The sequence below is a fragment of the Xanthobacter versatilis genome (assembly GCF_043193975.1).
Taxonomy (GTDB): Bacteria; Pseudomonadota; Alphaproteobacteria; order Rhizobiales; family Xanthobacteraceae; genus Xanthobacter; species Xanthobacter autotrophicus_E.
This window is the reverse complement of record NZ_JBAFVB010000013.1, coordinates 57,672-114,330: the sequence shown is the minus strand read 5'-3', so window position 1 is coordinate 114,330 and position 56,659 is coordinate 57,672. Positions and strand designations below refer to the sequence as shown.

Genomic DNA, 56,659 nt, shown 5'->3' with positions numbered 1-56,659 from the left:
GCCGGCCTCCGCCGCCTTGCCCACCAGCTTGTCGAGGGCATTGTGCCGGCCCACGTCCTCGGCCAGGGCGAGGATGCCGCGGCCGGGTTCGAAATAGGCCGCCGCATGCACCGCGCGGGTCTCATGGTTGAGGCTCTGGAGCGGGCCGAGTGCGGCCATGGCGTCGAGCAGCGTCGCCGGGGAGAAGTGGGTGTCCGCCGTCACCAGCGCCGCCGGCTTCACCGCCTCGGCAAGGCTCTCCACCCCGCACAGGCCGCAGCCAGTGGGCCCGGCCAGCGCCCGGCGCCGGGCGGAGAGATGCTTCATCTTCTCTTCGGCGATCCACATGCGGGCCTCGATGCCCTCGTCCACCACGATCACCTCGCGGGAGAGGATCTCGGCAGGCGAGGCGACGATGCCCTCGGTGAGGGCGAAGCCAAGGGCGAAGTCGGCGATGTCGGTCGGGCTCGCCATCATCACCGCATGGGTGGTGCCGTTGAAGGTGAGGGCGACCGGCACTTCCTCGGGCACTGCCCGCTCGCCCCTGGAAACCGCGCCGTCCCGCACCTGCACGCGCTCCACCCGCCGCGCCGGGGGCGGGGCGGGGAGGGCGGTGTCCTGCGTCAGCGCGCAGGTGGAGGCGGTGTCGGTCATCTCAAGTTTTCACATGGGAGCGGAGAGTGGGTTCCGGAAGGGATGTCAGCTGCCTTAGTCGTCAGGCCCGGCCATGACGGTTTGAACTGAAGCGCCCCTTACACCAACCCCAGCCCTCCCCCGCAAGCGGGAGAGGGGGAGCGTGGGCGCTTGCCTCACTCCGCAGCTTCTGCGGCGATGCGGCGGGAGGTGCGCGAGAGGTTCTCGTAGTCCTCCTGCCACTGGGTGGGGCCGTTGGAGGGCGAAACCTGCACGGCGGTCACCTTGTATTCCGGGCAGTTGGTAGCCCAGTCGGAATAGTCGGTGGTGACCACGTTGGCCTGCGTCACCGGATGGTGGAAGGTGGTGTACACCACCCCCGGCGCCACCCGATCCGATATCACCGCGCGCAGCGAGGTGGAGCCCGCCCGGCTGTCCAGCTTCACGAAATCGCCGTCGCGGATGCCGCGGTTCTCGGCGTCATGGGCATGGATTTCCAGCACGTCCTCCGGATGCCAGGCCACGTTCGCGGTACGCCGCGTCTGGGCACCCACATTGTACTGGCTGAGGATGCGGCCGGTGGTGAGCAGCAGCGGGAAGCGCGGCCCGGTCTTCTCGTCGGTGGGCACGTATTCGGTGAGGACGAACTTGCCCTTGCCGCGCACGAAGCCGCCAATGTGCATGATGGGCGTGCCTTCCGGCGCGCTGTCGTTGCACGGCCACTGCACCGATCCCAGCTCGTCGAGCTTGGCATAGTTCACGCCCGCGAAGGTGGGGGTGAGCGCCGCGATCTCGTCCATGATCTGAGACGGGTGGGTGTAATTCATGGGGAAGCCCAGCGCGTTGGCGAGGAGCTGGGTGACCTCCCAGTCGGCATAGCCGTTCTTCGGCGCCATCACCTTGCGGATGCGCTGGATGCGGCGCTCGGCATTGGTGAAGGTGCCGTCCTTCTCGAGGAACGAGCAGCCGGGGAGGAAGACGTGGGCGTAGTTCGCCGTCTCGTTCAGGAACAGGTCCTGCACGATCAGGCATTCAAGACCGGCAAGGCCCGCCGAGACGTGCTTGGTGTCGGGGTCGGACTGGAGGATGTCCTCGCCCTGCACGTAGAGGCCCTTGAACGTGCCATCCACCGCCGCGTCGAACATGTTGGGAATGCGCAGGCCCGGCTCGTCGTCCAGCGGCACGCCCCACAGCGCCTCGAAGGTCGAGCGGGTAGCATCGTCGGAGACGTGGCGGTAGCCCGGCAGCTCGTGCGGGAACGAGCCCATGTCGCACGAGCCCTGCACGTTGTTCTGGCCGCGCAGCGGGTTCACGCCCACGCCGTTGCGGCCCACGTTGCCGGTGGCCATGGCGAGGTTGGCGATGGCCATCACCGTGGTGGAGCCCTGCGAATGCTCGGTGACGCCGAGGCCGTAATAGATCGACCCGTTGCCGCCGGTGGCATAGAGCCGGGCCGCGCCGCGCACCAGGGCCGGATCGACGCCGGTGTACTTCTCCACCGCTTCCGGCGAGTGGCGCTCGTCGGCGACGAAGGCGGCCCAGTCCTGGAACTCGTCCCAGTCGCAGCGTTCGCCCACGAACTGCTCGTTCACCAGCCCCTCGGTGACGACCACATGGGCCAGCGCCGTGACGATGGCGACATTGGTGCCGGGCTTGAGCGGCAGGTGGTAGGCCGCCTCGATATGGGGCGAGCGCACGATGTCGGTGCGGCGCGGGTCCACCACGATCAGCTTCGCGCCTTCGCGCAGCCGCTTCTTCAGGCGCGAGCCGAACACCGGATGGCCGTCGGTGGGGTTGGCGCCGATGATCAGGACGACATCCGTCTCCTCGACGCTGTCGAAGTCCTGGGTGCCGGCGGAGGTGCCGTAGGTCTGGGAAAGGCCGTAGCCGGTGGGCGAGTGGCAGACGCGGGCGCAGGTGTCCACGTTGTTGTTGCCGAAGCCGCCGCGGATCAGCTTCTGGACGAGGTAGGTCTCCTCGTTGGTGCAGCGCGAGGAGGTGATGCCGCCCACCGCGCGCTTGCCGTACTTCTCCTGGATCCGCTTGAACTCGGAGGCGGCGTAGGCGATGGCCTCCTCATAGGTCACTTCCTTCCACGGCTCGTGGATGGAGGAGCGGATCATGGGCTTCAGGATGCGGTCCTGGTGGGTGGCGTAGCCATAGGCGAAGCGGCCCTTGACGCAGGAATGGCCACGGTTCGCCTTGCCGTCCTTGTAGGGCACCATGCGCACCAGCTCGTCGCCGCGCATCTCGGCCTTGAAGGTGCAGCCCACGCCGCAATAGGCGCAGGTGGTCACCACCGAATGCTCGGGGGTGCCGATGTCGTACATGGCCTTCTCGTTCAGCGTCGCCGTGGGGCAGGCCTGCACGCAGGCGCCGCAGGAGACGCATTCCGAGGTGAGGAAGGGCTCGTCCATGCCCGGCGACACCCGCGAGCCGAAGCCGCGGCCGGAGATGGTGAGCGCAAACGTGCCCTGCACTTCCTCGCAGGCGCGAACGCAGCGATTGCAGACGATGCACTTCGACTGCTCGTAGGTGAAGTACGGGTTGGACTCGTCCTTGCCGAGCTTGGTGTGGTTCTCGCCCTCATAGCCGTAGCGCACATCGCGCAGGCCCACCACGCCGGCCATGTCCTGCAGTTCGCAGTCGCCGTTGGCGGAGCAGGTAAGGCAGTCCAGCGGGTGGTCGGAGATGTAGAGCTCCATCACCCCCTTGCGGATCTGCTTCAGGCGCTCGGTCTGGGTCTTGACCACGATGCCTTCGGCCACCGGCGTGGTGCAGGACGCCGGGGTGCCGTTGCGGCCTTCGATTTCGATCAGGCAGAGCCGGCACGAACCGAAGCTCTCAAGCATGTCGGTGGCGCAGAGCTTGGGGATCTGGTTCCCCAGCTCCATGGCGGCGCGCATGATGGAGGTGCCCTCGGGCACCGTGACGCTCATGCCGTCGATGGTGAGGGAAACAAGCTTCTCGGACTTGGAAGCCGGCGTGCCGTAGTCGATTTCGTGAACGAGGGACATGGTGTTCCTCCAATTATTCTGCGGCGGCCGGCAGCTTCGGCGCGACGCCGAAGTCTTCCGGGAAATGATTGAGCGCGCTCAGCACCGGGTAGGGCGTGAAGCCGCCCAGCGCGCACAGGGAACCAAGCTTCATGGTGTGGCAAAGGTCCGTGAGCAGGGCGAGATTCTGCTCGCGCTTCTCGCCGGCGATCACCTTGTCGATGGTCTCGACGCCCCGGGTGGAGCCGATGCGGCAGGGCGTGCACTTGCCGCAGCTCTCGTGGGCGCAGAATTCCATGGCGAACTTCGCCATGTCGGCGAGGTCCGCCGTGTCGTCGAACACCACGAGGCCGCCGTGGCCGATTAGCGCGTCCTTGGCGGTGAATGCCTCATAGTCGAACGGGGTGTCGAACTGGTGGGTGGGCAGGTAGGCGCCCAGCGGCCCGCCGGCCTGCACCGCCTTCACCGGACGGCCGGACGCCGTGCCGCCGCCGATGTCATAGACCAGCTCTCCCAGCGGGATGCCGAAGGCGGTCTCGAACAGGCCGCCGAACTTGATGTTGCCGGCGATCTGGATCGGCATGGTGCCGCGCGAGCGGCCCATGCCGAAGTCACGGTAATACTTACCGCCCTTGTCCAGGATCACCGGCACGGTGGCCAGCGACACCAGGTTGTTGATGACGGTGGGCTTCTGGAACAGGCCCTTGTGGGCCGGCAGCGGCGGCTTGGCGCGCACCAGGCCGCGCTTGCCCTCGAGGCTTTCCAAAAGGGCGGTTTCCTCGCCGCACACATAGGCGCCGGCGCCCATGCGCATTTCCATGTCGAACGACAGGCCCGAGCCGAGGATGTTGTCGCCCAAAAGGCCCGCCTCGCGCGCCTTCTCGATGGCCTTTTCCATCACCACGAAGGCGAGGGGATATTCCGAGCGCGAGTAGACGTAGCCCTTGGTCGCCCCGACCGCGAGACCGGCGATGGTCATGCCTTCGATGAGGCAGAACGGGTCCGCCTCCATGATCAGGCGGTCGGCGAAGGTGCCCGAGTCGCCCTCGTCCGCGTTGCAGACGATGTAGCGCTGGTCGGCCGGGGCAGCGGCCACCGTGCGCCACTTGATCCCGGTGGGAAAGCCCGCGCCGCCGCGCCCGCGCAGGCCGCTTTCCACCACCTCTTCCACCGTGGCCGACGGGCCGAGCGTGATGGCGCGCTCCAGCCCACGATAGCCGCCGTGGGCCTTGTAATCGGTCAGCGACAGCGGATCGATGATGCCGATGCGGGCGAAGGTGAGCCGAGTCTGCTTCTTCAGGTACGGGATCTCGTCCACCACGCCGACGCACAGGGGGTGGTCCGCGCCATGGAGGATGCCGGCGTGAAGCAGGTCCTCGATATCCGAGGGCTTCACCGGGCCGTAGCCGATGCGGCCGCGCTCGGTTTCAACCTCGATGAGGGGTTCCAGCCAGAACAGGCCGCGCGAGCCGTTGCGGGTGATGTCGGCAGTGATGCCACGGGCCAGCAGCCCGGCTTCCAGCTTGCGCGCGACGCGGTCGGCGCCGCAGGCGACGGCAGTGGCGTCGTTCGGGACGAAGATGCGGGGGGATTTCATCAGGCGTCTCCGAAGCTCTTGCCGTTGGCGAAGCAGTCGGCGATCTCGTCGATGGCATCGCGGTCGAGGCGGCCCACCAGCTGGCCGTCCACCAGAGCGGACGGAGCGCAGGCGCACAGGCCCAGGCAATAGATGGGCTCCAGGGTCACCCGCCCGTCGGGGGAGGTCGAACCCATGTCCACGCCGAGCTTTTCCTCGACATACTGGGCGAGCGCCTTGCCGCCCACGGACTGGCAGGCCTCAGCGGCGCACAGCTTCACCACATGGCGACCGGGCGCCTCACGCCGGAAGTCGTGATAGAAGGTGAGGACGCCATAGACCTCGGCGCGCGAGAGGTTGAGGCTTTCGGCGATCATGGGCACCGCCGGGTCCGGCACGAAGCCGAACGTCTCCTGCAGGGCATGCAGGATGGGCATGGTGGCCCCTTCGAGATGCCGGTTCTCCGAGATCACCTGCGCTGCGCGCTCGGTGCTCCAATCCTCATAGACCGCCATGGACGTCTCGCTTTCCCAAAAGCCGTGAGGGCGCATTACCGCCGCTTCGTCTTGCTTATGGGAAAGTGTGTCACACCCGGCTCTCGGATCAAGCCAGCTGTGGGATGTTGCAATAGAACATCTCTATTAAATACGGAGGTACTTCGAGGCGCTTTGCCTGAATGAAAGGCTCCGCGCTGCGTCAATCGCGTCTGTCTGGGATGGTTCTTGGTATATTGATCGTGTTTTTCTATGCACGGGGCCGTGCTGTCGCAGTCGGCCCCGTCGGATTTATTGCATTGCAGCAATGGCCGGATCGGCGATACCGCTCTGCTCCAGCTTCGGCGCGATGCGGCGGGCTTCCGCCACCAGGGCGGCGGTGATGGGCGTGGTCGGCTCGCGGTGGGGCACCACCAGGCCGATGGAGTGGGAGATGTCCGGCTCCACGATGGGAATCGACCGCACCACCGAGGTCAGCCCCAGCGAATCCGCCAGCATGGCCGGCATCACGCTCGCCCACAGGCCGGTGCGCACATGGGTGAACAGCACGATCATGGAATTGGATTCGAGCGTCGGCTTGTGGCTGGCGCCGGCGGCGGCAAGCAGATTGTCCACGATGCGGCGGTTCTGCATGTCGGGGGTGAGCAGGGCGAGCTGGAGCTCGGCCACCTCCGCCCAGGTCACCGCGTCGCGCTCGCCGTAGCGGGACTGGGGCGAGGTGACGAGCCGGTAGCGCTCGCGATAGAGCGGCACCGTGTTCACCCGGCCCAGCGGCTCGTTGTCGAGATAGGTGAGGCCGGCGTCGATCTCCAGGTTTTCGAGATGGTTCAGGATCTCGATGGAGGTGCGGGAGATCACCGTGAAGCGAACGTCCGGATGGCGGGCGCGGAAGGGGGTGGTCAATGCTGCCACCATGGGCAGGGCGGTGGGAATGGCGGCGATGCGCAGCGGGCCGGCAAGGCCGCGCTTGAGCGCGTCGATGTCCTGCCGCATGGCCCGCGAATCGGCCACGATGCGCCGCGCCCATTCCAGCGTGCGCTCGCCCTCGGGCGTAAAGCCCATGAAGCGCGAGCCGCGCTGCACCAGCAGCACCCCCAGCGTGTCTTCCAGCTGCTTGATTCCGGCGGAAAGGGTGGGCTGCGTCACCCCGCAGGCTTCGCCGGCGCGGCCGAAGTGACGTTCCCGGGCGAGGGCGATCAGGTATTCAAGCTTATCGATCATGGCCCCATATCACGGAGACGGGGGGTGCCGCGCAAGGCGGCTGTGTTGCCGCAGCGCAGCGATCGCCGCCCGGGAACGGCCGCCGCCGGATGGGTGCGCTTGAATTTGCGGCCGGCAGGCCGCTTGGCTGTTGAGGCTCTGCATCGCGCTTGCGCCCGGGCGACTGGAAGCGGCGCCCGGGCAGGTGCGCTGTGCCCCGCGAGAACGTGCGCGTTCCCATCCATGCCCAAAGCTGGGGTCCACCGCAGCGTCCCAACGGCTTTCGGGTTTGCCGAATCGGTACTCAGGGCGTGTCGCAGAGGCAGTAGGTGTGCCGGTAGCACTAATGTGGTATCAAGGTGGCGATTTTCCGCATTGCAACCAGGCTCGCGAGAACGTGAACTGTGACAGCGGAGCCACAGGCAAGCATTTAACGTTATCTTAAAGATCGGCGACGGCGCGGCGGACCGAAGGCCGAGGATCTGGGGAAGAAGGGGAGTCCTGCCATGCCTGGCTTGGCTCATGGTTCGGTTCTGATTTCGCTTGTGGCCATGTTGTTCGCCGCCGTTCTTCTGGCGACGCCCACGCTCGCGTTCCTGACCCAACCGCAGGAACATCCGACCGTGGTGCCGCGACCGTTGCACACGGTTTCCGCGTTCGCTTGACGCCCTCTTGTGGCGGTTTCCATTTCGGCTCGAAAGCTGATCTGCGCCTTGACCGGCGCGGGAAAGGCTTGTGCATGCCGGACTTTCGGACATTGACGGCGGCCGCGTCGCGCGGGGCGGCGGGCGCGGGAGGTCGACCTTGGGACGACAGTATATTGGGGCGGTCAAGACTGGCCGGCCGGCGATCTGGTTTGCCATTCTTCTCGCATCGAACTCGCTCGGAGCTGTGGTGAGCAGCGGGGAAGCGCACGCGCAATCGCGAGGCGCATTTTTCCCGGTGGCGCCTCAAGCGTCTCCCGGAAATTTTTTCTCAATGCTGTTTGGCGGCATGAAACCGCATCCCCGCGTCGAAGCGCCCGAGCGGCCGCGCATCGTCATAACGCCCCGCGTCCGGGGCGAGGGCTCGTCCACCGCCAGCTGGGGCTCGGGCGTGGCGTATTGCGTGCGCACTTGCGACGGGCGCTATTTCCCGCTCCAGGGCAAGGCGGCGGAGGAGGGTGCGCTTTCCCAGTGCAATGCCTTCTGCCCGGCGGCGAAGATGGCCATCTACACCTCATCCGACAGTACGAAGGGTATCGACGGGGCCGTCTCCCGCAGTGGGAAGGCTTATTCGGAACTGCCCAACGCCTTCGTCTATCGCCAGCGCCTGGTGGAGGGCTGCAACTGCACGGCGAGCAGCCGCATCGGCGGGCTGAGCCGGATCGACGTGATGAATGACCCGACGCTTCGGCGCGGCGACGTGGTCATGACGGAGGAGGGCAGCCGGGTGTTCACCGGCGGCCGCAAGGGACCTCCCTATCGCGAGGCCGACTTTGTCGAGCCTGCTCGGTTCCCCGAGCTGTCGCGGGATATGCGGGCGCGTCTCACCGAATTGGAGATGGCGTCGCGGTAGGGGCGGTGCTCCCGCGAGCGATCAGGACGCGCGCTCCGTGCGTCTGGGGCCGCCCTCGACCTTCATGCAAATCGGAACGAACCGTGGATCAGCCGGCGACAGCGCGGCCGCGTTTCGAGGCGCTACGCTTGGACGCCGCCGCGGGTTCGGGAGCGGGCGCTGCTGCCGAAGCATCGGGTGCGGAAAGCTCGGCCTCGTGCGCCGCGTCCTCGTCCTGGTCTAGGAGGACACGGATCCGCGCGGCGAGTCCGCCCGTAGCATCATCGGCGACAAGCTTGCGCACCGGCGAGCCGGATCCTTCAAGCTTCGCGGTCAGGGCGGCCAGCTTTGCCGCCACCTCGGTGACGCCATCGCGCAGGGCATCGAGCCCTTCGGACGCAATCCCCGGTGACGCATCGGCCTCGCGGGGGGCGCGCTGGATTGCCTCTTCCATCAGCGCATGGTCAGCCTTGAGCATGTGCAGGGTGTCGGCGAGGCGGCGGTTTTCCGCTTCGGCGGCGACGAACTCGCTGGCGCGGCGCTGCTCGAAGGCGTGGACGACGGCACGGTTGGCGTCGAGATCGCGCTCGGCGACGGCGAGCAGCCCGGCCAGCCGGTCGCGTTCCGCCTCCAGCGCGGCAATGGCTTCGCGCCGGCCATCGCTTTCCGTGGTCTTGAGGGCGAGGGCTGCCTGGATTTCGGCGAGGTCCGTGGACAGGCTGGTTGCCGCTTCCGCCGCAACAAGCCTGGCCTCGGCGGCAGCGGTGCGCTCGGATTCAAGGGCGGCGGAGGTCTCCTCCAGCCGGCGCGTGGTGTCGGTGAGGCGGTTGCGCAGGTCGCCCGCTTCCGCTTCGAGCGCGACAATGCGCTCGCGCTCGCTCACCAGCATGGCCTCGCGAGCCGCCAGGGTTGCGGCAACGGCTTGGGAGCCGGTCTGGAGGGTGTGGTGCGCCGCCTCCAGCGCCGTCAGGGCGGAGGTCCGGGCGGCAAGCTCCTCCTCCAGCCGGGCAACGGCTGCGGTACGGTCGGCTAGTTGGTCCTGGATCTCGCCCAGCAGCACGTCGCGCTCGGCGCCGGTGGCAGTGGCGAGATGGTACTGGGCCTGAAGGGCCTTCAGCTCGCCTTCAAGCGCGAAAGTGCGCTGGCGCTGGGTCTCGATGGTGGCCGCATGCGCGGTGATGGTCTCGCGCATGGCATCGGTCTGGAGTTCCAGCCGGCGCTGGTTGAGAGCGAAGAAGGCGCGCTGCTGGTCCTTGTCGGCCTGCACCTCGAAGATGGAGATGGGCACGGCGGCTTCCACCCGCTTGGTGGTGAGCCGGACCGCCCGGTGCCAGACCGCCGGCAGCACGAGCAGTGCTATGAGCGTCGCAATCAGCACGCCCAACGTGAAATACATGATCTGCTCGATCACGCGCGCACTCGCCCTTCCCTTGAGCCGGCCCGGCGGGTCCGTTTCGCTGCCGCGAGCGGGAGGGGCCGTCATACGTCTCGTCTGCCGTTCCGTCGGGCGGGTGGTAGTGGAATGCACCCACCGCGCACCATCCCGGAACCTTCATCCATTCATGCCACGGCGCGCTGCAGCGTACCAGCGGCGACGCGCCCGTTTCGCATGGGGCGCGTCGATTGGTGTGAGTCCGGATGCTCAGAAGGGGTTCCAGGTGGGGTTGGGCGTGAACTTGAGGTAGCCGAGATTGGCGCCGAGGCGCACGCCGACGCCCGAACGGATCGGGACCACCACGATGCCGTCGGCCCCAAGGGCGGTCATGCCGAAGCCGGCCACCACATAGGCCGAGCCGGAGATGCCCCCGAAACGGCGGAAGATGTCGTCCACGCTGCGCAGGTTATAGACGAGCACCATGGTGCGGGCGCCGTCGCCGCCGAAGTCCCAGCCCACGGAGGGGCCCTGCCAGAAGACCTTCAGGTCGCCGGCGTTGCGAGTATAGAGCACGCCCTCGCCATAGCGCAGGCCACCCACGAAGGCGCCGGAGCCTTCCTGGCCCAAGATGTAGCCGTTGGGCTGGCCCCACTGGCCCACTGCCTTCTCGATGCTGAGCGCGAGCCCGCGCGAGACGCTGCCGAAGAAGGAGTGGCCCTTGCTGACCAGTTCGTTGGTGGAATAGGCCTGCGGCGTCGGCCCCTGGCCCTGCGCGCTCGCGGGCACCGCCGCACCGAGCGCGGCAAGGGCGAGCACGAGGCCGCCGAGATGGCGCGTGATCCCGCCCAACTGGCGCCGCAGCGTCTGCGGCAGGCCGCGGGCGGTCTGGAGGAAGCTCGAAGAGAAGCGCATGGGGGATCTCGCAGTGGGCTTCGATGAAGGGGGCCGCGTCAACTGGGGCTGCGTTAACCGGGTTTGTGTCATTGTGTGCGTCTATGGCGACCGCCCGAATCGCTCAAATTATGGCGATGAGTATGACGCGGGCACGTCGACCGTGCGCTGACGGTCGGGCGTTACCTGAAAATCACCATGCCGGATCCGGAATTATCGGCGGGTTAACCCACGGACCCCATCTGCGGCGGTCCGCCGGCGCCCCAGGCCACGAAGCCGTGGACCATGTAGCCGACCTCGGAGTGCCCATAGGTGAGGGGGCTGCCGTCCGGCCGGGTTACACTGCCGCCGGCCGCCACCACCAGGGCATGGCCCGCCGCGCTGTCCCATTCCATCACCGGCCCGAGACGGGGATAGAAATCCGCCTTACCCTCGGCGATGAGGCCGAACTTCAGCGCCGACCCTGCCGGGATGCGCTCGGCCACCTGGTAGCGGGCGATGAGCGCGTCGGTGGCGGGGTCGCCGTGGGAGCGGCTTTCGGCCACTACGAGGGGGCCACCCGGCACCTTGCGGCAGGCGATGGGGGTCCAGTCCTGCGCGTCGACGCGGGCGCCGGGTGCGCGGATGGCCCGGAAGGCGGCGCCGGGCCGCCCGGCGAACAGCAGAGCGCGGGCCGGCGCATAGACCACGCCGAGCACCGGAACTCCATCCTCCACCACCGCGATGTTCACGGTGTACTCGCCATTGCCGGAGATGAACTCGCGGGTGCCGTCGAGGGGATCGACCAGCACGAAGCGGTTGCCGCAGATGACCTCGGTTCCCGCCGCCGTCGCCTCCTCGGCCACTACCGGCACGCCGGGCATTAGGTGGGAAAGGGCAGCGAAGATGGTGGCTTCGGCGGCATGGTCCGCCTCCGTGACCGGGCTGCGGTCGGATTTCTGCCGGTGGGTGATGCCTTCCGCCTCGATGCGGCGGATGACGACACCAGCCGCCAGCGCCGCCTCCGCAAGGCCCGCCAGCAGGGCGGCATCGGTGGGGGCGGGCGCGCGGGGCACGGGAATGGTCATAGCGGGCGGCTTTGTCGGGTCTTCGGGACGCAGTCTCTAGCCCCGCGCGCCGGCCATGTCGATGCGATGATTCAATCATCATTGGTGCGGTGCGGCATTAGCGCGGCAGGGTGCGCGATCGGTGGCGATGGTTCCTGCAGCGCTTGTGGCGTCCCTCGCCGGCAGTGTAACTGGACCCACATTGATCCAGACGGATTCGGGCGCGGTCCGGCGGAGCCGCATTGAGCCGCCCGCCGTCGCCGTCCGGGAGACGCCATGTCCACCCCAAGCCCCGCCACCCAACATCCCGCCACTCCCGCCGTGACGCTGGCCGTCTCCGCGCTCGATCTTGGGGCGCTCCTGTGCTCGCGGGTGTGCCATGACGTGATCAGCCCGGTGGGCGCCATCGTCAACGGCCTCGAGGTGCTGGAGGACGAGGACGCCGCCGACATGCGCGATGTTGCCCTCGATCTCATCGCCAAGAGCGCGCGGCAGGCTTCGGCCCGGCTCCAGTTCACCCGCCTCGCCTTCGGTGCCGCCGGCTCCGCCGGGGCGCGGCTTGACCTCGGCGATGCCGAGCAGGTGGTGCGCCCGGTGATCGAGGACGGCCGCACGCGGGTGGAATGGTCCCTGCCACGGGAGCTTCTGCCCAAGAACCGGGTCAAGCTGCTGCTCAATCTGGTGCTGCTGGCCGGCACCACCATTCCGCGCGGCGGGGTCATCCGCATCTCGGCGGTGGGGGAGGGCGACGCCACCGGCTTCGTGCTGGCCTCCACCGGCGAGAAGGCGCGCATTCCGGAAGGGCTTCAGGCGCTGGTGGACGGCGTGGCGCCCGAGGGTGGGCTTGATGCCCATTCGGTGCAGCCCTTCTATGCCGGCATGCTGGCCCGCGACTGCGCCATCGCCATCCGCTTCGCCCAGGACGGCGACACGGTAACCATCTCCACGCCGGGCTGACGAGGTCGCCCGCGAGAGGCTCTTTCGCGCGGGGCGCGTGACGTTTTCTCTCGCAGTCGGTGCTTACCTCGGCCCCAAACGAAAAAGCCCCGCGATGCGGGGCTTTCCTGTTGGCTGCGAGGCGAGAGGGGATCAGACCGCGATGCGCTCGGCGCCCAGCATGGGCTCGCGCAGCACATAGCCGCGGCCCCACACGGTCTCGATATAGTTCTTGCCGGCGGACGCATTGGCGAGCTTCTTGCGCAGCTTGCAGATGAACACGTCGATGATTTTCAGTTCCGGCTCGTCCATCCCGCCGTAGAGATGGTTGAGGAACATCTCCTTGGTGAGGGTCGTGCCCTTGCGGAGCGAGAGCAGCTCCAGCATCTGGTATTCCTTGCCGGTGAGGTGGACCCGGTTGTTTTCCACCTCGACGGTCTTGGTGTCGAGGTTCACCACCAGGTCGCCGGTCTGGATCACCGACTGGGCGTGGCCCTTGGAGCGGCGCACGATGGCGTGGATGCGCGCCACCATCTCGTCCTTGTGGAACGGCTTGGTGAGGTAGTCATCGGCACCGAAGCCGAAGCCCTTCACCTTGTCTTCCGTATTGGCGAGGCCGGAGAGGATGAGGATCGGTGTCTTCACCTTCGCCACGCGCAGGGCGCGCAGGACTTCGAACCCTGACATGTCGGGCAGGTTCAAGTCGAGAAGGATGATGTCGTATTCGTAGACCTTACCGAGATCTACGCCTTCCTCACCGAGGTTGGTCGTATAGACGTTGAAGCTCTCGGTCTTCAGCATCAGTTCGATGCCTCGGGCCGTAGCACTGTCGTCCTCGATGAGCAAGACGCGCATGGCTATCCCTTTCCTCGCAACTACCCAGAAGTCGGTGCTGCCGACTTCTGTTGCTCGGCCATCGGGGTGATTCGCGTTACGTGTGTAGAATCGTTAACAGATCTCGATTCTCTTCCACAAGAGTCTGTCGAAAAAACTTTGTGCACGAGAGTCAAGACTGACTCTTCATCAAGCACTTAAGGTCTTTTCCACAAGCCCTCGGTCACGTGTGCGGCCACCCCTCCCGCCCGAGCCTTGGGGCGGTGCCCGGGTGACGCACGCAGAGGCGCTTCACCCGAACCGTAGCGTCATCATTAATGAAGGCGGTAAACGATTGGTTGCCGTGGCGTCCACGAACGCGATTTTCATCCCATTGCCGCGGTCGAGGTAAGGAAAGGGCAACCAGAACACGACATTCTCTGAGCCTGGAAGCTCCGAGCGCACACGGGCGTTGGGGGCGCGTTCCCGTATGCGTACCGGAGTAGAGGCGATGAAGTCGCGTGACCCCCTGATCCGTGCAAAGCGATTCCAGATCGACGATGCGCGCCGCCGCCTCGCCCAGATCGACGCCATGATCGCCGAGTTCGAGCGCATGGCCCAGGACCTGGAGCGCGACATTTCCGCGGAGGAGGAGCGCTCCGGCATCTCCGATCCCAGGCATTTCGCCTATCCGCCGCTGGCGCTCGCCGCCCGCAGCCGGCGCGACAATCTCCAGCGGTCGGCGCAGGACCTGAAGGTCCAGCAGGAGGCGGCCAGGGCGACCCTCGCCGAGGTGGAAGCCGACCTTGCCCTGGTGGAGGCGGCCGGCGAGATGGATCGCGCCGGGCGGGTCGAGGCGCCCGGTCGGCGCCAGCCGCTGCGTCCCGGCGAGACCGCACGTCACTGACCTCAGGAGCCTTGTGCGAGGCAAGAAACCCGGCAGGGGCAGGTGTGGAGGTAAATCGGTAGCTGATGCTGCGGCGCGGCGCGCATTTTTGCGCGCGGCACGCGCATCCTGTGGCATTCAAGGCTTCCATTCCGCAGTGCCGCTCCGGTAGCTTCTGTGCGGTCCCCCACCCAGCACGAGTGTTCCGTGACCTCCCACCGCAAGGTCCATGCCCTCGTCGATCGCGTCGCCGCCGGCGACCTTCACGCCTTCGAGGAGCTCTACCGCCTCACGAGCCCTAAACTGTACGGGCTCGTGCTCCGCCTGCTCCGGAGACCGGAGCTGGCCGGCGAGGCGCTGAGGCAGGCCTACAGGCGCATCCGGGCAGAAGCCCACACCTTGCGCCCGCAGGAGGATCCGGTCTGCTGGATGGCGGCCGTGGCCCGCTCCTGCGCCCTCGACATGGCCTGGAAGCGGCCGGTGGGCGACGCCTTCGAGCCGTTCGATGCCGCCCAGAGGGGCGAGGACCCGCTCGCCTCCGAACGCCGGAGCCCGGCGCTGATCCGGCTGCTCGCCTGCCTGGGCAAGCTGCCCGAGGAACGCCGGCGCATGGTGCTGCTCGCCTTCTATGACGGCTGGAACCGCGAGGCGCTGTCCATCTATTTCGATGCGCCGGTGGCCGCCATCCGGGCCTGGATGGCGCGGAGCGTGTCCCAGCTCGGCGAGTGCATGGGGCGGCGCACATGACGGTGCCGGTCCCCGCGGCGCACCTGACCGAGGCCGACCGCACCCTGGCTGCTGAATACGTGCTGGGCACCCTTGATTCGGAGGAGCGGCGCGGCGTGCGCGCGCGGATCGCGGCCGATCCGCATTTCGCGGGGCTGGTGCGTCTTTGGGAGCGCCGCCTGTCGCCCCTGCATGAACTCGCCGTCCCGGTGACGCCGCCGCCTTCCATCTGGCGGGTCATCGTCGCCGATCTCAAGGCCGCGCCGGCCGCTGCGCCGCCCAAGACGCTTCGCAAGGCCCCTCCACCGGCCGAGCCCGCGCCACGCCCTGTGGTTGGGGAGATGCGTCCCGGCCGGGCGCCCGCGTCGCGGCCCCCAGGGCCGGTGGAGACTGTTCGCCGGCTGCTCGGCTTGGCGCGTCCGGGACGCGGCGCAGGGGAGGGGCCCCCGCGCCCGAAGCGGCCGGTCCCGGTCCCGGCCCCTGTCGCGCCCCCGGTGCCGGTGGCGCTCAGGGTGCCCGGCGGGCGGACCCTCGGCGGCGCCATTCAGGATGCGGTTGCCGCCGGCCTGCTGCCGCCGGCCCCGCCGCTGCCGGAACCGCCGCCGCAAGCCGCCGCGCCCGAGCGGGCCGAACGGTTGCCGCCGCCGCTCAAGCTGGCGCCACCGGAGCCCCCCGCGCCGCCACGCCCGCGTCCTGTGCCGGAGCCGCTGACGCCGCCCCCGGCCTTCATCTTCCTGGAGCCCGAACCGCCGCCCGCCCTTGAAAGTGCGGAGAGCGCGACCGGCGCGGATCAGGCCGCTCCTGCCTCGCCGCCGCCGGATGAGGGCGCGCCGGCCTCCGCGGGACCGCCGCCGGTGTTCGTCTTCCTGGAGCCGAACGCGCCATCCCCAGTCCAGGCACCCGAGCGCTCGGCGTCCGAGCGCTCGGCGTCCGAGAGCGCGCCCGGCGCGGATCAGTCCGCCCCGGAGCGTCCATCAGAGGTGGTGCCCCCCGCGCCTGCGCCTTCGGGACTAGCCGAGCCTTCCGCGCCTGGCGGTTTCGAGGCCGGGGCGATGACCCATCCGGCAGTCGATGCGGTCGAGGCCGCGCGAAGCCAAGGTGTGCCGGCCGCGACGGAGCATTCGCCCGTCGGCGCGGACGCGCCTTCTGCCACCGGTGGCACGGCGGACGCAGGCCCTCAGGTGGTTGGGGAGGTGCTGCCCGCGGTTCCGCCTCAAGGCCCGGAAGCGGTCGCGGGTCTCCAAACAGTTTCCGCGCCGAAAGGGGCGACGGACCTGCCAGCCACTTCCAGTCCTGGGGTCTTTGGCGTCGCTGATGCGGCGACTTCCGTGGCGGGCGCGGCAGAGGCGTCGCCGCCCAAGGCCCAACCGGTTGAAGCCCGGGCGGCGGGTACCGAGGTTCCTTCCCCGGAATCTCGCGCCGAGCCTTCCGCTTTTGAGCCGGCCACCCTGCAGTCCGTCCCGGCCCAATCTGCCTCCGTCGAGCCGACGCCGGTTGAGACGGCCAGCGCCGAGCCACCCTCCGCCGATCCGGCGGCCGGCGCCAAGGGGGAGGAAGCACCGCCTCTGCCGGGCTGGGCGGCGGTGGTGGCGTCAGGCGTGGTCTCGGCTCTACCGGACCCGGCCACGGCGGGAGACGAACCCTCGCCCGCTAAAGTCCTGCGCGGGCCCATGCGGCGGAGCAGGTTCCCGTGGCGAACGGCGGCGCTCACGCTGGCGGCGCTGCTCCTGGCCGTCGCCGCTTTCGCAGCCTACCGCGAATGGTTCTGGCCGCGCGACGGCCAATGGGTGGGGGTGCTCCAGAGCGAGCCGCTGCCCTCCATCGCCGTCCGCCTCGATCCGGACAGCGGCGTGATCTTCGTGCGCAGCTTCGCGCCCGCACCGCCGGAGGGCGAGATCCACCGGCTGTGGCTGCTGGTTCCCGGCCGGCCGGCGCTGCTGCTCGGCGCGTTCACCGCCGGACTGTCCGACCGGGCGCCGGCGCTGACAGGTCTCGGCCGTAACCGGCTCGGTGCGGCGGAAGTGGTGGTGACGCAGGAGCCGAAGCTCGGCTCGGGCGCTGCCTCCGCAGACGGACAGCCGACCGGCAAGGTGGTCTATCGCGGACGCCTCGCGCCGGAGTGAGCGGCCGGGAGCCGGATCAGATCGGATTGTATCAATCCGATCTGTGAAAATGCCTATGATGCCGGCGCTGCGGCGCCGGGCGCTTTCGGCCCGCCGTCCATTCGAGGAGTGTCATGTCGAGCACCAAGACCGATCCGCTGCATCCCCGCCCGGTGGATCGCGCCCTTGATCCCGGCTTTCGCCACGGTCAGTCCACCGAGCCCAATTATTCCGGCGTCACATCCTTCCTGCGCCGGCGCTATGCCCGCGACGGTGGCGGAGCGGAGGTGGTGGTGTGGGGCGTGCCGCTGGATGTAGCCGTCTCCAACCGGCCCGGCACGCGATTCGGACCGCGTGCCATCCGCGCCGCCTCCACCATCCTCGACGGCGACCCGTTCTATCCGTTCGGCATCGACCCGTTCGAGACGCTGGATGTGGTCGATGGCGGCGACTGCGTGTTCGACTACGGCCTGCCCGCCGGGATCCCCGCTGCCATAGCCGCGCAGGCGCGCGCCCACTATGCCCGCGGCGCCCATCTGATGACCCTTGGCGGCGATCATTTCCTCACTTATCCGGTGCTTAAGGCGCTCACCACTCATCTCGGCGAGCCGGTGGCGCTGGTGCAGTTCGATGCGCACCAGGATACCTGGGAAGACGGTGGCGACCGGGTGGACCACGGCACCATGATCACCCGAGCCGTGAAGGACGGGCTGATCCGGGTGGATCGCTCGATCCAGGTGGGCATCCGCACCTATGCGCCCCAGACCTGCGGCATCGAGATCGTCCATGGGCTGACCGCCGCCGAGATGGGGCCGATCGCGCTGGCAGACCACATCGCCGACCGGGTGGGGGATGCCCCGGTCTATGTCACGTTCGACATCGATGCGCTGGACCCCGCCTTCGCTCCGGGCACTGGTACGCCGGTATGTGGCGGCCTCTCCACCCGTGAGGCCATCTCCTGCCTGCGCCGGCTTGGCGGCCTCGACCTGAAGGGCTTCGACGTGGTGGAGGTGTCCCCGCCCTATGATCACGCGGAGATCACCGCGCTCGCCGGGGCGACGCTGGCCTCGGTCTACCTGTGCCTCCTCGCCGAGCGCAAGGCGACGGGACGGCCGGTCGCGCTCTGAGAGGTGCGACGGGGCAGGGGCGACCCTTGCGACGCCAGGGCGGATGTGGGACAGCGGAAGGCGAACCCAGCGGCGAGGAGCACAGCGTGAAGGCAAGCGGGCCGACGGCGCTCAATTACGTCCTGCCGGGAATGGGCCTCGCGCTCTCGCTGCTGCTGAAGGTCAGGCCGGACCTGGCGCCGGGCGCCGAAGGCGTGATGCCGGGCTTCGCTGCGATCCTGGCCATCGCGCTGTTGTGTGGGTCGGCGATCTCGTCGGTCGCCCATGCGGACGTGGTGGCGCGCCGCCTCGGCCAGCCCTACGGCGTGCTGCTGCTTACCATGTCGGTCACCATCATCGAGGTCTCGGTGATGGCCTCGATGATGCTCCACGGCGAGAACAACCCGACCCTAGCGCGGGAATCGGTGTTTTCCGTGCTGATGATCGTCAATACCGGCATCGTCGGCCTGTGCCTGCTGCTGGGCAGCCTCAGGCACCGGGAACAGACCATCCAGCAGCAGGGTGTCTCGGGCTACCTCTCGGTGATGATCGCGCTGGGGGTGATGCTGCTGGTCCTGCCGGCCGAGACCCACGAGGGCGAGACCGGCACTTTCTCCCCGCGCCAGCTCATCTTCATGAGCTTCGTCGCGGTCTCGCTCTATGGCGCCTTCCTCTACATGCAGACGGTGCGCTACCGCGAGCACTTCGAGAACCAGCCGGAGGGGCACAGCGAGGCGCCGCCCACGCCGAGCGCATTTGCGCTGGGCCTGGTCATGCTGCTCGTGAGCCTTGCCGCGGTGGTCGCCTTGTCGAAGCACGTGGCGGCGGCTTTCGAGGACTTCCTCGGCAATTTTGCGCTGGCCGATCCCGACGCGGTGACCGGCGCCCTCATCGCGCTGCTGATCCTGCTGCCGGAAGGCATCGCCGCAGTGCGGGCGGCCTCCCGCAACCATCTCCAGCATTCGTTGAACATCGCGCTGGGCTCGGCGCTGGCCACGGTGGCGCTCACCATCCCGGCCATGGCCTTCATCTCGGTGATGATCGGTCATTCCATGGTCCTCGGCCTCGACACCGAGGACCGCACCATGCTGCTGGTGACCTTCGTGCTGTCCATCCTGTCGTTCGGGACAGGGCGGACCAACGCGCTGAACGGCGTTGTGCATCTCATCGTCTTCTGCGTCTATGTGATGCTGCTGTTCATGCCGTAAGGCGGGGTGGCGACCGGTGGACAGGCGGCGGGCCAGATGGCATGTTCCGCCCGATTTTTGAACGAGGCGCGGGCCGTGAAGAACTTCCTGCTTTATATCTTCACCTGGTGGAACAAGCAGACCGTGGGCACCATGTGGTGGACCAAGCGGTTCGGCGAGTTCGTGGGCGAGGATGAGTTCGGCAACCGCTATTTCCGCACCAAGGGCGGCAAGATCGACCCGACGCTGGGCTTCGAGCGTCGCTGGGTCATCTATCCCGGCTATGCGGAAGCCTCCACCATCCCGCCCGGCTGGTGGGGCTGGATGCACCACCGCGTGGACACCCCGCCGGTGGACGAGGCCTATACCCCCCGCTCCTGGCAGAAGCCCCACCGCCGCAACATGACCGGTTCCCCCGGCGCCTACCGTCCCAAGGGCTCGGTCCTGGCCGGCGGCCTGCGTCCCCGCGTCACCGGCGACTACAAGGCCTGGACCCCCGGCGATTGATGGTTGCGCGCGGACCGGAACCTTCCGCGCGCCATTGCCTTATTCGCACGGCCGCCTTGCCGCTGCCCGAATCCGGCGCTTCAGAAGGGCGGCGTGGCGGATGCCCGCCGCCTTCCGATTTTGTTACGGGTTGATGTCCTGATGCGCCTTTACCGTACCGTGTCGCTTCTCGCCGCGGCGCTTCTCGCCGGCTCGGCATCCGCGGCGCTGGCGCAGGTGCAATATCAGCGTCCCGGCCAGATCGAATCCTCCCCCCTTGCACCGCCCGGCACGATCCCCGCGCCGCCCGGCACCGTTCCGGCTCCCCGTCCGGCCGCGCCCTCCGCCGCACCGGCCCCCCGGCCGGTGACGCCCGGCGCGGTCCAGCGCGGTCCCGCTCCGGCCCTGCCCCCCGGCGTCCAGCCGGCACCGGGTCCTGCTCCCGTCGCGGCGCCACCGCCGGCTCCGAACTCGGATGCGGGCGGCGACGTGGTGGTGGTGCAGCCGCCGACCCAGAAGATCGCCAATGCCTTTGCGGTGTACGCGGGCCTCGACAAGATCACCGGCCGCATCACGGCGTTCGACGTGGCGATCGGCGAGACGGCGCAGTTTGGCGCGCTCCAGGTGACGCCGCGGGTCTGCTACACGCGGCCGGCCACCGAGACGCAGAACACCACCTCCTTCACCGAGGTGAACGAGGTGACGCTTCAGGGACAGGCCAAGCGCATCTTCACCGGGTGGATGTTCGCCTCCAGCCCCGGCCTCCACGCGGTGGAGCATCCCATCTACGACGTGTGGCTGATCGGCTGCAAAGCTTCGGCCCCGGTCACCGCGCGCGGCCAGCAGTAGAAGTCCCCTTCGCCCTGCAGGGCGTGATCGAGCAGGCGGTGGTAGTGCCGCCGGGACACCTCGATGGCGCCGAAGGTCTTCAGGTGGCTGGTGACGAACTGGGTGTCCAGCAGGCGGAAGCCGCCGGCGATCAGCCGTCCCACCAGGTGCACGAGGGCGACCTTCGAGGCGTCGGTCTCGCGGTGGAACATGCTCTCGCCGAAGAAGGCGCCGCCGAGCCGCACCCCGTACAGCCCGCCCACCAGTTTTCCGTCGCGCCACGCTTCCACCGTGTGGCAGCGCCCGCGCAGGAACAACTCGCCATAGAGCTTGCGGATCCGCTCGTTGATCCAGGTCTTCTCGCGGCCCTCCTGCGGCTCCGAGCAGCCGTCGATGACGGCGTCGAAGTCGTGGTCCACGCGCACCTCGAACTTGTCGGAGCGCACGGTGCGGGCGAGGCGGGAGGATATGTGGAAGCCGTCCAGCGGGATGATGCCGCGCCGCTCCGGCTCGATCCAGTAGAGGCCGGGATCCTCCGCGCTCTCCGCCATGGGAAAGATGCCGCAGGCATAGGCCTTCAGCAGCACATCGGGGGTGATCTCGACGATCTGGTCGCTCATCCGGCTCATGATGGAACATTATAGCAGGAATTGGCGCGACCGTGTGGCGGCCGCCTCATCCCCGCTTCAGGAAGGCGCCGATCCGCGCCACCGCCTCCGCCATGTCAGGGGCAGAGCCCGCGTAGGAGATGCGCAGGAACTGGTGGCCGTGGAAGGGGTCGAAATCCACCCCCGGCGTCGTCGCCACATGGGCCGCATCCAGCATGCGGCGGGCGAAGGCGGCGCTGTCGTCGGTGAACTCTGACACGTCCGCATAGAGATAGAAGGCGCCGTCCGCCGGCAGGAAGCGCTTGAGCCCCGCCTGGGGCAGGCCTTCCGTCAGGATGCGGCGGTTCTCCACATAGGTCGCCTTGACGAGGTCCATCTCGGCCCGGCCCTCGAAGGCGGCGTCGGCGGCGATCTGTGACAGGGTCGGCACCGAGATGGAGAGGTTCTGCTGCAGCCGCTCCATGGTGCGCGAGACGCCGGGCGGCACCACCATCCAGCCCACCCGCCAGCCGGTCATGCAGAAATATTTGGAGAAGGAATTGATGACGGTGACGTCCTCGCCGATCTCCACCGCGCTCACCGCCGGGAAGGCGTAGTCGAGCCCGTGGTAGATCTCGTCGGAGATGAAGGCGAGGTTCAGGTCGCGGGCGCAGGCATGAAGGGCAGTCAGGGCGGCACGGTCCATCATGGTGCCGGTGGGGTTGGCGGGGCTCGCCACCAGCACGCCCTTGAGCGGCGCCTTGCGGTGGGCCTCCAGCAGCCGCTCCGGGGTGAGGGCGTGGCGGTCCTCCGCCCGGGTCTCGATCAGCACCGGCTCGCAGCCCAGCGCATGGAGCACATGGCGATAGGGCGGATAGCCGGGCGCGGCGATGGCCACCCGGTCGCCGGGTTCGAACAGCGCCAGGAAGGCGAGCACGAAGCCGCCGGACGACCCGTGGGTCACCACGACGCGCTCGGGGTCCACGGCGACGCCATGGATCTCGCCATAATGGCGGGCGATGCGGGCTCGCAGGGCCGGAATGCCGAGGGCGGCGGTATAGCCAACCTGTCCCGCGTCCAGTGCCGCCGCTGCCGCGCGCCGCGCCACGGTGGGGGCAGGAGCGGCCGGCTGGCCCACCTCCAGATGGATGACGTGTCCGCCGCCAGCCTCGATACGGGCGGCGTGCTCCATCACGTCCATGACGATGAACGGCTCCACCGCGCTGCGGCGGGAGAGGGCAATGGAGCGGGGGAGGGGCGCTGCGGCCATGCTACGAATTCCAGCTTGTTTCGTGTATTGGCGGGCCAGGACGCAGCGGAAGGTCCGCGCTGCCGTGCTGCCGCCTTATTCTGACTGTCCCTGAGACGGGTTCGCCTCAACGTGAAGACCGGTGCATTGACCAAGGGTCCGGCGGGCACCAGTGTCCGGCTGTCTCGTAACCTGTGCCGTCGCGGGCGCCAAGGGGGCGTCAAGTGGGGCGCTTAAAGGTTGCCCTGTCGGGCGAGGGTCGATCGAGGACGGGGCGAGCTGGTATCGTTGATGTCGCCGCGACCGGATGCATGCGCCGCCACCGGCATGGGGTGGCGCGGGACCAGAGGGATCGAGGAAACGGATCGAAGCCGAGCGATAATGCCCATGCCTTCTTCATCCCCGTCTTTTCTGTCGGTCGGCCGGGCCTTGGCCCGCGGCCTGTGCCTTGCGGCGGCCGTGGCGTTGCCGATCCAGGTGGCACTGGCGCAGGAGCAGGCCCGCAAGGGGCCAAGCACCATCCGCGACACCGAGATCGAGGCGCTGCTGAAGGACTATACCCGCCCCATCCTCAAGACCGCCGGCCTCGGCCAGCAGAATGTCGAGGTGGTGCTGATTTCCGAGCGGTCGTTCAATGCGTTCGTGGCCGACGGCAAGCGCATCTTCGTCAATACCGGCGCGCTGGTTGATTCGACCACGCCCAACCAGATCATCGGCGTGCTCGCCCACGAGACCGGCCACATCGCCGGCGGCCACCTTGCCCGCATGCGCGAGCAGCTGGCCGGGGCCCAGACCATGGCCATCGTCGCCATGCTGCTGGCGGCAGGCGGCATGGCTGCGGGTGCGGCCGGCGGCATGAACGGGCGCGACCTCGGCAATGTGGGCGGCGCGGCCCTGTCGGCGCCCCAGGAACTGATCCGCCGCTCGCTCCTTAACTACCAGCGGGGCGAGGAGGCGGCAGCCGACCGCTCGGCGGTGAAGTATCTGGATGCCACGCACCAGTCGGCCAAAGGCATGCTGGAGACCTTCCAGCGCTTCCAGAACGACCAGCTCTTCATCAGCCAGCGGGTCGATCCCTACACGCTGAGCCATCCCATGGCGCGCGAGCGTATCGCCGCGCTGGAACAGCTCGCCAAGGCCAGCCCCTATTACGAGGCCAAGGACCCGCCCGCGCTCCAGGCCCGTCACGACATGATGCGGGCCAAGCTCATCGGCTTCATGGAGCGGCCGGAGACGGTGGCGCGGCGCTATCCCGCCTCCGACACCTCCATCGCGGCGCAATATGCGCGGGCGATCTCGGCCTATCGCTTCGGCAATGTGAATGGCTCGGTGGCCCAGATCGACGCGCTCATCGCCCGCGATCCGTCCAACCCCTATTTCTACGAGCTGAAGGGCCAGGCCCTGCTGGAGGCCGGGCGGGCCGCCGAATCGGTTGCCCCGTTGCGCAAGGCGGTGGCCATGACCAACGGTGCCCCGCTCATCCGCTCCATGCTCGGGCAGGCGCTGGTGCAGGCGGGCAATCCCTCCTACACCCAGGAGGCGATTCGCGAGCTGGTACAGGCCACCCAGCGCGATCCAAATTCCGCCTCGGCCTGGCGGTCCCTCTCCCTGGCCTACGGCCGCTCCGGCGACCTCGCCAACGCCGACCTCGCCGCAGCACAGAGCAGTTTCGCCGAGGGCGAGTTCAAGCTCGGGCGCGAGCTTGCCGCCCGCGCCCGCCAACGTTTTCCGCAGGGCTCGCCGGGCTGGTTGCAGGCCGATGACCTGGTGAACTTCAAACCGCCCAAAAGCGCCGCCAACCAGCAGTGACACCCTTTCACCCCATGGAGATCTGAATGCCCCCCCATCTGGGCTCGCCCCTCACCAGCCTGCGGCGCCTCGCCCCCCGGCTTTTCACGCTGGCGCTGGCTGCGCTCTCGGCTGTCGTCCTGGTGGCACGCCCGGCGGCTGCATTCACCGACGACGAGAAGAAGGAGCTCGGCGGCATCATCCGCGAGTATCTGATCCAGAATCCGGAAGTGCTGCAGGAGGCCATCTCGGTCCTCGAATCGCGCCAGATGGTTCAGGAGGCGAGCCAGCGCAGCAAGGCCGTGCGCGACGTGCGTGAGCTTCTCGTGAACAGTCCGCGCGGCATCGTGGCGGGCAACCCCAAGGGCGACATCACACTGGTGGAGTTCTTCGACTACAATTGCGGCTATTGCAAAAAGGCGCTCTCGGACCTCCAGGACCTCATCAAGCAGGACCCCAACCTGCGAGTGGTGCTGAAGGAATTCCCGGTGCTGGGTCAGGGCTCCGTGGAGGCCGCCCAGGTCGCGGTGGCGGTGCGCATGGTGGCGCCTGAGAAGTACATGGCCTTCCATCAGGCCCTGCTCGGCGGCCGCGGCCAGGCGGATCGCGCCAAGGCGCTGGCGGCGGCGAAGGAGGTGGGCATCGACACCGCCCTGCTGCAGAAGCAGGCCACCTCGCCCGAGCTGAACGCCACCCTGGACGAGAGCATGAAGATGGCCGAGGCGCTGGCACTGAACGGCACGCCGTCCTACGTCATCGGTGACCAGGTGGTGATCGGCGCGGTGGGCTTCGACAAGCTGAAGGCCGCCATCGCCGAGGCCCGCAAGCACCCGCCGGTGGCCAAGTAAGGGTTAAGTCCGAGCGCCGGGGCCGTTGGCCCCGGTATTCCCTAGCGGCATGTGCGGGCGGGCGTTCACAGCCGCGTGCGCCCGCCACGTGGCTCACTCTTTCCTTGCGGGCCACACGCCCCTATAAGGCAGCGAACCGGCCAAATGGAGCCGGCGGCAGATCAGTCACGGATGTCCGATACTGTCCACGTCCTGAATGGACCGAACCTGAACCTCCTCGGCACGCGCGAGCCCGGCATCTACGGCGCGGCGACGCTTGCCGACGTGGAGGCGCTTTGCCGTGCCGAAGGCGCAGCGCTCGGCTTTGAGATCCACTTTCGCCAGACCAATTCGGAAGGCGCGCTGGTGGATTTCATCCAGGAGGCGCGTGGCGCGCGCGGCATCGTGCTGAACGCGGCGGCCTATACCCACACCTCCGTGGCGTTGCGTGACGCCGTGGCGGCCGTGGGGGTGCCCACCATCGAGGTGCACCTGTCCAACGTGTTCGCGCGGGAGGCTTTCCGCCACCACTCCTTTCTGTCGCCGGTGGTGCGCGGCGTGATCTGCGGCTTCGGGCCGCAGAGCTATGTGCTGGGGCTTCGCGCCCTCGCCAGCCTGCCGCCTACGCCGTGAGGCAAAATCACACGCGCCCAAATCACTCGTGCCGTCGTGCGGCCCGATCCGGCCTGCAGATCCGGCCGGCAAGAGCAGGAACAAGATGAAGCCTAACCAACCCCCCATCGACACCGCCATCGTCAAGGAGATCGCCGATCTCCTCTCGGGCAGCGATTTGACCGAGATCGAGGTGGAGCACGAGGGCTTGCGCATCCGCGTGGTGCGCGCCCCCGCGCCGGTCACCTACGCCCAGGCGCCCGCCGCGCCGTTCGCCGCCGCCCCTGTCGCCGTGGCGGCCCCTGTTGCCGCCGATGCCGGCCCGGCCGATTTCTCCAAGCATCCGGGCGTGGTTCCCTCGCCCATGGTGGGCACCGCCTATCTGTCTCCCGAGCCCGGCGCCGCCGCCTTCATCGAGGTGGGCGCCAGCGTGAAGGAAGGCCAGACGGTGCTGATCGTTGAGGCCATGAAGACCATGAACGCCATCCCGGCCCCGCGCTCGGGCACGGTGACGCGCATTCTGGTGGGCAATGCCCAGCCGGTGGAATACGGCGAGCCGCTGCTCATCATCGAATGAGCTGGCTCGCCGAAGCGTTTTCTGGCGGCGTGGACATCGGTTCGCGTCCGGAAGACGTGTCAGCGCAGACCCAGGCGTTTTCGAGCGGGGCGGGTTCCGGTTCGCATGACGAGAACGCGTTAACGCAGAAACTTGGAGCAGGGCCGCGATGCATCGAAGCGCGCACCTGCTTTAGAGGCAGGCACCGCTGATGTTCAGAAAAATCCTCATCGCCAACCGCGGCGAGATCGCGCTGCGCATCCTGCGCGCCTGCAAGGAGCTGGGCATTGCGACGGTCGCGGTCCACTCCACCGCCGATGCCGACGCCATGCATGTCCGCCTCGCCGACGAGAGCGTGTGCATCGGCCCGCCGGCCGCCCGCGAGAGCTATCTCAACATCCCCTCTCTGCTCGCCGCCTGCGAGATCACGGGGGCGGATGCGGTGCATCCCGGCTACGGCTTCCTGGCCGAGAATGCCCGGTTCGCTGAGATCCTGGCCGATCACAACATCCATTTCATCGGGCCCAAGGCGGAGCACATCCGCATCATGGGCGACAAGATCGAGGCCAAGAAGACGGCCCAGTCCCTCGGCATTCCGGTGGTGCCGGGGTCCGATGGCGGCATCCATTCCGATGACGAGGCCCATCGCGTCGCCGACGAGATCGGCTTCCCGGTGCTGGTGAAGGCGGCTGCTGGCGGCGGCGGGCGCGGCATGAAGGTGGCGATGACCAAGGAGGACCTCTCCGAGGCCCTCTCCACCGCCCGCAACGAGGCCAAGTCGGCCTTCGGCGACGACGCGGTCTATCTGGAAAAGTATCTCTCCACCCCGCGCCACATCGAGGTGCAGGTGCTGGGCGACGGCAAGGGCCACGCCATTCATCTGGGCGAACGCGATTGCTCGCTGCAGCGCCGCCACCAGAAGGTGTGGGAAGAGGCGCCGTCCCCGGTGATCACCCCCGAGCAGCGGGCGCGGATCGGCGAGACCTGTGCCAAGGCCATGCGCGACCTGGGCTATCTCGGCGTGGGAACCATCGAGTTCCTGTATGAGAACGGCGAGTTCTATTTCATCGAGATGAACACCCGCATCCAGGTGGAGCACCCGGTGACGGAGATGGTCACCGGCATCGACCTGATCAACGAGCAGATCCGGGTGGCCGCCGGCGAGCCCCTGACCCTCACCCAGAAGGACGTGGTGATCGAGGGCCATGCCATCGAGTGCCGGGTGAATGCGGAGCACCCCACTACTTTCCGGCCCTCGCCGGGCAAGATCACCCACTATCACGTGCCCGGTGGCCTCGGCATCCGTGTGGATTCCAACGCCTATCAGGGCTACGTGATCCCCCCCACCTACGACAGCCTGGTGGGCAAGCTGATCGTGCACGGCAAGACGCGGGACGAATGCCTGCGCCGCCTGCGCCGTGCGCTCGACGAGTTCGTGGTGGACGGCATCGACACCACGCTGCCCCTGTTCCGCACCCTCGTGCGCACCCGCGACATCGCCGAGGGCAAGTACGACATCCACTGGCTGGAACACTTCCTCTCCGAGGGCGAGGGCAAAAAGGTCGGCTGAGGCCAACAGCAATAAGGCGCCCCAGGGCGCCTTATTTTTTGCGTCCCTCGCGCCGCGCGCGAGGCTGCGCCTCAGTCCCGCGAGACGTGGTCGGGCTTGCCCTTGCGCCTTGTGGAGGCGAGCTCCGAAAGCTCCTTGTCCGTCATGGTCTCCACCATCTCCCGCGAAGCGCCCTTCAATTCGCTGATCTTGCGTTCCCCCCGCTTGGCGGCGAGCGCGGCGCCCGCCGCCATCTGCTGTGCCTTGGACTTTGCCGGCATCAGTTTCTCCTCGTGCCTGTGGCAGCGGTTGGCGGCCGGTGCCGGATGGGAACTTACCGGCCGTCGCGGACGGCCGTGCGGCGTTTCAGCACCTGGAGCTCCGCCTGCGCCCACAGCTCACGGTCGCGTCCCTGGGGAAAGCCTTCCTCCTGCCAGAGGGCGCGGGCGCGGCGGCTGATCTGCTCGCGCTCGGTGGTGGTCAGGCCTTCTGCGGCGGGGGCGTTGGTCTGGGGTTGAGTGGTGTGGGGCATGGGTCCTCCACGGGTTGGTTTCGGGCGCCCAACGGCGCTCGCTGCGAACAAACCAACGACGCGCGTCGCCCCCGGTTCCCGGTTGAGGCCGCCACGGCTACAAGGGAAGGAATCAAAAAGGCAGGAGACGGCGATGGCGAGCTTCCCCCGCACCGGCGAGATCGCGGCGCAGGTCAAAGCGGTCCTGGAGCGGCTGGGTGTCTCGCCGGAGCGCTTGTCGGGACCAAACGCCGCGCGCTCCCCCCTCACCGGGGAGGTGGTGGCCCATTGGGGTGCCCTTTCGGGCGCCGCGGCCGACCTCGCCGAGGCCAATCCGGGCGCCGATCCGACAGAGGCTGCCATCGGCCGGGCCCACGCCGCCTTCCTGCAATGGCGCAGCGTTCCGGCGCCGCGCCGGGGCGAGCTGGTGCGGTTGCTGGGCGAGGAATTGCGCGCGGCCAAGGTTGACCTTGCCGCGCTGGTGACGCTGGAAGCGGGCAAGATCGCCTCCGAGGGCGCCGGCGAGGTGCAGGAGATGATCGACATCTGCGATTTCGCCACCGGACTGTCGCGCCAGCTCCACGGCCTCACCATCGTCACCGAGCGGCCCGACCACCGGATGATGGAAACCTGGCACCCCATGGGCGTGGTGGGCGTCATCTCCGCCTTCAACTTCCCGGTGGCGGTGTGGTCGTGGAACGCGGCGCTGGCCCTGGTGTGCGGCAATGCGGTGGTGTGGAAGCCGTCGGAGAAGACCCCGCTGACCGCACTGGCGGTGGACGCCATCTTCTCCCGCGCCACCGCCCGCTTCGGCGGCGTGCCGGAAGGGCTCTCCACCCTCCTGCTCGGCGGGCGGGAGGCGGGTGAGGCGCTGGTGGACGACCCGCGCGTTCCCGTGGTCTCGGCCACGGGTTCCACCGCCATGGGCCGGGCGGTGGCGCCCCGCATCGCGCGGCGGTTCGGGCGGGCCATCCTGGAACTGGGCGGCAACAATGCGGCCATCGTCTGCCCCTCTGCCGATCTGGATCTGACCCTGCGCGCCGTGGCCTTCGCCGCCATGGGCACCGCCGGCCAGCGCTGTACCAGCCTGCGCCGCCTGTTCGTGCATGAGAGCGTCTATGATGCGCTGGTGCCCCGGCTTCACCAGGCTTACGGCTCGGTGCCGGTGGGGGATCCGCGGGAATTAGGCACCCTGGTGGGGCCGCTCATCGATGAGAACGCCTATACCGCCATGCAGTCGGCACTGGAGGATGCCCGCGCGGCCGGTGGCCTTGTGTCCGGCGGCGAGCGGCTGGGCGCGGAAGACGCGCTCGATGCCTATTATGTCCGCCCCGCCTTGGTGGAGATGCCGTTCCAGGCCGATTGTGTGGCTGCCGAGACCTTCGCGCCCATCCTCTATGTGATTCGCTATTCCAATCTCGACGAGGCGATCGGGCTCAACAACGCTGTGCCGCAGGGGCTCGCCTCGTCCATCTTCACCACGGACCTGCGCGAAGCGGAGCGCTTCCTGTCCGCCACCGGGTCGGATTGCGGCATCGCCAATGTGAACATCGGTCCCTCGGGTGCCGAGATCGGCGGTGCCTTCGGCGGCGAGAAGGAGACCGGCGGCGGACGCGAGGCCGGCTCGGACAGCTGGAAGGCCTATATGCGGCGGGCCACCAACACCATCAATTACGGCTCGACCTTGCCGCTCGCCCAGGGCGTGACGTTCGAGGTGGGATAAGCCCTCGACCGACGGCCCGGATCGCGCGCGCAGGCGGCAGACCGGCCAGGGCCGGTTGGCACAGCGGGGGCTTTCAGGCCTGAGCCGAACGCCTCGCATAGAACACGGCCAGCAGCCGGGCCTCATCGCGCGATCCGGACCGGATCGCCTCCGCACCGGAGCCGACGGGGGTGAAGAACCAGCGTCGGGCCCGGCAGTCGAGGCGGGCGAGCGGGGTGCCATTGGACTTCAGCACCTCGGCACCGTCTTCGTCCGTGCTCCATTCGAGCAAAGGTCCGTCATGGAGTGCCGGCTGAAAGACTTCGCCCGTATCTGGCAAGAATCGGGGAAGGAAACGCCTCACGCTTTGTGTAGTCAGTGGCTCGTATTGCATGGCGGATCTCCTGTTGTAGATCCAAGTAGCGGTGACCCTGTTTGGTTCCCGCGCCGTTGCAGGCAAAGGCGTCGCGTGCTCTACGGTCTGGCAAAGGCTAAGGCGGGAGGAAGCCATGGTTCGGGTGTTTGAAGCGGCGGAGGTGGAGGCCGCGCTGGGCTATGAGCGGCTGGTGCCGGCCCTTGGCGCTGCCTTCGCCGATGCCAAGGTGGAAGCGCCGGTGCGCCAGTCCTATGAGGTGGGCCAGGTCGGCGCGCCCGCCCATCTCCTCGCCATGCCAGCCTGGCGGCGCGGTGCGGCGCTGGGGGTGAAAATCGTCAACATCTTCCCTGCCAACGCGGCGCGCAACATGGGCTCGGTGCACGGGCTCTATGTGCTGTTCGATGGCTCAACCGGCGTGCCGAAGGCGATCCTCGACGCCGAGGCCCTCACCAACCGGCGCACCGCCGCCACCTCGGCGCTCGCCTCGTCTTTCCTGTCACGCATGAACAGTGAGACGCTGACCGTGGTGGGCACCGGCCACCTCGCCTTCCATCTGGCGCAGGGCCACTGCTTTGTGCGGCCCATCGGCCGCGTGCTGGTGTGGGGGCGGTCGCTCGCGCGGGCGCAGGAGATGGCGGCGCGGCTGAAGGCGCTGGGTCTTCCCGCCGAGGCAGCGGAGGACCTGTCGGCGGCGGTGCGCGCGGCGGACATCGTCACCTGCGCCACCACCTCGGTGGAGCCGCTGGTGCTGGGGCGGGACGTGAGGCCCGGCACCCATGTGGACCTGGTGGGCGCCTTCACCCCGGCCATGCGCGAGAGCGACGACGATTTGGTGGCGAAGAGCGCCGTCTATGTGGACACCTATGGAGGCGCGCTGGCGGAGGCCGGCGACCTGCTCCAGCCCGCAGCCTCCGGGCGCTGGTCGAAAGAACTGGTGCGGGCGGACCTCCACGAACTGTGCGCCGGCCTGAAGGAGGCGCGTACGGAAAGCGAGAGCGTGACGCTTTTTAAGTCCGTGGGAGCGGCGCTGGAGGATCTGGTGGCGGCGGAACTGGTGGCGGGCTGAGGCAGCGCCCGGCGCCCGCCCACCGAGGGAGGGCGCCGGATGCGGATCTCAGGCTTTCGCTTCCAGCGCGGCGTCGAGCGCCTTGGTCAGGCGGGGGTCGTCCGGCGTCACCCGCGGCGAGAAGCGGGCGATGACGCGCCCGTCGCGCCCCACCACGAACTTCTCGAAGTTCCACGAGACGTCGGAGGGGGAGGCGCTCCGGCCTGAGGGGCGCCGGCCCTCCTCGTCGGTGGTTTCGGGCCGGGCTGCCACCAGCGCGTCATAGAGCGGGTGGCGCGTGGCGCCGACCACCGAGATCTTCTCGAACATGGGGAAGGTGACGCCATAGGTCAGGCTGCAGAAGCTGGCGATCTCGCTCTCGGTGCCGGGCTCCTGGGCGCCGAAATCATTGGCCGGGAAGCCGAGGATTTCGAGCCCGTCGCCGTGGCGCGCCTCATACAGCTTTTCCAGTGCCGCATATTGCGGGGTGAGCCCACACTTGGATGCCACATTGACCACGAGGAGAACCTTGCCCCTGAAGTCACCGAGGGTGGCCGGGGTGCCATCGATGCGTTTCAGGGGGATGTCGAACAGCGCCTGGGACATGAGATCCTGCCGGGATGAATTTTCGTCGGTGCGCAGGCTAGCACACCCTCCGATACCCTGCCGAGGCGCGCGCCATGGCGAGGTCAGGCTCAGCGCTCCAGCGCGGAGAGGCGCATGTAGAGGGTCGAGCGAGCGATACCGAGGCGGCGGGCGGCCCGGGAGAGGTTGCCCCCGCAGGCATCCACGGCGGCGCGGATGGCCGCTTCCTCCACCGCCTTGAGGTCGGTGGCTCGTGCCGTCTCGGTGGTTTCCTCTCGGATCTCCTGCGGCAGGTCGGCGATGTCGATCAGAGCGTCCGCGTCGCCACCGGTGCCGCCCATGGCCACCAGCATATCCACCACGTTGCGCAATTCGCGCACATTGCCGGGCCACCCATAGGCCATGAGCGCCGCGTGGGCCGCCGGCGAGAAGCGGGGCGGGGCAAGGCCGGCGCGAGCGGCAGCGCTGCGGCCGAAATGGTCGAGCAGCAAGGCCACATCCGCGCCGCGCTCGCGCAACGGCGGGATGCGCAGGCGCAGCGCGGCGATGCGATAGAACAGGTCCTTGCGGAAGCGCCCAGCCGCCACCTCGCCGGAAAGGTCACGGTTGGTCATGGACACGAGGCGCAGGTTGACCCGCCGCCCCGTATGCCCGCCGACGCGGTAGACGACGCCATCCTCCAGCACCCGCAGCAGGTAGGATTGCAGCTCCAGCGGCATCTCACCGATCTCGTCGAGGCAGAGCAGGCCGCCGTCCGCTGCCTCCACCTTGCCCTGCTTGCCGGCGGTGTCGGCGCCGGTGAAGGCGCCTTTCTCGTAGCCGAACAGCTCGCTGGCGATGAGGTCACGCGGTAGCCCGCCGCAATTGAGCGGCACGAACGGGCCGCAGGGCGCGCGCCCGCCATGGATGGCGCGGGCGAACACCTCCTTGCCCACCCCGGTCTCGCCTTCGAGCAGGATGGGAAGGCCGCTCTCGGCCATGCGCCGGGCCTTCTCCCGCACCTCGCGCATCACAGGGCTGTCGCCGATGATGGCCTCGAAGGGCAGTACCTCCGGCTCCCGCGTCGCCTCGCGCATTACCGGACGCGGCTTGCGGGGGGCGTGCAGCACCACCACGCCGCCGATCTCCTCGCCATCCTCGCGCACGATCTCAACGCTCGCGCCCGGCAGCAGCGCCGCGACGCGTTCGGCCCAGGCGGCCGGCGCCACATCGTTGAGCGCGGCGAGGCGCCCGTCGGCGATGAAGTGCGCGTTGCGGCGGATCACCTCCTTCAACGCGCGATCGGTGGAATAGATGAGGGCGCCGGAGCGGCCGAAGGCGAGGATTTCCTCCGAAAGCCAGAGCGAGCGCTTGGAGAGGAAATGGCGCAGCACCTGCTCGTGCTCCATCTCCATGCGCCGGCCCAGCACCGCCTCGATCTGCTGGGCGAGGGCCACCGCATGGGCGAGGTTCTGCGGATTGAAGGTGTCGGTGGAGCCGGAGACATCCACCGCGCCGATCACCGCGCCATGGCCGGGATGGCGCACCGGAGCGGCGGCACAGGTCCAGCGCTGAACGCTGGCGCAGAAATGCTCGGCGGCATGGATCTGCACTGGCCGGCCGCAGGCGAGCGCGGTGCCGATGGCATTGGTGCCGATCTGCGCCTCGCACCACAGGCCGCCGCGCTGGAGCTTCACCTCCTGCCCGGTATCCACCGCCCGCGCGTCGCCCTCGGTTTCGAGGATGGTGCCCTCGGTGTCGGTGAGGATCAGCATGGAGCGCGCGTCGGAGAGCAGGTGCCGCGCCTCGTCCATGGCCGGGCGTGCGGCGGCGATCAGCCGGGTGTTCTGCTGGCGGCGGCGATGCAGCTCCGCCTCGCTCACGAGGGGCGCTTCGGACCGGTTCGCCGTGATGGCGTGCTGCCGCGAGCGCTGCCAGGAGGCCAGCACTGCGGGACGGACGACGGATGAGGCGATGCCGTCCTGGTGAAACGCCTCCCAGGCACGGGCAATCTCGCGATATGGCACCAGCTCTGCCCTCCGGGCCGGGCGGCGCGGCGTTCCCGAAAGGCGCCGCCTAAGCCGTTGGCCAGCGTGCGCGCCCGCCCGGCTGATCAGCCGGCGCCGCGCCCGATGGCGGGTTCACTCCCTGACATGCCGCATTCTATCCGCCGGCTTTCACCGTCGGCGGCGGCTTGGTCGGCAAGATAAGCGCAAGTTCGCGCCCGGAGCAAGGCCCGCAGGCGGTTCCATCCCAGTCGTTCGCGGCTGTCGCCGGCGCCCCGGACAACAAGTGTCCGGAAACCGGACAGTCGAATTCTTCCATATTACATGATGCGTTGCACAATAATCATGTGAATCCGTGATTTTCTACAGTCGAACGCCTCTGGCACGCATCCTGCCACTCCCATGGCGAGCCGGCACCGAAAAGTGAGGCCGGCATTAATGGGAGGACAACGGCGTGAACGTTCCCGTGGGACACCTGCGCAACGTCCAGGTGCTTGGCATCGATGCCGGCGGCACCATGACGGACACTTTCTTCGTGGACCAGGACGGCGACTTCGTCGTCGGCAAGGCCCAGTCCACGCCCCAGAACGAGGCTTTGGGCCTCATCGCCTCGTCTGAAGACGGGCTCGCCAACTGGGGCATGTCGCTCCACGAGGCGCTGGCCCAGCTTCAGACCGGTGTCTATTCCGGCACCGCGATGCTCAATCGCGTGGTCCAGCGCAAGGGGCTGAAATGCGGCCTCATCGTCAATCGCGGCATGGAGGATTTCCACCGCATGGGCCGCGCGGTGCAGAGCCACCTCGGCTATGCCTATGAGGACCGCATCCACCTTAACACCCACCGCTACGATCCCCCGCTCGTCCCGCGCCACCTCACCCGCGGTGTGGTGGAGCGCACCGACATGATGGGCACGCAGGTGATCCCGCTGCGCGAGGACACGGCGCGTGACGCCGCCCGCGACCTGATCGCGGCCGATGCGGAAGGCATCGTCATCTCGCTGCTGCATTCCTACAAGAACCCGGAGAACGAGCGCCGCGTGCGCGACATCGTGCTGGAGGAAGTAGAGAAGAGCGGCAAGAAGATCCCGGTCTTCGCCTCCGCCGATTATTATCCGGTGCGCAAGGAAACCCACCGCACCAACACCACCATCCTCGAAGGCTACGCCGCCGAGCCCTCGCGGCAGACCCTGTCGAAGATCTCCAACGCCTTCAAGGAGCGTGGCACCAAGTTCGACTTCCGCGTGATGGCGACCCATGGCGGCACCATCTCCTGGAAGGCGAAGGAGCTGGCGCGCACCATCGTGTCCGGCCCCATCGGCGGGGTGATCGGCGCGAAATATCTCGGCGAGGTGCTGGGCTACAAGAACATCGCCTGCTCGGACATCGGCGGCACCTCGTTCGACGTGGCGCTGATCACCCAGGGCGAGATGACCATTAAGAACGATCCGGACATGGCGCGCCTCGTCCTGTCGCTGCCGCTGGTGGCCATGGATTCGGTGGGCGCCGGCGCCGGCTCCTTCATTCGGCTCGATCCCTATACCCGGGCCATCAAGCTGGGGCCGGATTCGGCCGGCTACCGGGTGGGCGTGTGCTGGAAGGAGAGCGGCATCGAGACCGTCACCATCTCCGACTGTCACATGGTGCTCGGCTATCTCAACCCCGACAACTTCCTCGGCGGGGCGGTGAAGCTCGATCGCCAGCGCTCGGTGGATGCCATCAAGGCGCAGATTGCCGATCCGCTCGGCCTGTCGGTGGAGGATGCCGCCGCCGGCGTTATCGAACTGCTCGACAGCGACCTGCGCGACTACCTGCGCTCCATGATCTCCGGCAAGGGCTATTCGCCGGCGAGCTTCGTGTGCTTCTCCTATGGCGGCGCCGGCCCGGTGCACACCTATGGCTACACCGAGGGCCTTGGCTTCGAGGATGTGATCGTTCCGGCCTGGGCGGCGGGCTTCTCCGCCTTCGGCTGCGCGGCGGCGGATTTCGAGTATCGCTACGACAAGTCCCTCGACATCAACATGCCGACGGAAACCCCTGACACCGACAAGGAGAAGGCCGCCGCCACCCTCCAGGCGGCATGGGAGGAACTCACCAAGAACGTGCTCGAAGAGTTCAAGCTGAACGGCTATTCGGCCGATCAGGTGACGCTCCAGCCCGGCTACCGCATGCAGTATCGCGGGCAGCTCAATGACCTGGAGATCGAGAGCCCGCTGGCGCAGGCCCACACCGCAGCTGACTGGGACCAACTGACGGACGCCTTCAACGCCACCTATGGCCGGGTCTATGCCGCCTCCGCCCGCTCGCCGGAGCTGGGCTATTCGGTTACCGGCGCCATCATGCGCGGCATGGTGCCGATCCCCAAGCCCAAGATCCCCAAGGAGCCGGAGGAGGGCGAGACCCCGCCGGAGAGCGCCAAGATCGGCACCCGCAAGTTCTATCGCAAGAAGCGGTGGGTGGATGCGCAGCTCTACCACATGGAGTCCCTGCGCCCCGGCAACCGGGTGATGGGCCCCGCCGTGATCGAATCCGACGCCACCACCTTCGTGGTGCCCGACGGCTTCGAGACCTGGCTCGACGGCCACCGCCTGTTCCACCTGCGCGAGGTGTGAGGGCAGGTCAGGACGGGCCGTCATGCCCGGGCTTGTCCCGGGCATCCACGCCGTGCCGCTCGCGCAACGCTCCGAATGCTGCTCCCAGCCGCGAGGCGTGGATGGCCGGGACAAGCCCGGCCATGACGACGCGAAGAAGCACGCTCAATCCGAGTCAACGAACTCAAAGGAAACGACCCCATGAACGTGACTGTTGACCAGAGCACCCTTGCGGGTGCGACGCGCGGCATCGTGCGCGGTGGCGAGACGCTGAAGGAGCATCGCGACCGCCTCATGGCCGCCACCAAGGCCACCGGCCGCTATGCCGGCCTGAAGACGCTGGAGCTGCGCGAGCGCGAGCCCATCCTCTACAACAAGCTGTTCTCGCGTCTGCGGGCCGGCGTGGTGGATGCCCGCGAGACCGCCAAGAAGATCGCCGCCTCCCCCATCGTGGAGCAGGAGGGCGAGCTGTGCTTCACCCTCTACAACGCGGCGGGCGACAGCCTTCTCACCTCCACCGGCATCATCATCCATGTGGGAACCATGGGTGCCGCGATCAAATACATGATCGAGAACAATTGGGAGGCCAATCCCGGCGTCCACGACAAGGACATCTTCTGCAACAACGACAGCCTGATCGGAAACGTCCATCCGTGCGACATCCACACCATCGTGCCCATCTTCTGGGAAGGTGAACTGATCGGCTGGGTGGGCGGCGTCACCCACGTCATCGACACCGGCGCGGTCGGGCCGGGCTCCATGGCCACCGGTCAGGTGCAGCGCTTCGGCGACGGCTATTCCATCACCTGCCGCAAGGTGGGCGCCAACGACACCCTGTTCCGCGACTGGCTGCACGAAAGCCAGCGCATGGTGCGCACCACCCGCTACTGGATGCTGGACGAGCGCACCCGCATCGCCGGCTGCCACATGATCCGCAAGCTGGTGGAAGAGGTGGTCGCGGAAGAGGGCATCGAGGCCTACTGGAAGTTCGCCTACGAGGCGGTGGAGCACGGCCGGCTCGGGCTCCAGGCCCGCATCAAGGCCATGACCATCCCCGGCACCTACCGGCAGGTGGGCTTCGTGGATGTGCCCTACGCCCATGAGGACGTGCGGGTGCCCTCCGATTTCGCCAAGCTCGACACCATCATGCACGCCCCGTGCGAGATGACGATCCGCCGGGACGGCACCTGGCGCCTCGACTTCGAGGGATCGAGCCGCTGGGGCTGGCACACCTACAACGCCCACCAGGTGAGCTTCACCTCGGGCATCTGGGTGATGATGACCCAGACCCTCATCCCCTCCGAGATGATCAATGACGGCGCCGCCTACGGCACCGAGTTCCGGCTGCCCAAGGGCACCTGGATGAACCCGGACGACCGCCGCGTCGCCTTCTCCTACAGCTGGCACTTCCTGGTGTCGGCCTGGACGGCGCTGTGGCGGGGCCTGTCGCGCTCCTACTTCGGGCGCGGCTACCTGGAGGAGGTGAACGCCGGCAACGCCAACACCTCCAACTGGCTGCAGGGCGGCGGCTTCAACCAGTATGACGAGATCCACGCCGTGAACTCGTTCGAGTGCGCCGCCAACGGCACCGGCGCCACCGCGGTGCAGGACGGCCTGTCCCACGCCGCCGCCATCTGGAACCCGGAAGGCGACATGGGCGACATGGAGATCTGGGAACTGGCCGAGCCGCTGGTCTATCTCGGCCGGCAGATCAAGGCGTCCTCGGGCGGCTCCGGCAAGTATCGCGGCGGCTGCGGCTTCGAGAGCCTGCGCATGGTCTGGAACGCCAAGGACTGGACCATGTTCTTCATGGGCAACGGCCACATCTCCTCCGACTGGGGGCTGATGGGCGGTTATCCGGCGGCCTCCGGCTATCGCTTCGCCGCCCACAAGACCAACCTGAAGGAGCTGATCGCGTCCGGCGCGGAGATCCCGCTCGGCGGCGACACCGACCCGGAAAATCCCACCTGGGACGCCATGCTGCCCGACGCCCAGATCAAGCGCGACAAGCAGGCCATCACCACCGAGGAGATGTTCTCCGACTACGACCTCTACCTCAACTACATGCGCGGCGGCCCCGGCTTCGGTGATCCGCTCGACCGTGAGCCGCAGGCGGTGGCCGACGACATCAACGGCGGCTACGTGCTGGAGCGCTTCGCCGGCGAGGTCTATGGCGTCGTGGTGCGGAAGGTCGCGGACGGCCAGTATGGCGTGGACGAGGTCGCCACCGCCGCCGCCCGCGCGCAGATCCGCAAGGATCGCCTCGCCAAGTCGGTGCCGGTCTCCGAATGGATGAAGGGCGAGCGCGAGAAGATTCTCGCCAAGGATGCGGGCACGCAGGTGCGGCAGATGTTTGCCGCCTCCTTCAAGCTCGGCCCGCGCTTCGAGAAGGACTTCCGCACCTTCTGGAGCCTGCCCGACAGCTGGACCCTGCCGGAGGAAGAAATCGGCGTGCCCACCTACGGCTCGCGCTATTCCATGGACATCTCCGAACTGCCCGACGTGCACACCGTGCAGTTCGTGGAGGAATGATCCCTCCACTGGGCGGCGGCGACAGCCGTCGCTGCCGCCCATTTTTTCCTTGGAAATCAAACATCAAGTGGAGGAAACACGATGGCCTATACCCGCTCGAAGATCGTCGATCTCGTGGACGGCAAGATCGATCCCGATACGCTGCACCAGATGCTCTCCACCCCCAAGGACCCGGAGCGCTTCGTGACCTATGTGGAGATCCTGCAGGAGCGCATGCCGTGGGATGACAAGATCATCCTGCCGCTCGGCCCCAAGCTCTTCATCGTGCAGCAGAAGGTCTCCAAGAAATGGACCGTGCGCTGCGAATGCGGCCACGATTTCTGCGACTGGAAGGACAATTGGAAGCTTCACGCCCGCGTCCATGTTCGCGACACGCCGCAGAAGATGGAGGAGATCTATCCCCGCCTCATGGCGCCCACCCCGTCCTGGCAGGTGATCCGGGAGTATTTCTGCCCCGAGTGCGGCACCCTTCACGATGTGGAGGCGCCCACCCCCTGGTATCCGGTGATCCACGATTTCTCGCCGGATATCGAGGGCTTCTACCAGGAGTGGCTCGGCCTGCCGGTGCCCGAGCGGGCCGACGCCTGACCCCATCGCAGGATAGGGCAGACGGGGGGCGGGCGACCGCCCCCTTTTTCGTGAAGCACAACGCGCGCTCAGGACGCCTCGATCTTCGTCTGTGTCGCCGGAGCGGTCCGGCGCCGTCCACGCGCGGGTGCTGCTTCCCGGCGCTGGGCGGCGAACAGGGCCAGGGCGAGTCCTGCCCCCAGTACCCACCAGGCGGGGCGCGGGCCGAGATCGAGGGAGAGGTTCGCCTCCGCCACCAGCCACGGGTCGACCCGCGTGGCGAGGCCATACCACAGCACTTCCACCCCCGCCGTCAGCAGCGCCGACAGCACGGCAAGGCCGGCGACGCCCAAGGGTGTCACATCGCCGGAAAGGCGCACCGCGATGCGATAGGCGAACAGGAACACGAACAGGCCGGCCATGAGCACCGGCTCGGTCACGTCCAGCTTCGATTGCAGGAAGAAATGCACCGCCCCCAGCAGGGCGATGCCATAGACCGCCATGTGCAGCCGGTTCCACCGCTCCGTCCCGAGGCGGCGGATGGCCCCATCGAACGAGGTGGCTCCGAGCGCGATGAGCAGCATCAGCGCCACCGCGCCGATGGTGAGATAGATGCGCAGCACGATCTCGCTCAGCGCGCGCCCCGCACCCTGGTCCACGACGAACAGCAGCAGGTGGAAGGCGGCGTAGAACAGCGCCGCAAGCCCGAAGATGCGCCGCCCGAAATAGAGCTTGGGATAGGATAGGAGCTTGCGCAGCGGCGTGATGGCGAGGGTCACGGCCAGGAAGCGGATGGCCCACAGGCCGGTGAAGTGGATGGCTTCCGTCCACGGCCGGGCGCCGAGCATGCCGTTGGCGGCAAGGCCCGCGAGCCACACCGCCGGCAATGTCGTGGCCACGATGAAGAGCGTCTTCTCGGGACTGAACTTCCCGGAGCGTTCGTGGAAGAGGGGCATGGGGCGGTCGCTCGCGTCCTTCGCTGCGAATGGGGGCGGGGTGCATTTTCGCCCCGGACGGAACGGCCGCTGCCGGCCGCCCCGCTTCCCATTACGCCGGGCGACGGGGCGCCGTTACGGCCCCGCCGCGCACGATGGCGTGAGCATGGCCCCGTCTCAGGCGTTCAGGTCCGCGTCCAGCTGGGCCTTGAGGCCCGGATCGAGGTTGAGCGCCGAGGCGAGGCTGGCCAGATACTGCTTCTCGGCCGCGCTGTCGGGACGGATCGCCATGGCCGAGGCGGCGTAGATCTGTAACGCCGCTTCCGGGCTGGTGGCGGCATCCACCACCTGCTGCGGGTCTACCGGGGTGGTGAGGAAGGTGATGAGCGCCTCGCGTTCCGGCGCCGCCGCCCCGAAGCGGGACAGTCCGCCGGTGATGCGCTCGAGCTCCTCCTGGTCGATCTGCCCGTCCGCCTGTGCCGCCGCCGCCATGGCCGAGAGCAGCACGCCGGAGAAGGCATCCGCCCCGCCGGGGGCTGCGGCCGGGGAGAAGCCGGCGGCCTCCGGTGTGCCGGAGGTGAAGGCCGACCGCCCGCCTGACTGGGACTGCCACTTGCGGAAGGCATTCCACGCCAGCATGCCGATAACCGCCATGCCGCCATACTTCACCAGGTCGCCGCTGCCGCCGCCCGACTGCGGGGCAGGGGCGGGAGCCGGCGAGGGTGCCGGCGCGGGATACGGGTTTGGAGCCGATGTGCTGGGCGGGCCGCCGAGGGAGGCCTCGGCGAGATCGCCGAGCGATCCGCCGGTGCTGCCGCCCGATATGCCGCCGCCCGCCGGAGCGCTGCCGCCGCCGAGGATCTGGCCGAGGATGTCGCCCAGCCCGCCGGGGAGCCCGGCCGGGGCTCCGCCGCTGTCGCCCGTACCACCGGGGCGCTGTCCGCCGCCCCCCAGCACCTGGCCGAGAATATCCCCGAGCCCGCCCGGCAGGCCGGAGGCCCCGCCCTGGGGACGGCCACCGCCGGATGCCCCGCCACCGAGCACCTGGCCCAGAATGTCGCCGAGCCCGCCGGGTAGGCCGCCGCTTTGGCCGGAGGGCGCGCCGCGCCCGCCCTGTCCCGCGCCTTCGAGCACGCTCTTGAGGATCTGGTCGAGGCCGGCGCCGCCGGCTCCCCCGCCGCGCACGCTGCCGTTGCCGAGCGCAGCCCCGATGAGCTGCCCCAGAAGACTTCCTGCATCCGCCATGAGACCCTCCCTGAAGGACGTTCCAATCGGGTTGCACCGCAAGCGACCGAACGTGCGTTGTTTTGAGTATTGAGACCGCTGTCCCGATCAGGTTGTCCCAACCGAACCGGCTCCACTGGAACGACCGGTACGCACGAGCCGAAAAACGGACAGGGACGAAGGGGCGCTCCCGCGCCCGGGTTCAGACCGCCACCGGCGCCTTGATGGCCGGGTGCGGATCATAGCCCACAATTTCCACATCCTCGTAACGGAAGGCGAAGAGGTCGGTGACCGCCGGATTCAGCGCCAGGCGCGGCAGCGCGCGGGGTGCCCGCTCCAGCTGCGCGCGGGCCTGCTCCAGATGGTTCACGTAAAGGTGCGCGTCCCCGAGCGTGTGGACGAAATCGCCGACCCCGAGCCCGGTCACCTGCGCCACCATGTGGGTGAGCAGCGCGTAGGAGGCGATGTTGAAGGGCACGCCCAGGAACACATCCGCCGAGCGCTGGTAGAGCTGGCAGGAGAGCTTGCCCTCCAGCACATAGAACTGGAACAGGCAGTGGCAGGGTGGCAGCGCCATCTTCGACACATCCGCCGGATTCCAGGCGGTGACGATGAGGCGGCGCGAATCGGGATTGCGGCGGATGTCCGAGACCACCTGCGCGATCTGGTCGATGACGCCGCCTTCGGGCGTGGGCCAGGAGCGCCACTGGTGGCCGTAGACCGGGCCGAGATCGCCCTTTTCGTCGGCCCACTCGTCCCAGATGGAGACGCCGTTGTCCTTCAGGTAGCGGACATTGGTGTCGCCGGCGAGGAACCACAAAAGCTCGTGCACGATGGACTTCAGGTGCAGCTTCTTGGTGGTGACGAGGGGAAAGCCCTCACCCAGGTCGAACCGCATCTGGTGCCCGAACACCGAGAAGGTGCCGGTGCCGGTGCGGTCGTCCTTGCGCACGCCCTCATTCAGGATGCGACGGAGCAGGTCGTGATACTGATGCATGCGCGCCTCCGTCCTCCGGGCTTTGGGGACATAGATGTAGGCCATGCCGGCCGGCTGGCAAATGGCCCACCGCCGCTCGTCCAGAGCTTTAGACGATCGGGCATCCCGCTTCATGCTGCGCCGCAGCGTTGACATTGGGCTTTGGTATACACACACTCGGAACGTTCCAAGGGGGGTCCCGGAAGGGGCTGAGATTTCGCAAGTCCGTTGGCCTTCAAGGTTTTCGGTGCCGCGTTGACCCTTCGAACCTGATCCGGGTCATACCGGCGAAGGGATCGGAACCCGTGCGCACGGCACGTTACGGCCGTATCGTACCCGTCTCCTAGCTCGAATCCCGGCTCTCGTTGAAAGCGCAAGCTTAAAGGAGAACCGCATGCTGGACGAAGCCTCGACGTCCTCCCTCAAGGTCACCACCGGCGCCCTGCCGCACTCGCACAAGGTGTTCGTCTCCGCCACCCGGCCGGACGTGCGCGTTGCGATGCGCGAGATTACCCTGTCCACGCCCGAAGAACGGCCGGTCCGGGTGTACGACACCTCCGGTCCCTATACCGATCCGCAAGCCGTCATCGACCTCACCAAGGGCCTGCCGCTGCTGCGCGCCCAGTGGATCCGCGAGCGCGGCGACGTGGAGGAGGTGGATGGCCGGCAGGTCAAGCCCGAAGACAATGGCCTGAAAGACGGCCAGTCCTCGACCCTGCCCCAGTTCGACCTCACCGGCCGCCGGCCCCTGCGCGCCAAGCCGGGCAAGCGCCCGACCCAGATGGCCTATGCGCGGGCCGGCATCATCACCGCCGAGATGGAATATGTGGCTGCGCGCGAGAATCTCGCCCGCGCCAATGGTGGTGTCCATCCGCACCATCAGGCCATGGGCCTCGGCGCGGTGATCCCGTCCGACATCACGCCGGAATTCGTGCGGCAGGAAGTGGCGCGCGGCCGCGCCATCATCCCCAACAACATCAACCACCCCGAAACCGAGCCGATGGCCATCGGCCGGAACTTCCTGGTGAAGATCAACGCCAACATCGGCAATTCCGCCGTCACCTCGGGCGTTGCCGAGGAGGTGGACAAGCTGGTGTGGGCCACCCGCTGGGGCGCCGACACGGTGATGGACCTGTCGACCGGCAAGAATATCCACACCATCCGCGAATGGATCATGCGCAACTCGCCGGTGCCAATCGGCACCGTGCCCATGTACCAGGCGCTGGAGAAGGTGAACGGCGTCGCCGAGGACCTGACCTGGGAGATCTTCCGCGACACGGTGATCGAGCAGGCCGAGCAGGGCGTGGACTACATGACGGTCCATGCCGGCGTGCGCCTGCCCTATATTCCGCTCACCGCCAACCGCGTCACCGGCATCGTGTCGCGCGGCGGCTCCATCATGGCCAAGTGGTGCCTGGCGCATCACAAGGAGAGCTTCCTCTACGAGAATTTCGAGGAACTCTGCGAGATCCTGGCCCAGTATGACGTGGCCTTCTCGCTGGGCGACGGCCTGCGCCCCGGCTCCATCGCCGACGCCAACGACGCCGCCCAGTTCGCCGAGCTGGAGACCCTGGGCGAATTGACCGAGATTGCCTGGAAATACGATTGCCAGGTGATGATCGAGGGCCCCGGCCATGTGCCGCTCCACCTCATCCGCGAGAATGTGGAGAAGCAGCTCAAGGTCTGCCACGAGGCGCCGTTCTATACCTTGGGTCCGCTCGTGACCGACATCTCCCCCGGCTACGACCACATCTCCTCCGCCATCGGCGCGGCGATGATCGGCTGGTTCGGCACGGCGATGCTCTGCTACGTGACCCCGAAGGAGCATCTGGGCCTCCCGGACCGCGACGACGTGAAGGCCGGCGTCATCTCCTACAAGATCGCCGCCCACGCGGCCGATCTTGCGAAGGGGCACCCGGCGGCGCGCATCCGCGACGATGCGCTGTCCCGGGCGCGCTTCTCCTTCCGCTGGCGCGATCAGTTCGCGCTGTCGCTGGACCCGGAGACGGCCGAGCGCTTCCACGACGAGACGCTGCCCGCCGAGGGCGCCAAGGTGGCGCATTTCTGCTCCATGTGCGGGCCGAAATTCTGCTCCATGAAGATCTCGCAGGAGTTGAAGCTGGAAGCCGGCGACATTGCCCGCGCCCAGGCCGACAACCTCGCCTCAGCCGGCATGGCGGAGATGGCGCAGAAGTTCCGCGAAGGCGGCGGTCTCATCTACACCCCGGCCCCCGAAGTGGCCGAGCCGCCGCCCGCCGCGGCCGAGTGAGCGAGCCAAAAGCAGACGACAGGGGCGGCCTTCGGGCCGCCCTTTTTGCTGCAGGCAGCGGTGTGGGGCGGGCTCGAACGGCGTCACGCACGCGTGAGCCACATTACGGATCCTTAATTCCGCAGCCAGACTGCCGTAACGGTCCACGCACTAGCTTGCCTCTCGAACCTGCCGACAAGGCAGACAACAGAGAGATGCGACCGCCCATGACCCGCTCCGGCAACACCCGCTCCGACAACACCCCCTCCGTGACGAAGCGCCACCGCAAGGCTCTCCTGGCCGGCGTCGTCGGTCTCGCGCTCGCCGGCGTCGTGGCCGGCCAGTTCGTGCCGCCGCTGAACGGTCCCGTCGCCGCCCAGATCACCACCAGCCAGCCGGCCGGCACCTTCTCCTTCGCCGATATCGTCGAGAAGGTCTCGCCCGCCGTCGTCTCGGTGAAGGTGAAGAAGGATGCCGGCAACGAGCAGATGGCCATGGGCGGCGATTTCGGCGGTAATGTTCCGCCCCAGATCGAGCAGTTCCTGAAGCGCTTCGGCTTCGGCGACGGCCAGGGTCCCATGGGTCCGGGCGGTCCCGGCGGCCCCGGCATGGGTCCGCGCGGCGGCCATGGTCCCAAGGGCGAGCGCCCGGTGGTGGGCCAGGGCTCCGGCTTCATCATCTCGGCTGACGGCTATGTGGTGACCAACAACCACGTGGTGGACGGCGCCGACGAGGTGGACGTGACCACCACCGACGGCAAGGAATACCAGGCCAAGGTGATCGGCACCGATCCGCGCACCGACGTGGCCCTGCTGAAGATCGAGAACGTCACCAACCTGCCGTGGGTGAAGCTCGCGGACGGCGCCCCGCGCGTCGGTGACTGGGTGATCGCGGTGGGCAATCCCTTCGGCCTCGGCGGCACCGTGACCGCCGGCATCGTCTCGGCCCGTGGCCGCGACATCGGCTCGGGTCCCTATGACGACTTCATCCAGATCGACGCCCCCATCAACCGGGGCAATTCGGGCGGCCCGACCTTCTCGCTGAACGGCGAGGTGATCGGCATGAACACCGCCATCGTCTCCCCCTCGGGCGGCAACGTGGGCATTGCCTTCGCCATTCCGTCCGAGACCGTGAAGACGGTGGTGGCCCAACTGCGCGACAAGGGCTCGGTGGCCCGCGGCTACATCGGCGTGCAGATCCAGCCGGTGACCGAGGACCTTGCCTCCGGCCTCGGCATCAAGGACGCCGAGGGCGCCCTGGTGGCGCAGGTTCAGCCCAACACCCCCGGCGCCAAGGCAGGCCTGAAGGCCGGCGACGTGATCGTGAAGGTCAACAACGAGCCGATCAAGGAAGCCCGCGATCTGACCCGCAAGGTGGGCATGATGAAGCCGGGCACCGAGATCAAGCTCTCGCTGATCCGCGATGCCAAGCCCATGGACCTGTCCCTGGTGCTGGACCAGCTGCCCAACGATCAGGTCGCCTCGCGCTCCGGTGCGCCCCAGCAGGGCGAGGATGACACCGCCGGCGCCACCAAGGACCTGCCGCGCCTCGGCCTCCAGCTCGCCCCGTCCAAGAGCGTTCAGGGCGCCGGCGGCGAAGGCGTGGTGGTGACCGGTGTGGAGCCCAACGGCCCGGCCGCCCAGCGCGGCTTCAAGACCGGCGACGTGATCCTGAAGGTGGGCGACAAGGCTGTCTCCACCCCGAAGGATGTGCGCGACGGCCTCGCCGCCGCCAAGGCCGACAACCGCAAGGCGGTGCTCATCCAGGTGAAGAGCGGCGAGGGCGTGCGCTTCGTCGCCATCACCCTCGACGCCAAGGCCAAGGGCTGAGCCTCGCGCTGAACCTGAAGGCTCCGGTGGCCTGGCGCCGCCGGAGCAGGTCTACCGGAGCCGAGGCGGGTTAGCATCGCCCCCCTGATGCCACTTCGGCTCTGATGGCGCGGGATGCTCGCAAGGCATCCCGCGCCACGTTTTTTTCAGCAACGCCGCGCGCTTCGCCCTTTTCCCAGCGGAAGGGGCGAGCCGTCACGCAAGGCGGACACCCCGCATGGACCTGCCGGCAAGGTGAGCTAGAGTGATGACAGCGAATCTCGATCCGGATCCCCTCACTGCCATGCGCCTCCTCCTTGTCGAGGACGACCGCGACGCCGCCGAATATCTGCGCAAGGCCTTCCGCGAGGCTGGGCACGTGGTGGACCTTGCTGCCGACGGGGAGGAGGGCCTCGCCCTCGCCCTGGACGGCAAGTACGACGTGATGGTGGTGGACCGCATGCTGCCCGCGCGCGACGGGCTCTCCCTCGTCACCGAGCTGCGCGGGCGCGGGCACACCACGCCAGTGCTCATCCTTTCCGCCCTCGGCCAGGTGGACGACCGGGTGCAGGGCCTGCGCGCCGGCGGTGACGACTACCTGCCCAAACCCTACGCCTTCACCGAGCTTCTGGCGCGGGTGGAAGCCCTGTCGCGGCGCGGCGTCTCGCAAGGCGCGGAGACGGTCTACAAGGTGTCCGACCTGGAGCTGGACCGTCTTGCCCATCGCGTCACCCGCTCCGGCAAGGAGATCCCGCTGCAGCCGCGGGAGTTCCGGCTGCTGGAATATCTCCTGCGCCATGCCGGGCAGGTGGTGACCCGCACCATGCTGCTGGAAAACGTGTGGGACTACCATTTCGACCCGCAGACCAACGTCATCGACGTGCACGTCTCCCGCCTGCGCTCCAAGATCGACAAGGGCTTCGACGTGCCGCTGATCCACACCGTGCGCGGCGCCGGCTACATGGTGCGGGCGGGTGCCGCTTGAGTCCGGCGCGCGCGGGCCGCTCGCCGTCGGCGGCGTGATCTGGCGGGTTCTCATGCGCTTTTTCGCCCACCTCGCGCGGCTGGTGCGCACCACGGCGTTCAAGCTGCTGGCGGCCTATCTGCTGGTGTTCGCCGTGTTCGCGGTGTCGGTCATCGTCTACACGGCGTGGCACACCCGCGAGCTGATCCAGGGACAGGTGGCGGACGATCTCGACCGCGAGGTGCGCTTCCTCGCCGAGCAATACCGTCTCGGCGGCATCCAGCGCCTGGTCTATGTCATCGACCGGCGGACGCGCCGGCCGGGCTCGTCCATCTACATGATCACCAATTTCCAGGGCGAGGTGCTGGCCACCAACGTCTCGGACCTGCCCATAGGCCTCCTCGACAAGGATGGCACCCGCTTCACCACCTACAATCGTCCCGACGATGCCGGTCTGAAGAGCCATGTGGCCTTCGTGCAGGCGATGATCCTGCCCGGCGGCTACCGCCTGCTGGTGGGCCGTGACATCGAGGAGCGCGACACCCTGCGCGACCTCGTGGCGCGACCGGCGCAATGGGCGGTGATGCTGATCGTGGTGCTGGGGCTTGCCGGCGGCGTGTTCGTGACGCGGCGGGTGTTGAAACGCATCGATTCCATGACTGCCACCGCCGAGACCATCATGGCCGGAAACCTCTCCGGCCGCCTCGCCATGACCGGCACCCAGGACGAGTTCGACCGCCTTGCCCATTCGCTGAACGCCATGCTGGACCGCATCGAGGGCCTGATGCAGGGCCTGAAAGAGGTCTCGGACAATATCGCCCACGACCTGAAGACCCCGCTCACCCGCCTGCGCAACCGCTCGGAGGAGGCGCTGCGCACCGCTCATACGGAGGACGAGTGGCGCGCGGCGTTGGAAGACACCATCGAGGAGAGCGATGGCCTCATCCGCACCTTCGACGCGCTGCTCATGATCGCCCGCGCCGAGGCCGGGCAGGCCCGCGCCATCATGAGCGATCTCGACCTCGCCGAGATCGCCGAGAACGTCTCCGAGCTTTATGAACCGCTGGCCGACGAGCAGGGCCTCGACCTCGTGGTCACGGTGGCGCCGGTGAGCATTCACGGCGTGAAGGAACTGCTGGCGCAGGCGGTCTCGAACCTCATCGACAATGCCATCAAGTATGGCCGCCCGGTGGACGGGAGCAGGGGGCGCATCGCCGTGACCCTGGCGCGGCAGGGCGGGGAAGCGGTGCTCGCGGTGGCGGACACCGGCCCCGGCATCCCGGAGGCGGATCGCGAGCGGGTGGTGGAGCGCTTCGTGCGGCTGGAGGCGAGCCGCACGCGGCCGGGTTCCGGGCTGGGCCTGGCGCTGGTGGGCGCGGTGGCGCGCCTGCATGGCGGCAGCCTGAGCTTCACCGATGGAGCGCCGGGGCTGGTCGCGACGCTGCGTTTACCGGCGAAATAATTGGGCGCCGGGACCGGCTGTCCCACGCTGGGCATTAAGGCCTTCGCAGGTGCGATAATTTGCTGTTTATCATGGAGCTTTCGACCGCACATCAGCGTTGCAATTGTCGAACAGGGCTTGCGTAACGCAAGGTCCTAATGCTTTTGATGAAATCATGCGCGGTCCCCTCGAACCGGATTCGGCCGACCGGCCATCTCTCGCCATCCTGATGCGGGAAGCCCCCGTCCTCGGCGATGCGGAGACGGCAGAGATTAAGCTTTCCCAGGCCACGGAAAGCCTGTCCCCGGCGGAACGGGCAGCGCTCGACGGGCTGCTTTCGCGCGCCCCCATGGCGCGCGCCGTCTGCCTCGGCATGGCCGAGGGCTCGCCCTTCCTGCTCGATCTGGTGCGCGCGGAGCCGACGCGGCTGCTGCGGGTGCTGTCCGACGATCCACATGCCCATCTTGCGCGGCTGATGGCGGATTGCGCAGCCACCGCCGCCAGCGGTAGCGAGGCCGAGGTGATGCGCGCGCTGCGGCGCATGCGCAACGAGGCGGCGCTGCTGATCGCGCTCGCCGACATGGGTGGTGCCTTCGACCTGATCGCGGTGACGGCGGCGCTGACCGATGTGGCGGACGCGGCCCTGCGCGCGGCTCTCGCCTTCCTGCTCGGCGATGCGGCACGCGTCGGACGCCTCAAGCCGCAAGATGCCGCCGACCCGGCCGTGGGATGCGGTCTCGCCGTGATCGCCATGGGCAAGCACGGTGCGCGCGAGCTCAATTATTCCAGCGACATCGATCTTGTGGTGGTGTTCGACCGGGAGAAGGCGCCCCTCGCCGAAGAGGTGTCCGCCGCGCCGTTCTTCGTGAAGATCACGCAGGGCCTGGTGCGCCTGCTCCAGGAGCGCACAGCGGACGGCTATGTGCTGCGGGTGGACCTGCGCCTGCGGCCCGATCCGGGCTCGACGGCGGTGGCCCTCTCCACCGCGGCCGCCCTTGATTATTACGAGCGCGAGGGCGCCACCTGGGAACGTGCCGCCTATATCAAGGCCCGCCCCGTGGCCGGCGACCTGGCGGTGGGGCGGACGTTCCTCGCCGAGCTGTCGCCTTTCGTGTGGCGGCGCGGGCTGGATTTCCAGGCCATCGCCGACGTGCACGCCATGAAGCGGGAGATTCACGCCTTCCGCGGCCACGACGTGGTGGCGGTGGAAGGCCACAATGTGAAGCTCGGGCGCGGCGGCATCCGCGAGGTGGAATTCTTCGTCCAGACCCAGCAGCTCATCGCCGGTGGGCGGGACCCGCTGTTGCGCAATTCCCGGACGTTGGAGGCACTCGATGCCCTCACCGCCCACCGCTGGATCGAGCCGTCCGTGCGCGATGCGCTGGCCGAGGCCTATGTGTTCCTGCGCCGGGTGGAGCACCGCATCCAGATGGTGGCGGACGCCCAGACCCATTCCCTGCCCGAGAGCCGCCCCGCCATGGAGGGCTTCGCGCGCTTCATGGGATATCCCGACCGCGACGCCTTCGCCGCCGCCCTGGTGACGCGCCTCCAGACTGTGCAGACTCATTACGCCAACCTGTTTGAGGACGTGGCGCCCCCTGCGGTGCTGGACGCGGACCTGGTGTTCCCGCCCGACGAAAATGACCGCAAGACGTTAGCGGCCCTTTCCCGCCTCGGCTTTCGCGATCCGGCGGCGGCGAGCGGCATGGTCCGGCGCTGGCTGTCCGGTGGGCCGCGTGCGCTGAAGGGTGAAAGCGCGCGGGCGCACCTTGCCCGCATCGTTCCTCTGATGCTGGAGGCGCTCGCCCGGGGCGGCGATCCCGATGGAGCGCTGGCCGCCGCCGACCGCTTCCTGAGCGACCTGCCCGGCCCGCAACTTCTCACCGCCCTCGACCGGCATCCGGACCTGGTGCGGCTGCTGGCCACCATTCTCACCGCCGCGCCGCGCCTGGGCGAGACACTGGCGCGGCGGCCGTCCCTCACCGACGCGCTGCTCGATCCCGCCTTCTTCGACGTGCTGCCGGACGAGGCGGGCCTCACAGCCCATCTGGAGCACCTGCTCGACACCGCCGACACGGACGAGGAGCAACTCGACCGCGCGCGCCGGTTCCGGCAGGAGCAGCATGTGCTCATCGGGGTGCGTATCGCCTCCGGCACGCTGGAGGCGGCGCGGGCGGGTGAAGCCTATGCGACGCTGGCCGAGGTGATCATCCGCGCCCTGCACCGCCGGGTGTGGGCCCGCTTCAGGGAGGCCCACGGCACCATCGCGGGCGCGCAGACGGCGGTGCTGGCCATGGGCAAGCTCGGCGGGCGGGAGATGACGGCGGGGTCCGACCTCGACCTCATCGTGCTTTACGATTTCGACGCCGATGCCGATCCCACCTCTGATGGCGCCCGCCCGCTCACCGGGGCGCAGTATTTCGCCCGCTTCACCCAGCGCCTCGTCACCGCGCTGACCTCGCTCACCAATGCCGGCAAGCTCTACGACGTGGACCTGCGCCTGCGCCCCTCCGGCCGCTCGGGTCCGGTGGCGACGCGCCTTGCGTCATTTGCGACCTACCAGCGGGAGGAGGCCTGGACCTGGGAGCATATGGCGCTGACCCGTGCCCGTGTGATCGCGGCCGAGCCCGAATTCGGGGCTAAGGTGCGGGACGTGATCTGTGCGGTCATGGGCCAGCCGCGCGATCCGCGCCGGCTCGCGGGCGACATCCTCGACATGCGCCAGTCCATCGCCGCCGAGAAGGGCGAGGGCGACATGTGGAACCTGAAGCACGCCGCGGGCGGCCAGGTGGATGTGGAGTTCCTGGCCCAGTATCTCGTGCTCGCGCACGCCTGTGCGCACCCCGAGATCGTGGACACTGCCACCGCCCGCGTGCTCGCCACCGCCGCGCGGCTGGGGCTGCTGGAGCCGGAAGATGCGCACGTGCTCCAGCGGGCCTGCCGGCTCTACCAGAACCTCACCCAGGTGCTGCGGCTGGCGGTGGACGCCCATATCGTGCCGGCGGACGCGAGCCCGGCGCTCAGGGCGCTTCTGGCCCGCGCCGGCGAGATGCCCGACTTCACCACCCTGGACGCTGACCTCGCCGATACCCAGGCCAAGGTCCGCACCATCTTCGAGCGCATACTGGAGAGGGCGGCGGAGTGATGCCAACGGCCTGTGAGCCTTTCTCATGGGCCATTGGTCAAGTCCGCGCGGCGCTAGGCGTCGGACATTCCCGCGACCGGTTTGAAGGTTCGCAACTTGGGAACGCCCGAAGCCCGAGGCTGATGGTCTGAGTTGACGCGCGGCGGCGTTCGGGCGTCCTTTCAGCTTTCCATACGGAATTTGCGGAAGTCGCGGTGCTCGGTGGTTATCCGGCGCACCGTGCCGGTGGCCGCGCGCAGCACGATGGTGTCGGTTTCGATCACCTCGCGGCTGAAGCGCACGCCCTTCAGGAGCGCGCCGTCGGTGACGCCGGTGGCGGCCACCAGGCAGTCGCCGCGCACCATTTCTTCCAGCTTGTAGATCTTGGCGCCGTCGCGGATGCCGAGGGTCTTGGCCTGGGCGCGCTTCTTCTCGGTGTCGAGCACCAGGCGGCCTTCCATCTGGCCGCCGATGCAGCGCAGGGCCGCCGCCGCCAGGATGCCCTCGGCCGCGCCGCCGAGGCCGAGATAGATGTCGATGCCACTCTCGTGCGGATTGGTGGTGTGGATCACTCCCGCCACGTCGCCGTCGGTGATGAGCTTGATGGCGGCGCCGGTCTTGCGCACAGCCTCCACCAGCGGCGCATGGCGCGGACGATCGAGGATGAGGGCGGTGATCTCGGAGGTCGGCACGCCCTTGGCGTCCGCCAGCGCCTGAATGTTCTCCTGCGGGGTCTGGGCGAGGGAGACGATGCCTTCCGGATAGCCGGGGCCGATCGCCAGCTTCTCCATGTAGGCGTCGGGCACCTTCAGCAGGGAGCCGCGCTCGGCGATCACCAGCACACAGAGCGAGCCTTCCATGTTCTTGGCGCAGAGCGTGGAGCCTTCCAGCGCGTCAACGGCGAGGTCCACCTCGGCACCGCCGGCGCCCAGCTTTTCGCCGACGAAGAGCTGCTCGCATTCGTCCTCGATGCCCTCGCCGATCACCACGGTGCCGGAGACCGGAATGAGGCTGAGCTCCCGGTGGCAGGCCGCCATTGCGGCAAGGTCGGCGGCCTGCTCGTCGCCGCGGCCGCGCAGCCGGGCGGCGGCCACCGCGCAGCGTTCGGTCACCTGAGCCATGTCCAGGGACAGGCGACGGTCGAGGACCTGGGGCATCCGGGCAACGCGCATGGCCGTCAATCCTTCTCGATTCGGATCACCTGCGGCAATGCAGAGATGACCCCGTCGGCCTCGATGGCGGCAATGGCGCGGCGCACGGCTTCTTCCGTGGTCGCATAGGTGATGAGGATGACGCGCGCGGTCTCGGCGCCGTCGGGCCGGCGCTGCATGATGGATTCGAGCGAGATCTGCTCGTCCGCCATGCGCCGGGCGATGGTGGCGGCGGTGCCGGGCTTGTTCACCACAGCGAGGCGGATGTAGTAGCCGCCCTCGTGGCGCTGCATGGCGGCGCGCTCGGCCTTGGTCAGCTCGGCCACGGGCAGGCCAAAGGCGTAGCCCCTGGCGCCGCGAGCCACGTCGAACAGGTCGCCCACCACGGCGGAGGCTGTGGCCGCGCCGCCGGCGCCGGGGCCGACCAGGGTCAGCGCCACCGCGTCGCCATCCACCGCCACCGCATTGGTGACGCCGGACACCTGGGCGATGGGCCAGTGCTTGGGCACCATGGTGGGATGCACCCGCTGCTCGATGCCGGTTTCAGTGCGCACGGCGACGCCCAGCAGCTTCACCCGGTAGCCGAGGTCGTCCGCCGCCTCGAGGTCGGCGAGGGTCAGCTGGCGGATGCCCTCCACGTAGATGGAATCCGCATCCACCTGGGTGCCGAAGGCCAGCGAGGTGAGGATGGCGAGCTTGTGGGCGGTGTCGAAGCCGTCGATGTCGAAGGTCGGGTCCGCCTCCGCATAGCCCAGCCGCTGCGCCTCTCCGAGGCAGACGTGGAAGGAGAGTTTCTCCTCCGCCATGCGGGTGAGGATGTAGTTGCAGGTCCCGTTGAGGATGCCCGACACCCGCTCGATGGTGTTGCCGGCCAGCGATTCGCGCAGGGTCTTCACGATAGGGATGCCGCCCGCCACCGCCGCCTCGAAATGCAGGCCGGCGCCGGAAGCTTCCGCCCGTTGGGCGAGTTCCACGCCGCATTTGGCCAGCAGCGCCTTGTTGGCGGTCACCACCGGGATGCCCCGGTCGAGGGCTGCGGCCACCGCGGCTTTGGCGGGGTCGCCGTCGCCGCCCATCAGCTCTACGAACACATCGATGTCGCCGTCGCGGGCCAGCGCCACCGGATCCTCGAACCAGACCACGCCGCCAAGGTCGAGCCCACGGTCGCGGCTGCGGTCGCGGGCCGCCACCGCCGTCACCCTGAGGGTGCGGCCGGTGCGGGCCTCAAGCTCGGCCTTGCGGCGTTCGAGCATGCGGAACACCGCCGCCCCGACGGTGCCGAGGCCGGCAAGGCCCACTTTCAGTTCGCTCATGGGATCGGACCGGTTCTTCGCCTGTTGGAAAGCGCCGCGCTTTTAGCGCGCGGCGCCCGGATGCACCACTCCTCCCGACGGCCCCGGTCTGCGACCGGTGCCGAGAGGGGTTCGCTCAAGCGCCGCGCGGGCTGGACCTAAGACCGGTGAGTCTTGCTCACCGGCTTTGGCTTCAGCGCGCGGCGCTGAGGGGCACCACATTGTGGAGGGTCGTGCCCGCCTGCTCGAAGAAGCGGCGGATGTTGCGCGCCGCCTGGCGGATGCGCTGCTCGTTCTCCACCACGGCGATGCGGACGAAGTCGTCCCCGTGCTCGCCGAAGCCGACGCCGGGCGCCACCGCCACGTCCGCCTTCTCGATGAGCAGCTTGGCGAACTCTACCGAGCCCATGGCACGGAAAGGCTCGGGGATCGGCGCCCAGGCGAACATGGAGGCGCGGGGCGAGGGCACCGGGAAGCCGGCGCGGCCGAAGCTCTCCACCAGCGCGTCTCGGCGCTTCTTGTAGGTCTCACGCATCTCGGCGATGCAATCCTGCGGGCCATTGAGCGCCGCCGTTGCCGCCACCTGGATCGGGGTGTAGGCGCCGTAATCAAGATAGGACTTCACCCGCGACAAAGCGGCGATGAGGCGCTCGTTGCCCACCGCGAAGCCCATGCGCCAGCCGGCCATGGAATAGGTCTTGGACATGGAGGTGAATTCCACCGTCACGTCCATGGCGCCCGGCACCTGCAGCACCGAGGGCGGCGGGGTGTCATCGAAATACAGCTCGGCATAGGCGAGGTCGGAAAGGACAATGAGGTCGTTCTTCTTCGCGAAGGCCACCACGTCCTTGTAGAACTCCAGGTCCGCCACGCAGGCCGTGGGGTTGGACGGATAGCACAGCACCACCGCGATGGGCTTGGGGATGGAGTGTTGCACCGCCCGTTCCATGGCGTGGAAGAACTCCGGCCCCGGCTCCACCGGCACCGACCGGATCACGCCGCCGGCCATCAGGAAGCCGAAGGCGTGGATGGGATAGGACGGGTTGGGGGTCAGGATCACGTCGCCCGGCGCGGTGATGGCCTGCGCCATGTTGGCGAAGCCTTCCTTCGAGCCGAGGGTGGCCACCACGTGCTTGTCGGGATCCAGCTTCACGCCGAATCGCCGCTCATAGTAGGCCGCCTGGGCGCGGCGCAGGCCGGGGATGCCCTTGGACGCGGAATAGCGGTCCGTCCGCGGCTTGCCGATGGTTTCCTTGAGCTTCTCAATCACATGCGCGGGCGCATCGAGATCCGGATTGCCCATGCCGAGGTCGACGATATCCGCCCCGGCATTACGGGCGGCGGCCTTCACGCGGTTCACTTGCTCGAACACGTAGGGCGGCAGCCGGCGAATGCGGTGGAAGTCGGTCGTCATCTCAGGGCTCCAGAGGCCGCGCTGTTGCTCATTCTCCCGGCGCGGCAGTCGGGCTTTGTACCACTGTTGTGTGAATGGAAAAGCCATGATTGCGATGGGAGTGCGGCAGAACCCTGTCCATCGCACTGCAATATGCATCCGGCTGCGCGCGGGGCGCTATTTTTCCTGGGTGCGGGCGAGGCTTTCCAGGTCGCGCTGCAGCTTCTGCTGGCCTTCCGGCGTCAGCGG

General features: G+C 68.2%; 48 protein-coding genes and 1 riboswitch (2 of these 49 only partly in view). Of the genes, 25 read left to right on the top strand and 23 right to left on the bottom strand.

Annotated elements, in window-relative coordinates:
* The 5 genes from fdhD to V5F66_RS20420 all read right to left on the bottom strand — a co-directional run.
* Positions 1-633 carry the 5' portion of a formate dehydrogenase accessory sulfurtransferase FdhD gene (gene fdhD, locus V5F66_RS20440; RefSeq protein ID WP_394094615.1) on the bottom strand. The gene continues 246 nt to the left of window position 1, outside the view, so 633 of the gene's 879 nt are visible here — the first part of the coding sequence; its start codon is at positions 631-633; its stop codon lies off the left edge, out of view.
* A 155-nt stretch (positions 634-788) separates the two neighbouring features.
* The gene (gene fdhF, locus V5F66_RS20435; RefSeq protein WP_394094614.1) at positions 789-3,629 is read right to left on the bottom strand and encodes a formate dehydrogenase subunit alpha; all 2,841 of its coding nucleotides are present in this window, start codon (positions 3,627-3,629) and stop codon (positions 789-791) included.
* 13 nt (positions 3,630-3,642) lie between these two features.
* The gene (locus V5F66_RS20430) at positions 3,643-5,205 is read right to left on the bottom strand and encodes a formate dehydrogenase beta subunit (RefSeq protein ID WP_394049885.1); all 1,563 of its coding nucleotides are present in this window, start codon (positions 5,203-5,205) and stop codon (positions 3,643-3,645) included.
* On the bottom strand, positions 5,205-5,699 hold the full coding sequence (locus tag V5F66_RS20425) for a formate dehydrogenase subunit gamma (RefSeq protein WP_049775982.1): 495 nt from the start codon (positions 5,697-5,699) through the stop codon (positions 5,205-5,207). Before V5F66_RS20425 ends, V5F66_RS20430 begins: the two co-directional genes overlap by 1 nt.
* 270 nt (positions 5,700-5,969) lie before the next feature.
* The gene (locus V5F66_RS20420; protein ID WP_012115457.1) at positions 5,970-6,899 is read right to left on the bottom strand and encodes a LysR family transcriptional regulator; all 930 of its coding nucleotides are present in this window, start codon (positions 6,897-6,899) and stop codon (positions 5,970-5,972) included.
* Positions 6,900-7,384: 485 nt separating this feature from the next.
* Here V5F66_RS20420 and V5F66_RS20415 point away from each other — a divergent pair, with 485 nt between their 5' ends.
* Positions 7,385-7,543: a hypothetical protein gene (locus V5F66_RS20415; protein ID WP_394002671.1), complete on the top strand. Its 159-nt coding sequence runs from the start codon at positions 7,385-7,387 to the stop codon at positions 7,541-7,543.
* A 328-nt stretch (positions 7,544-7,871) separates the two neighbouring features.
* Positions 7,872-8,435 (top strand): DUF2865 domain-containing protein, encoded by a 564-nt coding sequence (locus tag V5F66_RS20410; protein WP_394094613.1) that lies wholly within the window; start codon positions 7,872-7,874, stop codon positions 8,433-8,435.
* 88 nt (positions 8,436-8,523) lie between these two features.
* Here V5F66_RS20410 and V5F66_RS20405 read toward each other — a convergent pair whose 3' ends face one another.
* The 3 genes from V5F66_RS20405 to cysQ all read right to left on the bottom strand — a co-directional run bounded on the left by V5F66_RS20405 (position 8,524) and on the right by cysQ (position 11,747).
* Positions 8,524-9,825 (bottom strand): coiled-coil domain-containing protein, encoded by a 1,302-nt coding sequence (locus V5F66_RS20405; protein ID WP_394049881.1) that lies wholly within the window; start codon positions 9,823-9,825, stop codon positions 8,524-8,526.
* 231 nt (positions 9,826-10,056) lie between these two features.
* Positions 10,057-10,605 (bottom strand): DUF1134 domain-containing protein, encoded by a 549-nt coding sequence (locus V5F66_RS20400; protein ID WP_012115460.1) that lies wholly within the window; start codon positions 10,603-10,605, stop codon positions 10,057-10,059.
* Between the two features lie 299 nt (positions 10,606-10,904).
* A complete protein-coding gene (gene cysQ, locus V5F66_RS20395; protein WP_394094612.1) occupies positions 10,905-11,747 on the bottom strand; it encodes a 3'(2'),5'-bisphosphate nucleotidase CysQ in 843 nt (280 codons plus the stop codon).
* A 255-nt stretch (positions 11,748-12,002) separates the two neighbouring features.
* Here cysQ and chpT point away from each other — a divergent pair, with 255 nt between their 5' ends.
* Positions 12,003-12,683, top strand: coding sequence for a histidine phosphotransferase ChpT (chpT, locus tag V5F66_RS20390; RefSeq protein WP_012115462.1), 681 nt, complete (start codon positions 12,003-12,005; stop codon positions 12,681-12,683).
* A 132-nt stretch (positions 12,684-12,815) separates the two neighbouring features.
* On the opposite strand, the gene ctrA is transcribed toward chpT, so the two are convergent.
* A complete protein-coding gene (ctrA, locus tag V5F66_RS20385; RefSeq protein WP_012115463.1) occupies positions 12,816-13,517 on the bottom strand; it encodes a response regulator transcription factor CtrA in 702 nt (233 codons plus the stop codon).
* A gap of 469 nt (positions 13,518-13,986) precedes the next feature.
* On the opposite strand from ctrA, the gene V5F66_RS20380 reads away from it, so the two are divergent.
* From V5F66_RS20380 to V5F66_RS20350, 7 genes are all read left to right on the top strand, one after another.
* Positions 13,987-14,382, top strand: a complete 396-nt coding sequence (locus tag V5F66_RS20380; RefSeq protein WP_012115464.1) for a flagellar export protein FliJ — start codon at positions 13,987-13,989, stop codon at positions 14,380-14,382.
* 186 nt (positions 14,383-14,568) lie between these two features.
* Positions 14,569-15,108, top strand: coding sequence for a sigma factor-like helix-turn-helix DNA-binding protein (locus V5F66_RS20375; RefSeq protein ID WP_041575771.1), 540 nt, complete (start codon positions 14,569-14,571; stop codon positions 15,106-15,108).
* Complete coding sequence (locus V5F66_RS20370) at positions 15,105-17,210, top strand: hypothetical protein (RefSeq protein WP_394094611.1); 2,106 nt, start codon at positions 15,105-15,107, stop codon at positions 17,208-17,210. Before V5F66_RS20375 ends, V5F66_RS20370 begins: the two co-directional genes overlap by 4 nt.
* A 113-nt stretch (positions 17,211-17,323) precedes the next feature.
* Positions 17,324-18,316 (top strand): agmatinase, encoded by a 993-nt coding sequence (gene speB, locus V5F66_RS20365; RefSeq protein ID WP_012115467.1) that lies wholly within the window; start codon positions 17,324-17,326, stop codon positions 18,314-18,316.
* An 86-nt stretch (positions 18,317-18,402) separates the two neighbouring features.
* On the top strand, positions 18,403-19,503 hold the full coding sequence (locus tag V5F66_RS20360; RefSeq protein WP_394094610.1) for a calcium:cation antiporter: 1,101 nt from the start codon (positions 18,403-18,405) through the stop codon (positions 19,501-19,503).
* Positions 19,504-19,578: 75 nt separating this feature from the next.
* Positions 19,579-19,989, top strand: coding sequence for an NADH:ubiquinone oxidoreductase subunit NDUFA12 (locus tag V5F66_RS20355; RefSeq protein WP_041575777.1), 411 nt, complete (start codon positions 19,579-19,581; stop codon positions 19,987-19,989).
* A gap of 141 nt (positions 19,990-20,130) precedes the next feature.
* The gene (locus V5F66_RS20350; RefSeq protein ID WP_394002686.1) at positions 20,131-20,817 is read left to right on the top strand and encodes a DUF2155 domain-containing protein; all 687 of its coding nucleotides are present in this window, start codon (positions 20,131-20,133) and stop codon (positions 20,815-20,817) included.
* On the opposite strand, the gene aat is transcribed toward V5F66_RS20350, so the two are convergent.
* Entirely contained in the window at positions 20,754-21,425 is a 672-nt protein-coding gene (gene aat / locus V5F66_RS20345; RefSeq protein WP_394002688.1) for a leucyl/phenylalanyl-tRNA--protein transferase, read from the bottom strand. The two genes, V5F66_RS20350 and aat, sit on opposite strands and share 64 nt — an antisense overlap.
* Positions 21,426-21,471: 46 nt before the next feature.
* Positions 21,472-22,653, bottom strand: a complete 1,182-nt coding sequence (locus V5F66_RS20340; RefSeq protein WP_394002690.1) for a pyridoxal phosphate-dependent aminotransferase — start codon at positions 22,651-22,653, stop codon at positions 21,472-21,474.
* A 360-nt stretch (positions 22,654-23,013) separates the two neighbouring features.
* Between V5F66_RS20340 and V5F66_RS20335 the strand changes: the two genes are divergently transcribed.
* The 5 genes from V5F66_RS20335 to accC all read left to right on the top strand — a co-directional run bounded on the left by V5F66_RS20335 (position 23,014) and on the right by accC (position 27,985).
* Complete coding sequence (locus V5F66_RS20335) at positions 23,014-24,441, top strand: M48 family metalloprotease (RefSeq protein ID WP_394002692.1); 1,428 nt, start codon at positions 23,014-23,016, stop codon at positions 24,439-24,441.
* A gap of 26 nt (positions 24,442-24,467) precedes the next feature.
* On the top strand, positions 24,468-25,268 hold the full coding sequence (locus V5F66_RS20330; RefSeq protein ID WP_394094609.1) for a DsbA family protein: 801 nt from the start codon (positions 24,468-24,470) through the stop codon (positions 25,266-25,268).
* A gap of 171 nt (positions 25,269-25,439) precedes the next feature.
* Complete coding sequence (gene aroQ / locus V5F66_RS20325) at positions 25,440-25,880, top strand: type II 3-dehydroquinate dehydratase (protein ID WP_041575779.1); 441 nt, start codon at positions 25,440-25,442, stop codon at positions 25,878-25,880.
* Between the two features lie 85 nt (positions 25,881-25,965).
* Positions 25,966-26,436, top strand: a complete 471-nt coding sequence (gene accB, locus V5F66_RS20320) for an acetyl-CoA carboxylase biotin carboxyl carrier protein (protein WP_012115476.1) — start codon at positions 25,966-25,968, stop codon at positions 26,434-26,436.
* A 190-nt stretch (positions 26,437-26,626) separates the two neighbouring features.
* Positions 26,627-27,985, top strand: coding sequence for an acetyl-CoA carboxylase biotin carboxylase subunit (accC, locus tag V5F66_RS20315; RefSeq protein WP_012115477.1), 1,359 nt, complete (start codon positions 26,627-26,629; stop codon positions 27,983-27,985).
* Between the two features lie 71 nt (positions 27,986-28,056).
* Here the strand turns inward: accC and V5F66_RS20310 are convergent, their stop codons facing one another.
* Together V5F66_RS20310 and V5F66_RS20305 are read right to left on the bottom strand one after the other, a co-directional pair.
* Positions 28,057-28,245 carry a DUF3008 family protein gene (locus tag V5F66_RS20310; protein WP_394049867.1) on the bottom strand — a complete coding sequence of 63 codons (189 nt, stop codon included), beginning with the start codon at positions 28,243-28,245 and terminating at the stop codon, positions 28,057-28,059.
* 53 nt (positions 28,246-28,298) lie between these two features.
* Positions 28,299-28,496: a DUF2934 domain-containing protein gene (locus tag V5F66_RS20305; RefSeq protein ID WP_394002699.1), complete on the bottom strand. Its 198-nt coding sequence runs from the start codon at positions 28,494-28,496 to the stop codon at positions 28,299-28,301.
* A gap of 133 nt (positions 28,497-28,629) precedes the next feature.
* On the opposite strand from V5F66_RS20305, the gene amaB reads away from it, so the two are divergent.
* Positions 28,630-30,198, top strand: coding sequence for an L-piperidine-6-carboxylate dehydrogenase (gene amaB / locus V5F66_RS20300; RefSeq protein WP_012115479.1), 1,569 nt, complete (start codon positions 28,630-28,632; stop codon positions 30,196-30,198).
* A gap of 73 nt (positions 30,199-30,271) precedes the next feature.
* Here amaB and V5F66_RS20295 read toward each other — a convergent pair whose 3' ends face one another.
* Entirely contained in the window at positions 30,272-30,571 is a 300-nt protein-coding gene (locus V5F66_RS20295) for a hypothetical protein (RefSeq protein WP_394002702.1), read from the bottom strand.
* 115 nt (positions 30,572-30,686) lie between these two features.
* Between V5F66_RS20295 and lhpI the strand changes: the two genes are divergently transcribed.
* Positions 30,687-31,619: a bifunctional Delta(1)-pyrroline-2-carboxylate/Delta(1)-piperideine-2-carboxylate reductase gene (gene lhpI, locus V5F66_RS20290; RefSeq protein WP_394094608.1), complete on the top strand. Its 933-nt coding sequence runs from the start codon at positions 30,687-30,689 to the stop codon at positions 31,617-31,619.
* A 48-nt stretch (positions 31,620-31,667) separates the two neighbouring features.
* Here lhpI and V5F66_RS20285 read toward each other — a convergent pair whose 3' ends face one another.
* Both V5F66_RS20285 and V5F66_RS20280 read right to left on the bottom strand, forming a co-directional pair.
* The gene (locus V5F66_RS20285; protein WP_394094607.1) at positions 31,668-32,204 is read right to left on the bottom strand and encodes a glutathione peroxidase; all 537 of its coding nucleotides are present in this window, start codon (positions 32,202-32,204) and stop codon (positions 31,668-31,670) included.
* An 89-nt stretch (positions 32,205-32,293) separates the two neighbouring features.
* Positions 32,294-34,189, bottom strand: a complete 1,896-nt coding sequence (locus V5F66_RS20280; RefSeq protein WP_394094606.1) for a sigma-54-dependent Fis family transcriptional regulator — start codon at positions 34,187-34,189, stop codon at positions 32,294-32,296.
* A gap of 433 nt (positions 34,190-34,622) precedes the next feature.
* Here V5F66_RS20280 and V5F66_RS20275 point away from each other — a divergent pair, with 433 nt between their 5' ends.
* From V5F66_RS20275 to V5F66_RS20265, 3 genes are all read left to right on the top strand, one after another.
* A complete protein-coding gene (locus tag V5F66_RS20275) occupies positions 34,623-36,776 on the top strand; it encodes a hydantoinase/oxoprolinase family protein (RefSeq protein ID WP_394002710.1) in 2,154 nt (717 codons plus the stop codon).
* 180 nt (positions 36,777-36,956) lie between these two features.
* Positions 36,957-39,287 (top strand): hydantoinase B/oxoprolinase family protein, encoded by a 2,331-nt coding sequence (locus V5F66_RS20270; RefSeq protein WP_394094605.1) that lies wholly within the window; start codon positions 36,957-36,959, stop codon positions 39,285-39,287.
* An 81-nt stretch (positions 39,288-39,368) separates the two neighbouring features.
* Positions 39,369-39,875, top strand: coding sequence for an acetone carboxylase subunit gamma (locus tag V5F66_RS20265; RefSeq protein ID WP_394002714.1), 507 nt, complete (start codon positions 39,369-39,371; stop codon positions 39,873-39,875).
* Between the two features lie 68 nt (positions 39,876-39,943).
* On the opposite strand, the gene V5F66_RS20260 is transcribed toward V5F66_RS20265, so the two are convergent.
* The 3 genes from V5F66_RS20260 to V5F66_RS20250 form a co-directional block, all read right to left on the bottom strand.
* Positions 39,944-40,810 carry a protein-methionine-sulfoxide reductase heme-binding subunit MsrQ gene (locus V5F66_RS20260; protein WP_394006869.1) on the bottom strand — a complete coding sequence of 289 codons (867 nt, stop codon included), beginning with the start codon at positions 40,808-40,810 and terminating at the stop codon, positions 39,944-39,946.
* Positions 40,811-40,966: 156 nt separating this feature from the next.
* Positions 40,967-42,034, bottom strand: coding sequence for a tellurite resistance TerB family protein (locus V5F66_RS20255; protein WP_394094604.1), 1,068 nt, complete (start codon positions 42,032-42,034; stop codon positions 40,967-40,969).
* A gap of 181 nt (positions 42,035-42,215) precedes the next feature.
* Positions 42,216-43,010: a thymidylate synthase gene (locus V5F66_RS20250; protein ID WP_394049855.1), complete on the bottom strand. Its 795-nt coding sequence runs from the start codon at positions 43,008-43,010 to the stop codon at positions 42,216-42,218.
* Positions 43,011-43,169: 159 nt separating this feature from the next.
* Positions 43,170-43,303, top strand: a riboswitch (TPP riboswitch).
* Positions 43,304-43,383: 80 nt separating this feature from the next.
* On the opposite strand from V5F66_RS20250, the gene thiC reads away from it, so the two are divergent.
* The 5 genes from thiC (at position 43,384) to V5F66_RS20225 (ending at position 52,595) form a co-directional block, all read left to right on the top strand.
* Positions 43,384-45,258 (top strand): phosphomethylpyrimidine synthase ThiC, encoded by a 1,875-nt coding sequence (thiC, locus tag V5F66_RS20245; RefSeq protein WP_394002720.1) that lies wholly within the window; start codon positions 43,384-43,386, stop codon positions 45,256-45,258.
* A gap of 206 nt (positions 45,259-45,464) precedes the next feature.
* Positions 45,465-47,066, top strand: coding sequence for a Do family serine endopeptidase (locus V5F66_RS20240; protein ID WP_394094603.1), 1,602 nt, complete (start codon positions 45,465-45,467; stop codon positions 47,064-47,066).
* Between the two features lie 247 nt (positions 47,067-47,313).
* Positions 47,314-48,030 carry a winged helix-turn-helix domain-containing protein gene (locus tag V5F66_RS20235; RefSeq protein ID WP_012115492.1) on the top strand — a complete coding sequence of 239 codons (717 nt, stop codon included), beginning with the start codon at positions 47,314-47,316 and terminating at the stop codon, positions 48,028-48,030.
* A 52-nt stretch (positions 48,031-48,082) separates the two neighbouring features.
* On the top strand, positions 48,083-49,471 hold the full coding sequence (locus tag V5F66_RS20230) for an ATP-binding protein (RefSeq protein ID WP_012115493.1): 1,389 nt from the start codon (positions 48,083-48,085) through the stop codon (positions 49,469-49,471).
* 154 nt (positions 49,472-49,625) lie between these two features.
* Positions 49,626-52,595: a bifunctional [glutamine synthetase] adenylyltransferase/[glutamine synthetase]-adenylyl-L-tyrosine phosphorylase gene (locus V5F66_RS20225; protein WP_394094602.1), complete on the top strand. Its 2,970-nt coding sequence runs from the start codon at positions 49,626-49,628 to the stop codon at positions 52,593-52,595.
* A gap of 161 nt (positions 52,596-52,756) precedes the next feature.
* On the opposite strand, the gene glpX is transcribed toward V5F66_RS20225, so the two are convergent.
* The 4 genes from glpX to V5F66_RS20205 form a co-directional block, all read right to left on the bottom strand.
* Entirely contained in the window at positions 52,757-53,746 is a 990-nt protein-coding gene (glpX, locus tag V5F66_RS20220) for a class II fructose-bisphosphatase (RefSeq protein ID WP_012115495.1), read from the bottom strand.
* Positions 53,747-53,751: 5 nt separating this feature from the next.
* The gene (locus V5F66_RS20215) at positions 53,752-55,038 is read right to left on the bottom strand and encodes a homoserine dehydrogenase (protein WP_394006876.1); all 1,287 of its coding nucleotides are present in this window, start codon (positions 55,036-55,038) and stop codon (positions 53,752-53,754) included.
* Positions 55,039-55,210: 172 nt separating this feature from the next.
* The gene (locus tag V5F66_RS20210) at positions 55,211-56,431 is read right to left on the bottom strand and encodes an LL-diaminopimelate aminotransferase (protein ID WP_394049849.1); all 1,221 of its coding nucleotides are present in this window, start codon (positions 56,429-56,431) and stop codon (positions 55,211-55,213) included.
* Between the two features lie 156 nt (positions 56,432-56,587).
* Positions 56,588-56,659, bottom strand: partial view of a hypothetical protein gene (locus V5F66_RS20205; protein WP_394049847.1) — the 3' portion only. 249 nt of this gene lie beyond the right edge of the window; 72 of the gene's 321 nt are visible here — the last part of the coding sequence; its start codon lies beyond the right edge, outside the window — the gene reads right to left on this strand; it ends in the stop codon at positions 56,588-56,590.

What these genes read in the sequence shown, in the direction of transcription:
- V5F66_RS20250 (WP_394049855.1), bottom strand. Translation starts at nt 43,010, where the DNA reads ATGCATCAGTATCACGACCTGCTCCGTCGCATCCTGAATGAGGGCGTG.
- aroQ (WP_041575779.1), top strand. Translation starts at nt 25,440, where the DNA reads ATGTCCGATACTGTCCACGTCCTGAATGGACCGAACCTGAACCTCCTC.
- V5F66_RS20210 (WP_394049849.1), bottom strand. Translation starts at nt 56,431, where the DNA reads ATGACGACCGACTTCCACCGCATTCGCCGGCTGCCGCCCTACGTGTTC.
- lhpI (WP_394094608.1), top strand. Translation starts at nt 30,687, where the DNA reads ATGGTTCGGGTGTTTGAAGCGGCGGAGGTGGAGGCCGCGCTGGGCTAT.
- amaB (WP_012115479.1), top strand. Translation starts at nt 28,630, where the DNA reads ATGGCGAGCTTCCCCCGCACCGGCGAGATCGCGGCGCAGGTCAAAGCG.
- accB (WP_012115476.1), top strand. Translation starts at nt 25,966, where the DNA reads ATGAAGCCTAACCAACCCCCCATCGACACCGCCATCGTCAAGGAGATC.
- fdhF (WP_394094614.1), bottom strand. Translation starts at nt 3,629, where the DNA reads ATGTCCCTCGTTCACGAAATCGACTACGGCACGCCGGCTTCCAAGTCC.
- V5F66_RS20380 (WP_012115464.1), top strand. Translation starts at nt 13,987, where the DNA reads ATGAAGTCGCGTGACCCCCTGATCCGTGCAAAGCGATTCCAGATCGAC.
- V5F66_RS20420 (WP_012115457.1), bottom strand. Translation starts at nt 6,899, where the DNA reads ATGATCGATAAGCTTGAATACCTGATCGCCCTCGCCCGGGAACGTCAC.
- V5F66_RS20235 (WP_012115492.1), top strand. Translation starts at nt 47,314, where the DNA reads ATGACAGCGAATCTCGATCCGGATCCCCTCACTGCCATGCGCCTCCTC.
- V5F66_RS20415 (WP_394002671.1), top strand. Translation starts at nt 7,385, where the DNA reads ATGCCTGGCTTGGCTCATGGTTCGGTTCTGATTTCGCTTGTGGCCATG.
- accC (WP_012115477.1), top strand. Translation starts at nt 26,627, where the DNA reads ATGTTCAGAAAAATCCTCATCGCCAACCGCGGCGAGATCGCGCTGCGC.
- V5F66_RS20255 (WP_394094604.1), bottom strand. Translation starts at nt 42,034, where the DNA reads ATGGCGGATGCAGGAAGTCTTCTGGGGCAGCTCATCGGGGCTGCGCTC.
- V5F66_RS20305 (WP_394002699.1), bottom strand. Translation starts at nt 28,496, where the DNA reads ATGCCCCACACCACTCAACCCCAGACCAACGCCCCCGCCGCAGAAGGC.
- V5F66_RS20240 (WP_394094603.1), top strand. Translation starts at nt 45,465, where the DNA reads ATGACCCGCTCCGGCAACACCCGCTCCGACAACACCCCCTCCGTGACG.
- V5F66_RS20285 (WP_394094607.1), bottom strand. Translation starts at nt 32,204, where the DNA reads ATGTCCCAGGCGCTGTTCGACATCCCCCTGAAACGCATCGATGGCACC.
- V5F66_RS20335 (WP_394002692.1), top strand. Translation starts at nt 23,014, where the DNA reads ATGCCCATGCCTTCTTCATCCCCGTCTTTTCTGTCGGTCGGCCGGGCC.
- cysQ (WP_394094612.1), bottom strand. Translation starts at nt 11,747, where the DNA reads ATGACCATTCCCGTGCCCCGCGCGCCCGCCCCCACCGATGCCGCCCTG.
- glpX (WP_012115495.1), bottom strand. Translation starts at nt 53,746, where the DNA reads ATGCGCGTTGCCCGGATGCCCCAGGTCCTCGACCGTCGCCTGTCCCTG.
- aat (WP_394002688.1), bottom strand. Translation starts at nt 21,425, where the DNA reads ATGAGCCGGATGAGCGACCAGATCGTCGAGATCACCCCCGATGTGCTG.
- V5F66_RS20330 (WP_394094609.1), top strand. Translation starts at nt 24,468, where the DNA reads ATGCCCCCCCATCTGGGCTCGCCCCTCACCAGCCTGCGGCGCCTCGCC.
- chpT (WP_012115462.1), top strand. Translation starts at nt 12,003, where the DNA reads ATGTCCACCCCAAGCCCCGCCACCCAACATCCCGCCACTCCCGCCGTG.
- V5F66_RS20310 (WP_394049867.1), bottom strand. Translation starts at nt 28,245, where the DNA reads ATGCCGGCAAAGTCCAAGGCACAGCAGATGGCGGCGGGCGCCGCGCTC.
- V5F66_RS20265 (WP_394002714.1), top strand. Translation starts at nt 39,369, where the DNA reads ATGGCCTATACCCGCTCGAAGATCGTCGATCTCGTGGACGGCAAGATC.
- V5F66_RS20230 (WP_012115493.1), top strand. Translation starts at nt 48,083, where the DNA reads ATGCGCTTTTTCGCCCACCTCGCGCGGCTGGTGCGCACCACGGCGTTC.
- thiC (WP_394002720.1), top strand. Translation starts at nt 43,384, where the DNA reads ATGCTGGACGAAGCCTCGACGTCCTCCCTCAAGGTCACCACCGGCGCC.
- V5F66_RS20350 (WP_394002686.1), top strand. Translation starts at nt 20,131, where the DNA reads ATGCGCCTTTACCGTACCGTGTCGCTTCTCGCCGCGGCGCTTCTCGCC.
- ctrA (WP_012115463.1), bottom strand. Translation starts at nt 13,517, where the DNA reads ATGCGCGTCTTGCTCATCGAGGACGACAGTGCTACGGCCCGAGGCATC.
- V5F66_RS20215 (WP_394006876.1), bottom strand. Translation starts at nt 55,038, where the DNA reads ATGAGCGAACTGAAAGTGGGCCTTGCCGGCCTCGGCACCGTCGGGGCG.
- V5F66_RS20425 (WP_049775982.1), bottom strand. Translation starts at nt 5,699, where the DNA reads ATGGCGGTCTATGAGGATTGGAGCACCGAGCGCGCAGCGCAGGTGATC.
- V5F66_RS20410 (WP_394094613.1), top strand. Translation starts at nt 7,872, where the DNA reads ATGAAACCGCATCCCCGCGTCGAAGCGCCCGAGCGGCCGCGCATCGTC.
- V5F66_RS20225 (WP_394094602.1), top strand. Translation starts at nt 49,626, where the DNA reads ATGCGCGGTCCCCTCGAACCGGATTCGGCCGACCGGCCATCTCTCGCC.
- V5F66_RS20340 (WP_394002690.1), bottom strand. Translation starts at nt 22,653, where the DNA reads ATGGCCGCAGCGCCCCTCCCCCGCTCCATTGCCCTCTCCCGCCGCAGC.
- V5F66_RS20430 (WP_394049885.1), bottom strand. Translation starts at nt 5,205, where the DNA reads ATGAAATCCCCCCGCATCTTCGTCCCGAACGACGCCACTGCCGTCGCC.
- V5F66_RS20295 (WP_394002702.1), bottom strand. Translation starts at nt 30,571, where the DNA reads ATGCAATACGAGCCACTGACTACACAAAGCGTGAGGCGTTTCCTTCCC.
- V5F66_RS20270 (WP_394094605.1), top strand. Translation starts at nt 36,957, where the DNA reads ATGAACGTGACTGTTGACCAGAGCACCCTTGCGGGTGCGACGCGCGGC.
- speB (WP_012115467.1), top strand. Translation starts at nt 17,324, where the DNA reads ATGTCGAGCACCAAGACCGATCCGCTGCATCCCCGCCCGGTGGATCGC.
- V5F66_RS20260 (WP_394006869.1), bottom strand. Translation starts at nt 40,810, where the DNA reads ATGCCCCTCTTCCACGAACGCTCCGGGAAGTTCAGTCCCGAGAAGACG.
- V5F66_RS20370 (WP_394094611.1), top strand. Translation starts at nt 15,105, where the DNA reads ATGACGGTGCCGGTCCCCGCGGCGCACCTGACCGAGGCCGACCGCACC.